The sequence below is a fragment of the Lacticaseibacillus nasuensis JCM 17158 genome (assembly GCF_001434705.1).
Classification (GTDB): domain Bacteria; phylum Bacillota; class Bacilli; order Lactobacillales; family Lactobacillaceae; genus Lacticaseibacillus; species Lacticaseibacillus nasuensis.
The window spans coordinates 56,668-113,470 of record NZ_AZDJ01000022.1 but is presented as its reverse complement, the minus strand read 5'-3'; the positions used below and the strand labels follow the sequence as shown (position 1 = coordinate 113,470).

Annotated in this window: 54 protein-coding genes and 2 tRNA genes (2 of these 56 running past the window's edge); 40 read left to right on the top strand and 16 right to left on the bottom strand. The window is 58.4% G+C overall.

Annotation, left to right across the window (positions count from 1 at the left end; genetic code table 11):
• The 6 genes from uvrA to FD02_RS05415 all read left to right on the top strand — a co-directional run.
• Positions 1-745, top strand: the 3' portion of a protein-coding gene (gene uvrA / locus FD02_RS05440; protein ID WP_056951048.1) for an excinuclease ABC subunit UvrA. 2,114 nt of this gene lie to the left of the window's left edge; 745 of the gene's 2,859 nt are visible here — the last part of the coding sequence; the start codon falls outside the window, past its left edge; it ends in the stop codon at positions 743-745.
• A gap of 132 nt (positions 746-877) precedes the next feature.
• Positions 878-1,420, top strand: a complete 543-nt coding sequence (locus FD02_RS05435) for a DUF308 domain-containing protein (protein ID WP_054722157.1) — start codon at positions 878-880, stop codon at positions 1,418-1,420.
• A gap of 213 nt (positions 1,421-1,633) precedes the next feature.
• A complete protein-coding gene (gene rapZ, locus FD02_RS05430) occupies positions 1,634-2,518 on the top strand; it encodes an RNase adapter RapZ (RefSeq protein ID WP_054722159.1) in 885 nt (294 codons plus the stop codon).
• Entirely contained in the window at positions 2,515-3,546 is a 1,032-nt protein-coding gene (locus FD02_RS05425; RefSeq protein WP_054722161.1) for a gluconeogenesis factor YvcK family protein, read from the top strand. Before rapZ ends, FD02_RS05425 begins: the two co-directional genes overlap by 4 nt.
• A 4-nt stretch (positions 3,547-3,550) precedes the next feature.
• Complete coding sequence (whiA, locus tag FD02_RS05420; protein ID WP_054722163.1) at positions 3,551-4,510, top strand: DNA-binding protein WhiA; 960 nt, start codon at positions 3,551-3,553, stop codon at positions 4,508-4,510.
• 115 nt (positions 4,511-4,625) lie between these two features.
• Entirely contained in the window at positions 4,626-5,072 is a 447-nt protein-coding gene (locus tag FD02_RS05415; RefSeq protein ID WP_056951046.1) for a MarR family winged helix-turn-helix transcriptional regulator, read from the top strand.
• Here the strand turns inward: FD02_RS05415 and FD02_RS11185 are convergent.
• A complete protein-coding gene (locus FD02_RS11185) occupies positions 5,067-5,219 on the bottom strand; it encodes a hypothetical protein (protein WP_156408248.1) in 153 nt (50 codons plus the stop codon). The genes FD02_RS05415 and FD02_RS11185 overlap by 6 nt on opposite strands.
• A gap of 35 nt (positions 5,220-5,254) precedes the next feature.
• Here FD02_RS11185 and FD02_RS05410 point away from each other — a divergent pair.
• From FD02_RS05410 to eno, 8 genes are all read left to right on the top strand, one after another.
• Positions 5,255-5,326: transfer RNA gene (locus tag FD02_RS05410), tRNA-Arg, on the top strand.
• A 193-nt stretch (positions 5,327-5,519) separates the two neighbouring features.
• Entirely contained in the window at positions 5,520-6,110 is a 591-nt protein-coding gene (gene clpP / locus FD02_RS05405; protein WP_056951044.1) for an ATP-dependent Clp endopeptidase proteolytic subunit ClpP, read from the top strand.
• Between the two features lie 57 nt (positions 6,111-6,167).
• A tRNA-Ser gene (locus FD02_RS05400) sits at positions 6,168-6,254 on the top strand.
• A gap of 347 nt (positions 6,255-6,601) precedes the next feature.
• Complete coding sequence (locus FD02_RS05395) at positions 6,602-7,639, top strand: sugar-binding transcriptional regulator (protein WP_054722168.1); 1,038 nt, start codon at positions 6,602-6,604, stop codon at positions 7,637-7,639.
• 37 nt (positions 7,640-7,676) lie between these two features.
• Positions 7,677-8,696 carry a type I glyceraldehyde-3-phosphate dehydrogenase gene (gap, locus tag FD02_RS05390; protein WP_054722171.1) on the top strand — a complete coding sequence of 340 codons (1,020 nt, stop codon included), beginning with the start codon at positions 7,677-7,679 and terminating at the stop codon, positions 8,694-8,696.
• Between the two features lie 141 nt (positions 8,697-8,837).
• Positions 8,838-10,028 carry a phosphoglycerate kinase gene (locus tag FD02_RS05385; RefSeq protein WP_056951042.1) on the top strand — a complete coding sequence of 397 codons (1,191 nt, stop codon included), beginning with the start codon at positions 8,838-8,840 and terminating at the stop codon, positions 10,026-10,028.
• A gap of 23 nt (positions 10,029-10,051) precedes the next feature.
• The gene (gene tpiA / locus FD02_RS05380) at positions 10,052-10,807 is read left to right on the top strand and encodes a triose-phosphate isomerase (RefSeq protein WP_054722173.1); all 756 of its coding nucleotides are present in this window, start codon (positions 10,052-10,054) and stop codon (positions 10,805-10,807) included.
• Positions 10,808-10,854: 47 nt separating this feature from the next.
• Complete coding sequence (gene eno, locus FD02_RS05375; RefSeq protein WP_054722175.1) at positions 10,855-12,159, top strand: phosphopyruvate hydratase; 1,305 nt, start codon at positions 10,855-10,857, stop codon at positions 12,157-12,159.
• Between the two features lie 43 nt (positions 12,160-12,202).
• On the opposite strand, the gene FD02_RS05370 is transcribed toward eno, so the two are convergent.
• On the bottom strand, positions 12,203-12,640 hold the full coding sequence (locus FD02_RS05370) for a hypothetical protein (RefSeq protein ID WP_054722177.1): 438 nt from the start codon (positions 12,638-12,640) through the stop codon (positions 12,203-12,205).
• Positions 12,641-12,655: 15 nt separating this feature from the next.
• Positions 12,656-13,231: a TVP38/TMEM64 family protein gene (locus tag FD02_RS05365; RefSeq protein WP_156408247.1), complete on the bottom strand. Its 576-nt coding sequence runs from the start codon at positions 13,229-13,231 to the stop codon at positions 12,656-12,658.
• A gap of 117 nt (positions 13,232-13,348) precedes the next feature.
• On the opposite strand from FD02_RS05365, the gene FD02_RS05360 reads away from it, so the two are divergent.
• The gene (locus FD02_RS05360; protein WP_235806678.1) at positions 13,349-14,884 is read left to right on the top strand and encodes a ClC family H(+)/Cl(-) exchange transporter; all 1,536 of its coding nucleotides are present in this window, start codon (positions 13,349-13,351) and stop codon (positions 14,882-14,884) included.
• On the opposite strand, the gene FD02_RS05355 is transcribed toward FD02_RS05360, so the two are convergent.
• Complete coding sequence (locus FD02_RS05355) at positions 14,881-15,132, bottom strand: hypothetical protein (RefSeq protein ID WP_056951039.1); 252 nt, start codon at positions 15,130-15,132, stop codon at positions 14,881-14,883. The genes FD02_RS05360 and FD02_RS05355 overlap by 4 nt on opposite strands.
• A 138-nt stretch (positions 15,133-15,270) precedes the next feature.
• Between FD02_RS05355 and secG the strand changes: the two genes are divergently transcribed.
• The 4 genes from secG to FD02_RS05335 all read left to right on the top strand — a co-directional run bounded on the left by secG (position 15,271) and on the right by FD02_RS05335 (position 19,959).
• On the top strand, positions 15,271-15,507 hold the full coding sequence (gene secG / locus FD02_RS05350; protein ID WP_056951037.1) for a preprotein translocase subunit SecG: 237 nt from the start codon (positions 15,271-15,273) through the stop codon (positions 15,505-15,507).
• A 94-nt stretch (positions 15,508-15,601) separates the two neighbouring features.
• Positions 15,602-18,007: a ribonuclease R gene (rnr, locus tag FD02_RS05345; protein WP_056951035.1), complete on the top strand. Its 2,406-nt coding sequence runs from the start codon at positions 15,602-15,604 to the stop codon at positions 18,005-18,007.
• 11 nt (positions 18,008-18,018) lie between these two features.
• Positions 18,019-18,492: an SsrA-binding protein SmpB gene (gene smpB / locus FD02_RS05340; RefSeq protein ID WP_056951033.1), complete on the top strand. Its 474-nt coding sequence runs from the start codon at positions 18,019-18,021 to the stop codon at positions 18,490-18,492.
• 105 nt (positions 18,493-18,597) lie between these two features.
• Positions 18,598-19,959: an MATE family efflux transporter gene (locus FD02_RS05335; protein WP_056951031.1), complete on the top strand. Its 1,362-nt coding sequence runs from the start codon at positions 18,598-18,600 to the stop codon at positions 19,957-19,959.
• Between the two features lie 37 nt (positions 19,960-19,996).
• On the opposite strand, the gene FD02_RS05330 is transcribed toward FD02_RS05335, so the two are convergent.
• From FD02_RS05330 to FD02_RS05310, 5 genes are read right to left on the bottom strand one after another with little or no spacing between them, the layout of a single operon-like run.
• Positions 19,997-21,232 carry an MBL fold metallo-hydrolase gene (locus FD02_RS05330; protein ID WP_056951029.1) on the bottom strand — a complete coding sequence of 412 codons (1,236 nt, stop codon included), beginning with the start codon at positions 21,230-21,232 and terminating at the stop codon, positions 19,997-19,999.
• A 58-nt stretch (positions 21,233-21,290) separates the two neighbouring features.
• Positions 21,291-22,580: an ABC transporter substrate-binding protein gene (locus FD02_RS05325; protein ID WP_054723425.1), complete on the bottom strand. Its 1,290-nt coding sequence runs from the start codon at positions 22,578-22,580 to the stop codon at positions 21,291-21,293.
• An 8-nt stretch (positions 22,581-22,588) separates the two neighbouring features.
• The gene (locus FD02_RS05320; protein ID WP_056951027.1) at positions 22,589-23,410 is read right to left on the bottom strand and encodes a carbohydrate ABC transporter permease; all 822 of its coding nucleotides are present in this window, start codon (positions 23,408-23,410) and stop codon (positions 22,589-22,591) included.
• 10 nt (positions 23,411-23,420) lie between these two features.
• On the bottom strand, positions 23,421-24,314 hold the full coding sequence (locus FD02_RS05315; protein ID WP_056951161.1) for a carbohydrate ABC transporter permease: 894 nt from the start codon (positions 24,312-24,314) through the stop codon (positions 23,421-23,423).
• Positions 24,304-25,365 (bottom strand): ABC transporter ATP-binding protein, encoded by a 1,062-nt coding sequence (locus tag FD02_RS05310; RefSeq protein WP_056951025.1) that lies wholly within the window; start codon positions 25,363-25,365, stop codon positions 24,304-24,306. Before FD02_RS05310 ends, FD02_RS05315 begins: the two co-directional genes overlap by 11 nt.
• Positions 25,366-25,629: 264 nt before the next feature.
• Between FD02_RS05310 and FD02_RS05305 the strand changes: the two genes are divergently transcribed.
• Positions 25,630-26,208 carry a GNAT family N-acetyltransferase gene (locus FD02_RS05305; RefSeq protein ID WP_056951023.1) on the top strand — a complete coding sequence of 193 codons (579 nt, stop codon included), beginning with the start codon at positions 25,630-25,632 and terminating at the stop codon, positions 26,206-26,208.
• Between the two features lie 443 nt (positions 26,209-26,651).
• Here the strand turns inward: FD02_RS05305 and FD02_RS05300 are convergent, their stop codons facing one another.
• Positions 26,652-27,167: an LURP-one-related/scramblase family protein gene (locus FD02_RS05300; RefSeq protein ID WP_056951021.1), complete on the bottom strand. Its 516-nt coding sequence runs from the start codon at positions 27,165-27,167 to the stop codon at positions 26,652-26,654.
• Positions 27,151-28,044, bottom strand: coding sequence for a Cof-type HAD-IIB family hydrolase (locus tag FD02_RS05295; RefSeq protein WP_056951019.1), 894 nt, complete (start codon positions 28,042-28,044; stop codon positions 27,151-27,153). Before FD02_RS05295 ends, FD02_RS05300 begins: the two co-directional genes overlap by 17 nt.
• Before the next feature lie 76 nt (positions 28,045-28,120).
• Between FD02_RS05295 and FD02_RS05290 the strand changes: the two genes are divergently transcribed.
• The 7 genes from FD02_RS05290 (at position 28,121) to FD02_RS05260 (ending at position 37,260) form a co-directional block, all read left to right on the top strand.
• Positions 28,121-28,798: a uracil-DNA glycosylase gene (locus FD02_RS05290; RefSeq protein ID WP_054723335.1), complete on the top strand. Its 678-nt coding sequence runs from the start codon at positions 28,121-28,123 to the stop codon at positions 28,796-28,798.
• A 72-nt stretch (positions 28,799-28,870) separates the two neighbouring features.
• Complete coding sequence (gene pta, locus FD02_RS05285; RefSeq protein ID WP_056951017.1) at positions 28,871-29,848, top strand: phosphate acetyltransferase; 978 nt, start codon at positions 28,871-28,873, stop codon at positions 29,846-29,848.
• An 8-nt stretch (positions 29,849-29,856) separates the two neighbouring features.
• Complete coding sequence (gene tsaE / locus FD02_RS05280; protein ID WP_054723334.1) at positions 29,857-30,303, top strand: tRNA (adenosine(37)-N6)-threonylcarbamoyltransferase complex ATPase subunit type 1 TsaE; 447 nt, start codon at positions 29,857-29,859, stop codon at positions 30,301-30,303.
• Positions 30,304-30,769: 466 nt separating this feature from the next.
• The gene (locus FD02_RS05275; protein WP_162255575.1) at positions 30,770-33,508 is read left to right on the top strand and encodes a SpaA isopeptide-forming pilin-related protein; all 2,739 of its coding nucleotides are present in this window, start codon (positions 30,770-30,772) and stop codon (positions 33,506-33,508) included.
• Positions 33,505-34,473, top strand: coding sequence for a prealbumin-like fold domain-containing protein (locus FD02_RS05270; protein WP_056951013.1), 969 nt, complete (start codon positions 33,505-33,507; stop codon positions 34,471-34,473). Before FD02_RS05275 ends, FD02_RS05270 begins: the two co-directional genes overlap by 4 nt.
• A gap of 30 nt (positions 34,474-34,503) precedes the next feature.
• A complete protein-coding gene (locus FD02_RS05265) occupies positions 34,504-36,045 on the top strand; it encodes a SpaH/EbpB family LPXTG-anchored major pilin (protein ID WP_056951011.1) in 1,542 nt (513 codons plus the stop codon).
• A 66-nt stretch (positions 36,046-36,111) separates the two neighbouring features.
• Positions 36,112-37,260, top strand: a complete 1,149-nt coding sequence (locus tag FD02_RS05260) for a class C sortase (protein WP_056951009.1) — start codon at positions 36,112-36,114, stop codon at positions 37,258-37,260.
• Positions 37,261-37,316: 56 nt separating this feature from the next.
• On the opposite strand, the gene FD02_RS05255 is transcribed toward FD02_RS05260, so the two are convergent.
• Positions 37,317-37,853: a 3'-5' exonuclease gene (locus tag FD02_RS05255; RefSeq protein ID WP_054723326.1), complete on the bottom strand. Its 537-nt coding sequence runs from the start codon at positions 37,851-37,853 to the stop codon at positions 37,317-37,319.
• Between the two features lie 12 nt (positions 37,854-37,865).
• A complete protein-coding gene (locus FD02_RS05250; RefSeq protein WP_056951007.1) occupies positions 37,866-38,630 on the bottom strand; it encodes an exodeoxyribonuclease III in 765 nt (254 codons plus the stop codon).
• 96 nt (positions 38,631-38,726) lie between these two features.
• Between FD02_RS05250 and murB the strand changes: the two genes are divergently transcribed.
• Complete coding sequence (murB, locus tag FD02_RS05245; RefSeq protein WP_054723325.1) at positions 38,727-39,644, top strand: UDP-N-acetylmuramate dehydrogenase; 918 nt, start codon at positions 38,727-38,729, stop codon at positions 39,642-39,644.
• A gap of 15 nt (positions 39,645-39,659) precedes the next feature.
• Complete coding sequence (locus FD02_RS05240) at positions 39,660-41,747, top strand: cation:proton antiporter (RefSeq protein WP_056951005.1); 2,088 nt, start codon at positions 39,660-39,662, stop codon at positions 41,745-41,747.
• Between the two features lie 46 nt (positions 41,748-41,793).
• Here FD02_RS05240 and FD02_RS05235 read toward each other — a convergent pair whose 3' ends face one another.
• The 3 genes from FD02_RS05235 to FD02_RS05225 are packed head-to-tail and all read right to left on the bottom strand — an operon-like array spanning position 41,794 to position 43,483.
• Positions 41,794-42,054: a hypothetical protein gene (locus FD02_RS05235; protein WP_054721959.1), complete on the bottom strand. Its 261-nt coding sequence runs from the start codon at positions 42,052-42,054 to the stop codon at positions 41,794-41,796.
• A 54-nt stretch (positions 42,055-42,108) separates the two neighbouring features.
• Positions 42,109-42,867, bottom strand: a complete 759-nt coding sequence (locus FD02_RS05230; RefSeq protein WP_054721958.1) for a nitroreductase family protein — start codon at positions 42,865-42,867, stop codon at positions 42,109-42,111.
• Positions 42,854-43,483: a TetR/AcrR family transcriptional regulator gene (locus FD02_RS05225; protein WP_056951003.1), complete on the bottom strand. Its 630-nt coding sequence runs from the start codon at positions 43,481-43,483 to the stop codon at positions 42,854-42,856. Before FD02_RS05225 ends, FD02_RS05230 begins: the two co-directional genes overlap by 14 nt.
• A gap of 245 nt (positions 43,484-43,728) precedes the next feature.
• On the opposite strand from FD02_RS05225, the gene FD02_RS05220 reads away from it, so the two are divergent.
• The 11 genes from FD02_RS05220 to purF form a co-directional block, all read left to right on the top strand.
• Entirely contained in the window at positions 43,729-47,256 is a 3,528-nt protein-coding gene (locus FD02_RS05220; protein WP_056951001.1) for an MMPL/RND family transporter, read from the top strand.
• A 106-nt stretch (positions 47,257-47,362) separates the two neighbouring features.
• On the top strand, positions 47,363-47,797 hold the full coding sequence (locus FD02_RS05215; RefSeq protein WP_056950999.1) for a CopY/TcrY family copper transport repressor: 435 nt from the start codon (positions 47,363-47,365) through the stop codon (positions 47,795-47,797).
• A complete protein-coding gene (locus FD02_RS05210; RefSeq protein ID WP_056950997.1) occupies positions 47,790-48,161 on the top strand; it encodes a cupredoxin domain-containing protein in 372 nt (123 codons plus the stop codon). Before FD02_RS05215 ends, FD02_RS05210 begins: the two co-directional genes overlap by 8 nt.
• Positions 48,162-48,190: 29 nt before the next feature.
• Positions 48,191-50,104: a copper-translocating P-type ATPase gene (locus tag FD02_RS05205; protein ID WP_056950995.1), complete on the top strand. Its 1,914-nt coding sequence runs from the start codon at positions 48,191-48,193 to the stop codon at positions 50,102-50,104.
• A 166-nt stretch (positions 50,105-50,270) separates the two neighbouring features.
• On the top strand, positions 50,271-50,756 hold the full coding sequence (gene purE, locus FD02_RS05200) for a 5-(carboxyamino)imidazole ribonucleotide mutase (RefSeq protein ID WP_263849047.1): 486 nt from the start codon (positions 50,271-50,273) through the stop codon (positions 50,754-50,756).
• The gene (gene purK, locus FD02_RS05195) at positions 50,749-51,870 is read left to right on the top strand and encodes a 5-(carboxyamino)imidazole ribonucleotide synthase (RefSeq protein ID WP_056950993.1); all 1,122 of its coding nucleotides are present in this window, start codon (positions 50,749-50,751) and stop codon (positions 51,868-51,870) included. The genes purE and purK overlap by 8 nt, the downstream gene beginning before the upstream one ends.
• Positions 51,871-51,872: 2 nt before the next feature.
• A complete protein-coding gene (locus FD02_RS05190) occupies positions 51,873-52,589 on the top strand; it encodes a phosphoribosylaminoimidazolesuccinocarboxamide synthase (protein WP_056951159.1) in 717 nt (238 codons plus the stop codon).
• On the top strand, positions 52,582-52,833 hold the full coding sequence (gene purS, locus FD02_RS05185) for a phosphoribosylformylglycinamidine synthase subunit PurS (protein WP_054721948.1): 252 nt from the start codon (positions 52,582-52,584) through the stop codon (positions 52,831-52,833). The genes FD02_RS05190 and purS overlap by 8 nt, the downstream gene beginning before the upstream one ends.
• Complete coding sequence (purQ, locus tag FD02_RS05180; RefSeq protein ID WP_054721945.1) at positions 52,830-53,504, top strand: phosphoribosylformylglycinamidine synthase subunit PurQ; 675 nt, start codon at positions 52,830-52,832, stop codon at positions 53,502-53,504. The genes purS and purQ overlap by 4 nt, the downstream gene beginning before the upstream one ends.
• Positions 53,488-55,680: a phosphoribosylformylglycinamidine synthase subunit PurL gene (purL, locus tag FD02_RS05175; protein ID WP_056950991.1), complete on the top strand. Its 2,193-nt coding sequence runs from the start codon at positions 53,488-53,490 to the stop codon at positions 55,678-55,680. Before purQ ends, purL begins: the two co-directional genes overlap by 17 nt.
• Positions 55,665-56,803 carry the 5' portion of an amidophosphoribosyltransferase gene (purF, locus tag FD02_RS05170; protein ID WP_056950989.1) on the top strand. 319 nt of this gene lie beyond the right edge of the window, so only the first 1,139 of its 1,458 coding nucleotides appear in the window; its start codon is at positions 55,665-55,667; the stop codon falls past the right edge of the window. The genes purL and purF overlap by 16 nt, the downstream gene beginning before the upstream one ends.

The window sequence follows — 56,803 nt, the reverse complement described above, 5'->3', positions numbered from 1 at the left end:
CGTTTTCAACGACATTCGCGCGCTGTTTGCCCAGACGCAAGAAGCCAAGCTGCGCGGGTATTCGCAAGGCCGCTTCTCGTTTAACGTCAAGGGCGGACGCTGCGAAAACTGCAAAGGCGACGGCATCATCAAGATCGAGATGAACTTTTTGCCGGATGTCTACGTCCCGTGTGAGGTTTGCCATGGCACGCGCTACAACTCCGAAACGCTGGAAGTGACGTACAAGGGCAAGAACATCGCCGAAGTGCTCGACATGACCGTGCAAGAAGCCGTGAAGTTCTTCGCCCCAATTCCTAAGATTGCCCGCAAGCTGCAAACCATCGTCGACGTCGGCCTCGGCTATGTCACCATGGGCCAAAGCGCCACCACGCTAAGCGGTGGCGAGGCGCAGCGCATGAAGCTGGCCAGCGAGTTGCAGAAGATTTCCACTGGGAAGAACTTCTACATCCTTGACGAGCCGACCACCGGCTTGCACACCGATGACATTCGCCGACTGCTCGGCGTCTTGCAGCGGCTGGTTGATGACGGCAACACCGTCTTGGTCATCGAGCACAACCTCGACGTGATTAAAACCGCCGACTGGGTGATCGACCTTGGGCCAGAAGGCGGCGATGCCGGTGGGACCGTCATCACTACCGGGACGCCGGAACAAGTCGCCAAGGTGCCAGAAAGCTACACCGGCCAATACCTCGCGCCAATCATGGCCCGGGATAAGGCCCGCGCGGCTGCCCAGGCACAAAGCTAGGCTCAATTGCCACCACGCGGTGAACGTGGTGGCAATTTTTTTGGCGAAGAACCAACGTTTTCCGCCTCAGCCTTGAGTCGTCGCCGGCAACCGGTTATGATGAAGCTAATCGAGAAGAAAAGAGGAACCATCATGAATCGTTCTGAACGCTTTGGCTTTGACTGGGGAGAATTCATGACCGGCGTCGCCTTGTTGGTGGCGGCGTTGATCATGTATCGCAACCCGGGGGCCACGATGCTGACGTTAAGTTTTATCTTTGCCATCATCGCCATCATTCGCGGCATCGCGGCCATCAGCACCTTCACCAAGCTGCGCCGGTTTTCCGGTTGGTCGAGTTGGGTCACTTTAATCGTCGGCATTTTTGACATCGCCATCGGGGTCTTCTTCCTCGTCGACCTGCCAAGCGGAGCGATGACCTTGGCCTACCTATTCGCGCTGTGGTTCCTGATTGACACGCTGACCAGCCTGATTACCATCAGCCACCTGCGCGCCGCGGGGTGGGGCTGGTTTATCCTCAGCTTGTTGCTCAACCTGGTCACCCTGGCCGCAGCCTTTCTGTTCATCATGCAACCGGTGGTTTCGGCGGTCGGCTTGGTAACGTTGCTGGCGTTGTTCTTTACCATTTTTGGGGTCAACAGCATTGTGTTGGCCATCGCGCGGTATTTCGTGCGGTGATACGCGGGAAAATCGATTGGCTTAAGCGGCTCTGGCCGCTTTTTTCGTGCAATTTAGTGGCGGTGACACGCCCGGTGTGTTACGCTAGTTGAGGATTATTTTGCCGGGTGGGTGGCGTTTCTTACCCGTCCCGGCTCACCACTTAATCGTGTTCGCCGGGGCAAGAAGCTTTGCCTAGGACCACCCCGGCTCGCAACTTATAGGAGGATCACCATGGCTGAACAATTGGATCTGGTCATCATTACGGGGATGTCTGGCGCGGGGAAAACCGTCGCCATGCAATCATTCGAGGATCTGGGCTATTTTTGCGTGGATAACATGCCACCCGCGTTGTTACCGAAGTTTTGGCAGTTGATTCGGGACACCGGCAGCATTACCAAGATTGCGCTGGTGATCGACCTGCGCAGCCAGGCGTTTTACGATCAAATCAATGAAATGCTGGCGGGGTTAGAGAATACCGCGTTTGTCACCAGCCGGATATTGTTCCTCGACGCCACGGATGACGCCTTGGTCTCCCGCTATAAGGAAACGCGCCGCGCGCACCCGTTGGCTCCGGAAGGCCGCTTGATGGATGGCATTCAAAAAGAGCGCGCCTTGCTGCAGGAATTGCGCAACCGGGCGCAGGTGGTCATCAACACCACCGACTTGTCGCCGCGTCAGCTGCGCGAGAAGCTTTTCCACACCTTTAAGTCCAGCGACCACCCGACCTTTCACGTTGAGGTGATGAGCTTCGGCTTCAAGTACGGCGTGCCGATTGACGCGGACATCGTGATGGATGTGCGCTTTTTGCCGAACCCGTATTACGTCGCCGCGTACAAGCCGCTGACCGGGTTGGACCAAGCGGTGTATGACTACGTGATGGATAACCCACAGGCCAGCAGTTTCTACGATAAATTCTATGGCTTGCTGGCGGAAATCATGCCGCAGTATCAACAAGAAGGTAAGGCCAGCGTCACCGTGGCCATTGGCTGCACCGGCGGCCAGCACCGCAGCGTGGCATTTGCCGAGCGGCTTGGCAAGGCCTTGGCGCAGGATTTTCCCGTGGACATCACGCACCGCGACATTAACAAGCGGAAAGCGACGGTGAACCGCTCATGACGCTTGCAGCCAAAACCATTCGGGTCATCAAGGGGCGCCGGCCAAAAGTCGTCGTCATTGGCGGCGGCACCGGCTTACCCGTCATCGTTAAGTCGTTGCACGATCAAAACGCCGACGTTACCGCGGTGGTCACCGTGGCCGATGACGGCGGGTCCAGCGGGGTCATCCGCGATTATATCAACGTCGTGCCGCCTGGCGATATTCGCAACGTCTTGGTGGCATTAAGCAACGCCGAGCCAATCAGCCTCGACGTGTTTCAGTATCGCTTCGATTCCTCCGATAGTTTCTTTGCCGGCCACGCGATTGGCAACTTAATTATCGCTGCGTTGTCGGAAATGAAAGGCGGCATTTTTCCGGCGATTCAAGAACTCAGCAGTTTGTTGAACGTGGACGGGCACGTGTATCCCGCCAGCAACACGCCGCTGACCTTGCACGCGGAATTTGCAGACGGCACCACGCAAGCCGGTGAGGCGGAAATTTCCGCCGCCGGCAAACAAATCAAGCGGGTGTATGTGACCGAAACGAATCCGGCCGCGACGCAGCCACCGGCCGCGATGGCCGAGGTCATTGCTGCCATTATGGCTGCCGATGTCGTCGTGCTCGGGCCCGGGAGTCTGTTCACCAGCATTTTGCCGAACCTCATGATCGGCAACCTCGGCGAAGCCGTCCGCAAAACCCAGGCGGAAATTGTTTATGTCGTCAATATCATGACGCAAAAAGGCGAGACGGAAGGCTTCACCGACGCGCAACACGTGCAGGTGTTGCACGATCACCTCGGCGAGCCGTTTGTCGACACGGTGTTAGTCAACATTGCGCCGGTGCCGGAGCATTACCTGAACGCCAACAAGTACAACGAGATTCTGCTGCCGGTGCAACACGACTACGCGGCGTTGCGGGCCATGGGTTGTCGGGTGATTTCCGCCGATTTTCTGCGGCTGCGGGATCAAGGCGTCTTTCACGACGGCGATAAAGTCGCCACTGAAGTGCTCAACCGAGCGTTTCAGGTCCACACCAAAAGAGAGCGGTGAGCAAATGGCGAGTTTTGCCAGTTTAGTCAAAAAGGAATTAACCCAACTTGAGGTCCACCCGGAACATGCCCGGGCCGAGTTGTCGGCGCTGATTCGCATGAACGGGAGCCTGTCCATTCAAAATCACCAGTTTATCCTCAACGTCACCACGGAAAATCCGGCGATCGCGCGACGCATTTACGCGCTGATTAAGCAGGTGTACGGCTTGGAAGCCGCCTTGATCGTGCGGCGCAAGATGAAGCTGAAGAAGAACAATCAATATGTCGTGCGGTTGAACCACGACGTCAACCGCGTGTTGGTCGACCTCGATATTCTCGACGAGACGCACATGACGCTGACGACTGCCGTCAGCGCCAGTATTCGCCACGAACCGCAGCGGATGCGCTCGTACCTGCGCGGCGCATTTTTGGCTGGCGGGTCGGTGAACAATCCGGAGACCTCGCGCTACCACCTCGAGATTTATTCCCTGTACCGCGACCACAACCAAGACGTGTTGAAAATGATGAACGCCTTTCACCTGAACGCTCGCACCGTCGAGCGCCGTAGCGGCTACATCGTTTACCTGAAGGAGGCCGAGAAAATCGCCGACTTCCTGCAGGTCGTCGGCGCCACCAACGCGATGTTGAAGTTTGAAGACGTCCGCATCGTGCGCGACATGCGCAACTCGGTGAACCGGTTGGTCAACTGCGAAACGGCCAACATGAATAAAACCGTCGACGCCGCCCAACGTCAAATCGAAAACATTAATTACCTCAAGGACCACATCGGTTTTGAGAATTTGCCGAGCAAGTTGCGCGAAGTCGCGGAGTTGCGCCTCGAGCATCCCGACGTGTCACTGAAGGAACTGGGCGACATGGTGCCAAGCGGGGCGATTTCCAAGTCCGGCATCAACCACCGCCTGCGCAAGATCAACCAGATCGCAGAAGGTGCGCAGTCCGGGGCCGGCATCGGCGCGGAAGCCTAAATCATCAGCATTGGTACCGGTCACAATTTTTCGGGAAAACGGTGCGGCTTGCTTTTCACGCTCGAGTAAATCGTGTACAATGTGAGTAGCTTGATTCGGTAAAGGGGAGATTGACATGGTAAAAGCGATTCGCTTAGATGAACAGCTCTGTTTCACGATTTATAAGGCGCAGAAGCAGTACAACCATTTTTACGCGCAGGCGCTGGCCGATTTTAAGTTGACTTACCCGCAGTACATCACGCTTTTGTCCTTGTATGAACACGGCACAATGTCGGTGAAGGAGGTCGGGGAAACCTTGGACCTGGATTCCGGCACGTTGACGCCGTTGATGAAGCGCATGGAGCGTGAAGGCTGGATTACCCGGACGCGTTCGACGGAAGACGAGCGCCGCGTGGACATTAGCCTGACCAAAAAAGCCGTGGATTCTCGCGACGCGATTTTTGAACACGTCGGCGAGTGCACGCGCCTGATGGACATTCCGCAATCGGAATACGACGCCATTCGTAAGCAGGTCGACTTTGTGGACCAGCAGCTGCGCGCGATTCCGGCGGACCAGCTATAAGGCCATGGCAGAAAAACCCGAGCCGCCGCGTCCGAAGTGGATGGACACTTCCGGCAGCAAGACGTTGGATTGGTTGATCAACATGTTAAGCGGCAAGGCGTTTACGCCACCGAAGCCGCCGCGTGACCCGCGAAAATAGACTTGCATTCAACCGCACATTCACGTATCATAATTGAGTACTTGCGCGGTTAGTGTAATGGATCGCACGTGAGATTCCGGTTCTCGAAATCCGGGTTCGACTCCCGGGCTGCGCAGAACAGTTTGATTTGCGCCTCAGCTGAGGCGCTTTTTTTGTCCGGTCGGCGCGACGGATGGTCCCAGCGCGGTGGCTATGCTATGCTAAGGGCGCAAGTGAGAAAAGGTTTGACCTTTCCTGACTTTAAGAGTAATCTTAGCACTGTACTTTTAAGAGTGCTAATGCACAGATCATGTTTAGGAGGGTTTGAAATGTTAGTCCCTACAGTTATTGAACAAACGAGCCGTGGCGAGCGTGCCTACGACATCTACTCCCGGCTGCTGAAGGATCGGATTATCATGTTGTCCGGCGAAATCAACGACCAAGTGGCCAACTCCCTGATTGCGCAGCTCCTGTTCTTGGATGCGCAAGACTCCGAGAAGGATATTTATCTCTACATCAACAGCCCCGGTGGTGTGATCACCAGCGGCATGGCGATTCTCGACACGATGAACCTGATTAAGGCTGACGTCCAAACCATCGCCATCGGCATGGCCGCCTCGATGGCCTCCGTTTTGCTGGCCGGTGGGGCCAAGGGCAAGCGCTTTGCGTTGCCGCACTCCGAAGTGCTGATTCACCAGCCACTCGGCGGCGCCCAAGGGCAACAAACCGAAATCGAAATTGCCGCGGAACAGATTCTGAAGTCCCGTCAACTCCTCACCAAGTTGCTGGCGCAATACACCGGTAAGTCCGAGGAGCAGATTCTCAAGGACACTGAGCGTGATCATTACCTGACTGCGCAAGAAGCCAAGGATTACGGCTTGATCGATGATATTCTCGAAAAAAAGGCCGACCAGAAGTAAGCTGACTGCTGACGGGCACCGCGAAAGCGGCGCCCGTTTTTGGTATAATCAAGGCAGGGAGAGTTGGCAGAGCGGCTGAATGCACCGGTCTTGAAAACCGGCAGTGGGGCAACTCACTCAAGGGTTCGAATCCCTTACTCTCCGGCCTGGCCGTGGCAATCCTTGCCGCGGCTTTTTTCGTGAGAAAATCGTGAGAGCCTGCCCGAACATTGGGCAAATTGCCAAAAGCCTTGCAAAACCTGTAAGCGGCGCCATTCCGAATAAATTGCGAAGCCGCGGACGAGACGTTCCAGCTTTGCGTGACTAGACGAAAACCGGCGGGGGAAAGTTCGTTTTTCTTGCGCCAATACCCGACCAATGCTAAACTAAGGACTGTTGGTAAGGAGCACAGGGTGACATCTCGTTGAACTGGATTCCTAATTTTTTTGGCACCGATGGGTCGTTTAACGACACAGTAGGTCGCCAGACGACCCACACGAAGGATAGCGACCATGCAATCTGACTTTTCCTGGATCGAGGCCATTGCGCCAGACGTCGTGGATGTCATTACCCGGCGCTACCAAGTGCTACAATTTATCAACTGGCTCGCCCCGGTCGGCCGCCGCACCTTGGCCGACCAAATGAAGATTTCTGAGCGCGCGTTGCGTACGGAAACCGATTTTCTGCGCAAGCAGGGGTTGCTCGGCAGTTCCAAGTCGGGCATGGTGCTCACCAGCAAGGGGTTGGACGTGTTCCACGGTCTCGATACGCTGATGAATCAGCTGCTCGGCTTCAAGGACGACGAGAAGCGGCTAGCGGCGTTACTCGGCATCGATCATTGCCTGATTGTCAACGGTGACGCGGATCAAAGTTCGCGGGTACTGGACGAAATGGGCAAGGTCTTGGACCAGACGCTGCAAGCCGTCTTGCCGGCCGGCCGCCTCACCATCGCGGTGATGGGCGGCACAACGATGGCCCGCATGGCCGCACAGTTGAGTTACAAGCTGAGTTCCGGCCGAGAGTTGACCTTCGTGCCAGCGCGAGGCGGGGTCGGCGAACGAATCGCGATTCAGGCCAATTCTGTGGCCGCGGCGATGGCCGAAGCGACGGATAGCGCACATCGCGTGTTGTATGTTCCAGAAAACGTCAGCGCGCAAACTTATCAACCATTATTAAAGGAACCCGCGGTCCAAGAGGTCCTGCAAATGATTGACAATGCCCAAGTCGTGATTCATAGTATAGGTGATGCGTTGGTCATGGCCAAGCGCCGATCGATGTCACCCGCAACCGTTCATCAGCTGGTTGAACACCAAGCAGTTTCTGAAACTTTTGGCACGTTTTTCAACCAGGCCGGTGAGGTCATTTACAAGATCCCAAGAATCGGCTTACAGATTCCGGACCTTGATCATATCCCGTATGTCTTCGCTGTCGCCGGCGGTCAAAGTAAGGCCGCCGCGATTCGGGCATACATGCACAACGCGCCGCATCACACTTGGCTCATTACCGATGCCGGCGCTGCAAACTCGATTTTAACTGGGGCAACCCGTTAGAATAAAACTCTTATTTCCTAAAGGAGGAAATTTTAGCATGACTGTTAAAATTGGTATCAATGGTTTTGGTCGTATCGGCCGTTTGGCTTTCCGTCGGATTCTTGAATTAGGCGAAAAGAGCAACGATATCGAAGTTGTTGCCATCAACGACTTGACCAGCCCAGCAATGTTGGCTCACCTGCTGAAGTACGATTCCACTCACGGCACTTTGAAGGCTGAAGTTAGTGCAACGGACAACGGCATCGTGGTTAACGGCAAGGAATACCACGTTTATGCTGAACCACAAGCCCAAAACCTGCCATGGGTTAAGAACGACGGCGTTGATTACGTCCTCGAATGCACGGGCTTCTACACTTCCGCTGAAAAGTCCCAGGCTCACTTGGACGCTGGCGCAAAGCGTGTTCTGATCTCCGCACCAGCCGGCAAGATCCGCACGATCGTTTACAACGTTAACGACAAGACCATGACGAAGGACGACAAGATCGTTTCCGCCGGTTCCTGCACGACGAACTGCTTGGCCCCAATGGCATACTTCCTGAACCAGGAATTCGGCATCGAAGTTGGTACCATGACGACTGTTCATGCTTACACTTCCACTCAGATGTTGCTTGACGGTCCAGTTCGCGGTGGCAACCTGCGCGCTGCTCGTTCCGCTGCGGTTAACACGATTCCTCACAGCACTGGTGCTGCTAAGGCGATCGGTATCGTTATCCCAGAACTGAACGGCAAGCTGCAGGGCCACGCACAGCGTGTCTCCGTCGTTGACGGCTCCCTGACTGAATTGGTTTCCATCCTGAAGACCAAGGTTACGGCTGACCAAGTTAACGCCGCGATGAAGAAGCATGAAAACGAATCCTTCGCCTACACTGAAGACGAAGTCGTTTCTTCCGATATCATCGGCACGACTGCTGGTTCCGTCTTCGATCCTTCCCAGACCGAAGTAACGACTGCCGGTGACTACCAACTGGTTAAGACGGTTGCTTGGTACGATAACGAATATGGCTTTACTTGCCAGATGATCCGTACCCTGCTTGCCTTCGCCAAGCTGGAAGCTTAATTTCACCATTTAAGCTGAACACACGCGGGTCGTGATAGTTAATGAACACTGACTCGCAACGAGGCGGAGGGAGAGTACTCCCTTCGCCTTTTTTCTAGGACTGCGGTCCACTTACTGATACCTTTTAGGAGGGTTTTATTCATGGCAAAATTGATTGTTTCTGACTTGGATGTCAAAGACAAAAAGGTTTTGGTCCGCGTTGACTTCAACGTGCCGATCAAAGACGGCGTCATCGGCGATGACAACCGGATCGTGGCGGCACTGCCAACCATCCAATACATCATCGACCACGACGGCAAGGCAATCTTGTTCTCTCACCTTGGCAGGGTGAAGACCGAAGACGACAAGGCTAAGCTGTCCCTGCGTCCCGTTGCAGAGCGCTTGTCCGAATTGCTGAAGAAGCCGGTGACCTTTGTGCCGGCAACGCGCGGCAAGGAACTCGAAGACGCAATTGCCAAGATGAACGACGGCGACGTGTTGGTCGTTGAAAACACGCGGTTTGAAGACCTCGACGGCAAGAAGGAATCCGGCAACGACCCAGAATTGGGCAAGTACTGGGCTAGCCTTGGCGACGTCTTCGTCAACGACGCCTTCGGGACTGCGCACCGGTCCCATGCGTCCAACGTCGGCATTTCGCAAAACATGCCACAAGCAGCTGCTGGCTTCTTGATGGAAAAGGAAATCAAGTTCTTGGGCGATGCCGTTGAGCATCCGAAGCACCCATTCGTTGCCATTCTTGGTGGCGCCAAGGTGTCCGACAAGATCGGCGTGATTTCCAACTTGATCAACAAGGCCGACAAGATCATCGTCGGCGGCGGCATGACCTACACGTTTTACGCAGCCAAGGGCCTGTCGATTGGCAAGTCCCTGGTTGAAACCGATAAGATCGACCTGGCCAAGCAAATCATGGCCGAAGCCGGCGACAAATTGATTTTGCCAGTCGACAACGTGGTGGCCACTGAATTTTCTAACGACGCCCCGCACAAGGTCGTTGAAGGCGACATTCCTGATGGCTACATGGCCTTGGATATCGGCCCGAAGAGTGTGGCTTTGTTCAAGGATGCCTTGAAGGATGCCAAGACGGTGGTTTGGAACGGGCCAATGGGCGTGTTCGAAATGAGCAACTACGCCAAGGGCACCTTGGAAATCGGCACCGCGCTCGGCGATTTGACCGACGCGACGACGATCATCGGCGGCGGCGACTCCACGGCTGCGGCTAAGCAGCTGGGGATTGCCCCGAAGATCACCCACATTTCCACTGGCGGTGGCGCGAGCCTCGAATACCTCGAAGGTAAGGAACTGCCAGGCATCGCTGCGATCACCAACAAGTAAGCAGCCCCAGAAAGGACATCAATATGCGTACACCTATCATTGCTGGGAACTGGAAGATGAACAAGAATCCTCAAGAAACCCAGGAATTCCTCGCCGGCGTCAAGGGCAAGCTGCCTAGTGCCGACCAGGTTGAAACTGTGATTGCCGCGCCGGCCATCGACTTGAACGCCTTGACTTGGTTTGCCAAGGACGAGCCGTTGAAGACTGCCGCGGAAAACTGCTACTTCGAAGACGAAGGCGCCTTTACCGGCGAAACGTCTCCGAAGGCGCTGAGCGAAATGGGCATTGACTACGTGGTCATCGGCCATTCCGAGCGCCGGCAGTACTTCGGCGAAACCGACGAAGACGTGAACAAGAAGGCCAAGGCGATTTTCCGCAACAACATGTTGCCGATCATCTGCTGTGGCGAAACGCTGGCGCAGCGCGAAGCTGGCCAGACGATGGACTGGGTCGCAGGCCAAGTCAAGAACGCCTTGGCGGACTTGTCGGCTGAGCAAGTGGCTTCCTTGGTCATCGCCTACGAACCAATCTGGGCAATCGGCACCGGCAAAACGGCGACGAGCGACCAGGCGCAAGAAGTTTGCGCCCACATCCGCCAGACGGTGGCGGCCTTGTACGACCAGACGGTGGCCGACAAGGTGCGCATCCAATATGGTGGTTCCGTGAAGCCGGCCAACGTCAAGGACCTGATGAGCAAGCCTGATATCGATGGCGGCTTGGTTGGCGGCGCCTCGATGGACCCGGAGAGCTTCCTCGCCCTGGCGCACTTCCAGGACTAGTTGTACACTGTTTATAACCTGCCATTAGGCAAAAAAGGAGAAAACACATGTCTATCATTACCGATGTTTTAGCACGCGAAGTGTTGGATTCTCGCGGCAACCCAACTGTTGAAGTTGAACTGTACACGGAAGAAGGCGGCTTCGGCCGTGCCCTCGTGCCATCAGGTGCCTCTACTGGTGAACACGAAGCCGTTGAATTGCGTGACGGCGACAAGTCCCGCTTCGGTGGCAAAGGCGTGTTGAAGGCTGTTGACCATGTCAACAACGAAATCGCCAAGGCTGTCATCGGCTTGGACGCAACGGACCAGCGCCTGATCGACCAAACCATGATTGACCTCGACGGCACGCCGAACAAGGGCAAGCTGGGCGCCAACGCCATCCTCGGGGTTTCCCTGGCGGCCGCTCGCGCTGCGGCTGACGAAATCGGCCTGCCATTGTATCAATACCTTGGCGGCCCGAATGGTCATGTGCTCCCAACGCCGATGATGAACGTCATCAACGGTGGCGCGCACTCCACGAACACCATCGACTTCCAGGAATTCATGATCATGCCTGTCGGTGCCAAGTCCGTGCGTGAAGCCATCCGCATGGGTTCCGAAACCTTCCACGCCTTGCAGGCGCTGTTGAAGGAAAAGGGCGACATCACTTCCGTCGGCGACGAAGGCGGTTTTGCCCCGAACCTGAAGGATAACGAAGAAGCCTTCGAAATCCTGGTTGAAGCCATCACCAAGGCCGGCTACAAGCCGGGCGAAGATGTTGCCTTGGCCTTCGACGTGGCCAGCTCCGAATTGTGGGACGGCGACAAGAACGGCTACGTGCTGCGTTGGAGCAACCCAGACAAGGTTTACACGACTGACGAATTCATCGACTTGATCGCCAGCTTCGTTGCCAAGTACCCAATCGTTTCCATCGAAGACCCAATCGATGAAAACAACTGGGAAGACTGGCAGAAGATCACCGCTAAGTTGGGCGACAAGGTTCAACTCGTCGGCGACGATCTGTTTGTCACCAACACCGATTACCTGAAGAAGGGGATCGACATGGGCGTGGCCAACTCCATCCTGATCAAGCTCAACCAAATCGGGACCTTGACAGAAACCTTCGAAGCCATCGAAATGGCTAAGGAAGCCGGCTACACCGCCGTTGTTTCCCACCGTTCCGGTGAAACTGAAGACACGACGATTGCTGACCTGGTGGTTGCCACCAACGCCGGCCAGATCAAGACGGGCTCCATGAGCCGGACTGATCGCATCGCCAAGTACAACCAGTTGATGCGTATCGAAGACGAACTCGGTGCCTCCGCATCGTACAAGGGCCGCAAGTCCTTCTACAACGTGAAAGCCATCGACTAGTCCAACTGAAAAGCCTTTCTGCCGCTACGGCAGAAAGGCTTTTTTAGTGGAACGGGACGAGTAGCTCGGCGATGGTGTCAAAGTTGGTTTGCAAATAGGCGAAGCGGCCGTGCCAGCGGGTCGGGATGCCATAGTGTTGCTCGGCGCCGAGGTAGGTGAATTGCAGGTGCCAGCGGTGCGCGTTGCAGCCGGCCACCGGTGGTAACAGCGCCACATTGTGGAGCCGTGCGCGGGCGTAATGCGCAGGCTGGCCGGTGACCGTGCGGGCGACTAGCGACCAAATCAGCAACTCGCTGGGCGTGACCAGCAACAGATAGTTGGTGTTGCTTGCCCAAAACCACGGGCCCAGCAATAAGTCGCTGGCATTAGCGGCAGGTGTCGCCCAGGGCTCGAGAAAAAGATAGTTGTCGGCGACCGGTAAGTTTAGGCCGCGGAGTTTGGCTTCAATCGTGGCTTGCGGCATGCGGGCGTTAAGCAACATGACAGACTCCTTTGGCTAGCCCAACGCGTGAATTACCGCGCTGAGGCCGAGCGAGTAGGCGAGAATGGTCCAGGGCTTGGCGAGGACGATGATGGTGACGAAGCGGCGCAGCGACATCTGCGTGAGTCCCGCCAGCATGCAGAGAAAATCATCAGGCGCCACCGGCAATAAAATTGCAATCGTAAACATGCGGTCGAAGGATTTGCCGCCGGCGAGCCAGCGGCCATACTTGGTCATGAACTTTTGGGGGACCAAGGCGCCGAGAAAGTCGCGGCCGTAATGCCGCGTCAGGCAGAACGCGGCGACCGACCCGATGCCAATGCCGATGTAGTTGTAAACAAAGCCCCAGGCCGGGCCGAAAATGGCGACGCCGGCAACGGTGGTGAGGCCGCCGGGAATAATCGGGAAGACGACCTGGATGATTTGCAGGAGAATGAAGGCCACCGGCGCCAGCCAGCCGGCTTCATTCACCAGAGTTTGAATGCGGGCGGTGCTGGTCAGCCACCCGAGGTGCGCGCCGTACAGGCAAAGTAGCGCCATGGCAATCAAGGCTGCCAGTTGCACGGTTTGCAGTTGTCGTTGTCGTGTCATGTCCGACCTCCTCATGCTTCCCAGTGTACCGAGGCTGCGGTGGGTTCGCCAGCGATTCGCGCTAACGGTTTTGTCACTTGGCGTATAATGGACTTATTCGGATTTGGAGGGGTGAACGTGACCAACACAAACCACATCATCGATGCCACCCGCCTGCGCTTTGTCGCGGAAGGGTTGGTGGTCGGCATCGCCAGCGGCGCGGTGGTGAGCCTGTTTCGGCTGGCCATCAGCCACGGCTTGACGATTGTGCAGCACCTGTACGCGCAGCCCACAGTGGGCAAGCTGGCGGGGCTGGTCGCCGTGAGCGTGGTGATTGCCGTCGTCGTCGGGCTGCTGCTAAAAAGCGAGCCTAACATTTCGGGGTCCGGGATTCCGCAGGTGGAAGGCCAGCTGCAAGGCACCATGGAGTTTCCCTGGTGGGGGATTCTATGGAAGAAATTCACCGCCGGGGTGCTCGCCATCGGGCCAGGGCTGTTCCTCGGGCGAGAAGGCCCGTCGATTCAACTCGGCGCCGCCGTTGGCCAAGGCGTGGCCGCAGGCATGCACCGCACCGGCAGCGACCGGCGCATTATGATTGCTTCCGGTGCGGCCGCCGGCTTATCCGCCGCCTTTAACGCGCCGATTGCCGGGACCTTGTTTGTGCTCGAAGAGGTCTACCACAACTTCTCGCCGCTGGTGTGGCTCACCAGCCTGGCCAGTGCCATCGGGGCGGACTTCATCTCGCTGAACGTCTTCGGTGAGGTGCCGGTGTTGCATCTGAGCTATGCCCGCAGCATGCCGGTCACGTTGTATTGGCACTTGTTGGCGCTGGGTGTGGTGCTGGGCCTGTTAGGCTTTTTGTACCAGCGCGTGTTGCTGGCGATGCCAAAATGGTACGCCGCCACGCACATTCCCCGCGCGTTTCAAGGCATCGTGCCGCTGTTGCTGGTGATTCCGTTAGGCGTGTGGATGCCGAGCTGGCTCGGCGGCGGTAACGGGTTGATCCTCGGCTTCGGCCACACCATCCCGGCGCTGTCGACGCTGGTGGTGCTGTTGATTGTGCGCTTTGTGTTTTCGATGATTTCCTACGGGTCGGGGTTGCCCGGCGGCATTTTTCTGCCGATTCTCACGCTTGGCGCCGTGATTGGCGCGGTGTATGCTGCCATCATGGTCAAGCTGGGGTGGTTGCCGGCGGTGTACCAAATGAACCTGATCATCTTCGCGATGGCCGGCTATTTCGCGGGCATCGGCAAGGCGCCGTTCACCGCCATCTTGCTGATCACGGAAATGGTCGGGAACCTGACGCACCTGATGCCGATGGCGGTGCTGGCGCTGACGGCGTATGTGGTCGTCGACTTGCTCGGTGGCGCGCCAATATACGCCGACTTGCTGGCGCGGCTTAACTTGCCCCAACAAGTCGCGGCCATGCGCGGCATGGATCGCCTCGAGGTGCCGGTGTTTGCCGGCAGCAGCCTCGAGGATACCCAGGTGCGGCAATTTGCCTGGCCGGAGGCGTCGCTACTCATTGAGATTCGCCGCGGGGACCAAAGCGTCATTCCTCACGGCGACACGGTGATTCGCGCCGGGGACACCTTGGTCTTGTTAGTGTCTGCCGCCAAGCGCGCGGCGGTGCGCAGCCAGGTGCGCGCCGCGGCCGCCGGCACAGCCAGTTAGTCTTCGGCTTCCGGGTCGAGGTGCGCCCACCAATCCGCGTCGGTGATTGGCGGCGCCGGGTGGGTGGTGAGCTCCTGCACGGCGGCGGTCACCACGGCGTCTAACGCCTGCGCGGTGTCGTCGACGGCGAGTTGCTTGTAGACTTTGGTCAATAACTGCGCGCGGGTCATCCCGCGCTGAGCCAAAATGCGGTCGCCTTGGGCCAACAGTTGGGCGTCGATGGTGGTGCGAAATTCTGTTTCACTCATGACACTCGCCTCCATTCGGCCCTATTGTAAGGCCACGGCGGGTGGAAGCGCAACCAAAGCTGGGGGCTGGACTAGCCACGGCCCGGCGATTGTGATAACCTACTACTAGTGAGTTTTTCGTCGAGGAGGATACCGACTTTGCAAAGTCTGTTAACGACATTTTTAATCATCGATTCGATTCTGATCGTGATTGCCACGCTGATGCAACCCCAAAAGCAACAAGATGCCTTAAGTGCCTTGTCCGGCGGCGCTACCGACTTGTTCGGCAAGCAAAAGTCGCGGGGCTTTGAAGCCTTCATGGAAAAGGTGACCGTCGTCTTAGGGGCGCTGTTTTTCATTCTGGCGATTGCGTTGGTTTACCTTTCATCCCACTAACGACCCGGCTCCTGCGCGTGCGTGCGGGGGCCATTTTTTCAATCCCGGCATTGCCCGGGAAATGCCATCGATTTAAAGAAAACGAGGAATGTATATGACCACTGTCGGCCACTTGCGTAACGAGTTGCTTGCCACGTTTCGGCGCAACCCCAAAATTAATTATTCCGTTCAGTCGCTGCAACGCGCGCTTAAGCTCACCGCTGCGGCCGACTTTAAGGTGCTGGTTCAGGCCTTGGCCGGGCTGGAACACGACAATCTGATCCACCAAGGCGACAACGACCTGTATGTGCTCGGCGGCAAGCCGCAAGCCATGACGGGGACGTTCCGCGGCAACGAAAAGGGCTTCGGCTTCGTCTCCGTTGAAGGCGAGGATAACGACGCCTTTATCGCCCCGCCCAACACGGATTTCGCCTTGGATGGCGACACCGTCGAGCTGACGATTTTGCGGCCCGGCAGCGGCGACCGCGGCCCGGAAGGCGCGGTCACCGCAATCACCGAGCGCCACTTGACCAAGCTGGTCGGCGAGTTCACGCCGTTGTCTGACGGCGAGCGCGACCGCACCGGCTTCATTGGCGTGGTCACCAGCCATGAGAAGAAACTCAAGGGTTATCCGGTCTTCGTCAAGGACACCGGCAGCATGCCCGAACTCGGCGACATGTTGACGGTGATGATCACCGAGTACCCTGACGCCAAGCACCCCAAGGCGATGCGCGGCATCATCAGCGAAAACCTCGGGAATAAAAACACGCCAGGCGTCGACGTGTTATCCCTGGTTTACGCCAACGACATTCACGTCGAGTATCCCGAGGACGCGATGGCCCAGGCCAACGCAATTCCCGATCACGTCACCGACGCGGATCGCGTCGGCCGCCGCGACATCACCGACCAACCCGTTGTCACCATCGACGGCGACGACAGTAAGGACTTCGACGATGCCGTGGTCGCCTGGCAATTGCCTAACGGGAACTACCACCTCGGCGTCCACATCGCCGACGTGTCCTATTACGTCACGGAAGGCTCGCCGCTAGATAAGGAAACCTACGACCGCGGCACCAGTACTTATTTGGTCGACCGCGTCATTCCGATGCTACCGTTTCGGTTGAGTAACGGGATTTGCTCTTTGAACCCCGACGTCGATCGCCTGGCGATGTCCTGCGATATGGAAATCGACCCGCAAGGCCATGTCGTGAAGCACGAGATTTACCAAAGTATCATTCGTTCGCATGGACGCCTGACCTACAACAAGGTCAACGCCGTGTTGACGGATCACGACCCGGCGGCCATCGCCGAATATGGCGACTTGGTGCCGATGCTTGAACTCATGGGCCAGCTCCACGAGATTCTCTACAAGATGCGCCACGCCCGCGGCGCCATCGACTTCGAGGAAAACGAAGCCAAGATCATCGTCGACGACCAGGGCCACCCAACCGACATCGTGTTGCGCGACCGCGGTTTGTCCGAGCGCATGATTGAAAGCTTCATGCTGCAGGCCAACGAAACCGTCGCCGAGCACTACAACAAGTTGCACCTGCCGTTCCTGTACCGGGTGCACGAAACGCCGGATGCCGACCGCATCAAGGAATTCATCGATTTTCTCGCGACCTTTGGCATTCACGTACCGATTCACAAGGGCACGGTGACGCCGAAGATGTTGCAAGACGTCAACACGCAAGTCGCCGGCACGCCGGAAGAAATGATGGTCAACGTCAAGATGCTGCGCAGCCTCAAGCAGGCGCATTACTCCGAGGACCCGCTTGGCCACTTCGGCATCGCCGCCCAGTATTACACCCACTTCACCAGCCCGATTCGCCGCTACCCGGATCTCATCGTGCACCGCTTGATCCGCGATTATGCGACCAAGGGCACCGGCGACGACCTGCAAGCCAGCTGGCGGGAAAAACTGCCAGACATTGCCGTGCAAACCTCGACGCGTGAACGGCACAGCGTCGACGCCGAGCGCGCGGTCGATGACTTGAAGAAGGCCGAATTTATGGCCGACAAGGTCGGTGAGGAATTCGACGCCGTGGTCAGCGGCGTGGCCGGCTTTGGCATGTTTGTCGCCTTGCCGAACACAGTCGAAGGCCTCGTGCACATCACGCGCATGACCGACGACTACTACCAATTCGTCGAAAGCCAAATGGCCTTGATCGGCGAGCGGACGCATCACATGTTCCGCATCGGCCAGCCGGTGCGCGTCAAGCTGGAAAACGTCGACATCGAGCAGCGCCAAGTCGATTTTTCCCTGATACCAAGCGCCGATACGCCGGTGAGTGACATCCAGGTGACGGCGCCGAAACGCGCACCGCGGCGCGACGATCACGCCCGCGGCAACGGCGGTAAAACCAGCGGCAAGCCGAGCGGCAACCGCGGCAATCGCGGCGGCCGCCCAGAGCGGCAGCCCCGCGAAGACAAAAAAGACCCTAAGCGCGGTGGCAACGCCAAGCACGCGTTCACCATCGGCACCCGGGTCAAGCAACCCGGGCAGCGCAAGGGGCGTTAGGAGGGACGCGCATGGGCAAGAAGCACCAGCCCAAGGCGGACAATCTGTTGGCCCAAAACAAGAAGGCCCGCCACGACTATAATATTCTCGAGACCTACGAGGCGGGCATCGCCTTGACCGGCACCGAGATCAAATCCGTGCGCGCCGGCAAGGTCACGCTGCGCGACGGGTTCGCCCGGGTGCGCAACAACGAGGCCTGGCTGGAAAATGTTCACATCAGCCCGTACAAGGAAGGCAACCAGTTCAACGAAGACCCGCTGCGCAACCGCAAGCTCTTGTTGCACAAGCGAGAAATCAAGAAGCTCCTGGCCGCCGCCATGCAGCAGGGCCACACCATCGTGCCGCTGCGCATGTACCTCAAGCACGGCTACGCCAAGGTGCTCATCGGCGTGGCCGAAGGGAAAAAGAATTACGACAAACGCGAAACGTTGAAGCGCAAGGATCAACAGCGCGACATCCAACGCGCCTTGAAGGACCGCTACTGACTCGTTCAGGAGCGGTTTTTCTGTGAATTGGTGTCGGTTTCCGACTTTGCCGCCCCTCGCGCCGGCGGAAAGTGCTAGACTACTCGAATAGAAAGGGTGGCACGCATGCAAAAGTTCCTCACGCGGTACTTCTCCGCCGAAGATTTCGATTACCACTTTGTTTTCGCGCTGTTGGGCCCGGTGGTGGCCGACCAGTTTTTCCTGGTGAGCTTTAACTTTCTGAATACCGCGATGATTTCCGCCAGCGGGGAGTCCGCGATTTCGGCCGTGAACATGGTCGGCAGCGTGAACATCTTCCTGGTGCAGATTTTCGTCGCCATCGGCCTTGGCGGCACCGTGTTGATCGCGCAATACTTCGGCCACGCCGATTTGAAAATGCTGGGCAAGGTGGTCAACGGGGCGTTGTACGGTGCCATTTTGCTGGCGGCGGGGTTGGCCTTGGTGTTTGGCGGCTTGCACAACGCGCTGTTGGACGCGCTGTTTGGCACCGCAGAGCCGGCGGTCATGGCTAACGCCCGCTTGTACCTGCTGGGGGTGCTGGCCAGTTACCCGTTTGAGGCGATGGTGCAGGCGACCAATGGCTGCCTGCGCGGCGTCGGCCGGACGAAAAACTCGCTGCAGTTGTCGCTGATGATGAACGGCATTTACCTGGTGTTGAACCTGGTGTTTATCACCTGGCTGCACCGCGGCATCGCCGGCATGATCTTGTCGTTGAACCTCTCGCGCTGGATCGCCGCGGGGCTGGCCGGGTTGATGTTGATGCGCCAGCGCGATGCGTTTAACCTGCACTGGCGGCAAGTGCGTCGGCCGGATTTCGCCATGATTCGCAAGGTCATCGCCGTGTCGATTCCCTTCGCCGCGGAGTCCGCGTTTTTCAACGGCGGCAAGATCATCATCCAAATGATGATCGTCAGCCTCGGCACCAGCGTCATCGTCACCAACGCCATCGCCGGGTCCTGGACCAGCCTGTCGGAAATCATTCCCAGCGCCTTGGAAAACGCGCTGGTGCCGCTGGTCGGCCAAAGCATGGGCCGCCACAACGTCAAGGACGCGCGCAAGATCACCAAGTCGTTTCTCGGCCTCGGGGTGGCGGCCTTCATTCTCGTCGACGTCACCTTGTGCCTGACCTTCCGCTGGGGGATTCAGCTGTTCAGCCCAGCGGCGGCCATCGTCCCGAATATCCTGCAGGTGTACCTGATTTTTGCCGTGATGCACACCTTGGTGTGGAGCGCGAGCTTTATTTTACCGGCGGCGTTGCGGGCGGCCGGCGACGGCAAGTTTACCACGATTGTCAGCCTCGGCTGCATGTGGCTGTTCCGGGTGGTGGGCGCCTATGTCTTTGGCGTCCGCCTCGGCTACGGCCTGACCGGCATCGCCTTCATCATGGTGCTGGAATGGGCGCTGCGCGGCGGGATCTTCCTGTGGCGCTTCAAGGGCAAGAAATGGTATGCGCATCATCTGATCTAAATAAATAGTGCGGCCCGCGGGCCGCACTATTTTTACGTTATTCCGGCTCCGGGAAGAAGTCGTAGTACAAGTCGCGCTCCGGCAAGACGATGGCCGCGTTGGTGGCGGCGTCGAGCGCGGCCGCTTCGGCCTCCGGCTTAAACGAGTGCCACGGCACGATGGTTTGCGGGGCGATCCAATTGGCCAAGGTGATTAAGTCGGCCTTGGTGGCGTGGCCCGTGCAGTTCAAAAACGTCAGCGGAATGCCTTGCGCCGCCAGCCAATCCTGCAGCTCGGCAAAGCGCGGATCGTAATCGCCCAGCGGCTCGCCGTTGCTGTGCAGGTATTCTGAAACGGGCAGCTGCGCCAGCCACTGGCGGTGCGCGAAGGTCGTTTCCATTAAATACGCCTCGGGGTGCGCGGCCACCTCGGCCAGACTCACCGTGTCGCCAATCACGGCGGCCGGCGTCACTCCGGTCATGGTGTGTAAAATCTCCGCGTCTTGCGGCTCCCACACCATCGTCCGGCCGCACTCGGCGGCGACGGCTTGAATCGTGGCGAGGCGCTCGTAGTTGCGCTGGTAGGGATTGATCACTACCAGCTGCAAAGCCGCCCGCAGGTGGGCGCACAACGCTTCCGCGAGGCTGGCCTCGGTCAGCGGCGCACTGGGGTGGGCCGCGTCTTCTACCGGCGCGTCGGTGTCAAAACTAAACGTCGTGCCTTCCAGCATCAAGACGTTGACCTTGGCTGCGTGCATGACCTGTGCCCAATGCTCGACGCGCGCGCGGTGCGGGCCGTTGAGCCGCACGTCGCCGGAGTGCGCATAGCGGTGCTCGCCGTCGTCGACTAACAGCGCCATGGCGCCTGGTTCGTCATGATCGGAGGCAAAGCAGGTGACGGTGAAGCTGCCGATGGTGAGCGGCGTTTCGAAGGCCAGGGGGTGGAGGTTGGCCACCGGCGGCTCGATACCCAGGCGAATCAGCGTCTGGTATAACCGGTAGCTGGGTTCACTCAGGTAAATGGGGATGTCGCGCTGTAAATACTGCAATGCGCCCATGTGATCGATGTGCAAATGCGAGATGAAAATCGCTTCGTGGGCGAACGCATCCGGCGCGTCGCCGAACAAGTCCGGCAGGTTCGGGAGCTTGCCGGCGGCGATGGCGCTCTCGGTGGTTTCACCGGTAAGGTCCGCGGCGACGCCGAAGTCCATGATGACGCGCGACGAGCCTTGCGTGAACTCGACGATGTTGCCGCCGATGGTGGTTAAGCCGTTTAAAAACCGTAAACTGGTCATGTGTGCATCCTTTCGTCACAAAAATAGGGTCCAGCGACGCTGAACCCTATAGTATACACTACTTATTTTCTTGGATGATTTTCTCAACACTGGTTTGTAAATCGCCCATCGCCTTTTCCGGCGTTTGCTTCTTGGTGAGCATCGCGTCGACGGCGTTCAACACGTCGGTGCGGTATTCGGTGAAGCCCTTAAAGGCAATCGCCTGGAAGCCGAAGTCCAGGGAATCGACGGCGGCCTTAGCGGTTGGGTCCTGCTTCAGGTAAGCCTGGTAGGAGCTAGAGGTGACCGCGGACTTGCGCAGCGGCACATAACCCGTCTTTTCCGCCCACTTGGTGGTTTCCTTCTTGCTGGTGAGGAACTTCATGAAGGCCCAGGCGCCTTTTTGCTGCTCGGTCGAGGCGGACTTGAACATCACGATATCGTTGCCGGCCAGCTCGGTGCCTTTTTGCCCAAGGTAACTTGGGAGCGGGGTGGTGGCCCAGTTGAGGCTCTTCGGCGCGTTGGCCTTCATGCTGGAGACGCCAGCCGAGGAACCGATGTAAAACAGCGTCTTGCCGCTGGTGAAGTTGCGGTCGCCGTAGAAGTCAGAGCCGGCGGTTTTGGCCTCGCCGTTATGAATCATGTCCCAAATCACGTGGGTGGCGGTCAGGACCTTCTTGGAGTCGGCATTGACCTTGAGGTTCTTGGTGACGATGCTGGTGCCGGCTTGGTGAATCAAGCCATCGAGCTCCATGTCGAAGCTTTGGTCGAAGCCGACGACAGCCACGCCCTTGCTCTTGAGCTGCTTGCCAAGCTTGGCCATGTCCTCCCAAGAAGTCGGGATGGTTTTGACGCCGAGCTTTTGCATCAGGTCCTTGTTGTAGAACATGATTCGCACGGACTTGGAAAATGGCATCGAGTAATACTTGCCATCATACTTGGAGCTGGTCAGGAAGGTCGAATAAATGTCCGACTTGTCGGCGCTGGTCAGCTTATCGCTGCCCTTTAACATGTAGGGATCAAGCGGGGTGATGAAGCCCTGATTGACGTAATCCGGCACGGTGGTGTAAGTGGTTTGCGCAATGGTCGGCAGCTTCTTGGACTTCGCCGCGGCCATGATCTTTTGCTGCAAGGCGGTGTAGTTGCCTTGCGCGGTGCCCTTGACGACGTATTTATCTTGGGACTTGTTGAAATCGGTGATGATGCCTTGCAGCGCCTTGTTGTAGACGCCGTTCATGCCATGCCAGAAGGTGATTTGCACCTTTTGGTTGGCGCCCGACTTGCTCGAGCTACCACACGCGGCCAGCGTGATGGCCATGACCGCCGCGGCCCCGATTGCCAACAGAGATTTACCCCAGTGTTTATTCATGAGATTTTTCATCCTTTCAACCCAGCTTTAGAAATACCAGCAATAATGTACTTTTGTAAAAAGATATAGACAATGACCATCGGCAAGATCACAAACGTGGAGGCCGCCATCAACAGTTGATACTGCGTCCCCGCGTCGGTGGTGAAGGCTTGGAGCCCCACCGGCAGGGTGCGCATGGTTTCAGAGTTGGTGACGATCAACGGCCACATGAAGGCGTTCCAGGAGCCGATGACCTGAAGCACCGTGACCGCGGTGATGGTGGACTTGCTCATCGGCACGAGCACGGTCCACAGGTACTTCCAGTCGCTGGCCCCGTCGATTTTGGCGGCGTAATAAATCTGGTCCGGCGTGGACTGGAAGGTTTGACGTAAGGTGAACACGGTGAAGAAGCTCGCCAACCAAGGAATGATCAAGGCCCCGTATGTATCGATCAGCGACAGCTTCGACAAGGTGACGAAGTTGGGGATGATCAGCATTTCGCCAGGAATCATCATGGTCCCCAGGAAAATCAGGAACAGCAGATTCTTCCCGTAAAATTGCAGGCGGGCAAAGGCAAACGCCGCCAGGATGCTGGTGAATAGCTGGCCGACGGTGGTGGCCACCGTGACGATCACCGAGTTCACGAAGTAGCGCGCAAACGGCGCGGCGTCAAAGGCCTTGGCGTAGTTGCCCCATTGGAACACCTTGGGGATCCACAGTGGCGGCACCTTGATGGTTTCCGGCGCCGTCTTCAGCGAGGTCGACACCATCCATAAGAATGGCATCAGCATGGTAATCCCACCGAGGATGACGATGAGATAGAGGAGGACACGCGAAAGTCGTTTTGCCATCACGCACCTCCTAGTAGTGCACGTGCTTGCGGGAGTACCACAATTGCACGAGCGTGACGAGTAGGATCAACCCAAACAACACGACGCCGCTGGCCGCGGCAATCGGATACTTGTATTCGGTATAGAACTTCTCATACAAGTAATACACGATGGTGAGGTCGGCCTTGCCGGGGCCGGGCTTGCCTTGAAACAGCGCGAAGATCTGATCGAAGACCTTGAAGCTACCGATGACGCCGTTGACCGACACCAGAAAGGTGATGGGCGAAATCATCGGAATGGTGACGTTCCAGAAGCGCTGCCAGGCGTTGGCGCCGTCAATTTCCGCGGCACGGTAATAACCGGCATCGATATTGTTCAGCCCCACCAGGAATAAAATTATGTTGAAGCCCAGGTCCTTCCAGATGGTCATGATGATCAAGGCCAACAGCGAGTAATGCGGATCGTTGAGCCAGTCGATGGGGTGCACGCCGACCAAGCCCAAGAAGTAGTTCATCAGCCCGTAATCGGGTTGGTAGATCCAGTTCCACACCATCGCGATGGCGACGGTGCTGGTGACAAACGGCAAGAAGTACACGGTGCGAAACAGCCCGGACACCCACTTGGTTTGGTTCAAGAGCAAGGCGATGATGAGCGACAACACCACCGTGATCGGCACGACGCCGGCCACGAAGATCAAGGTGTTGCGCACGGCCAGGTGAAAGTCCGGATCGTTCCACAAGTAGACGAAGTTATCCAGTCCCCAGGAGCCGACCTTGTCGGTGTAGAAGTTGTAGTCCTTGTAGAAACTCATCAGCAATGAATTGATGATGGGGTAGATGCTAAAGGTGATGGTGATCACCAGCATCGGCAGGAGGTACAACAAGGCCTTACCGGTCGATTTCAGCGTCGGTTTCTCATTGATCATCGGCATCACCGCCATAGATCAATTCCCCGCGGTTGTCGAACAGGAAAAACCCGGCGCGCGTCAAGAAGAAGTCGCCTTCACTTTGGTCGCGCGGCAAGCCGGCCAGTTCCGTGGACAGCAGCGTTTCGCCTTGATAATCCAGCGTCGCCGTGGCCTCGCGCCCGTATTTCTGGGCCTGGTGCAGGCTGGCGTGGATCTGCGTCAAGACGCCTTGGCCATAGTCGTTAGGCACGATGGCCTCGGAGCGAATGCCGGCGGTTTCCGCCCGCACCAGAATGTCGCCATCGATGTGGTTGGTTAAATCTGCGGCCAGCTTCTCGGCAGGCAAGGTGTTGATCACCGGCTCGCCGATGAACTTGGCCACAAACAGGTTCTCCGGCCGGTCGTACAGCTGCGTTGGCGTAGAGAACTGCTGAATCCGGCCGTCGTTGAGCACCATGATCGCGTCGGAAATGTGGAGCGCCTCGTCTTGATCATGGGTGACGAAAATGGTCGTCACGCCAGTCTCGCGTTGAATGCGGCGAATCTCCTCGCGCATTTCGATGCGCAGGCGCGCATCGAGGTTACTCAGCGGCTCATCTAACAGCAATAACGACGGCGACTTGGCCAGCGCCCGGGCGATGGCTACGCGCTGTTGCTGGCCGCCGGACAACTCGCCGGGCTTCTTGTTCAGCTGGTCGTCGACGTGCACCAGCTTGGCGAGTTCTTCGGCCTTTTGGTAGCGCTCGGCCTTGGCGACGTGTTGCATCTTCAACGGAAAGGCGATGTTGTCGCGGACGCTGAGGTGCGGATACAACGCGTAGTTTTGAAACACCATGCCGACCTTGCGTTGCAGCGCGTCTTGCTTGGTGACGTCGGTGTCACCGAAAAAAATCTGGCCGCTGGTGGCCGGCAACAGCCCCGAAATTAGGTTCAACGTCGTGGTTTTTCCACCGCCGCTTGGCCCCAACAAGGACACTAAGGCCCCATCGGGAATGGTAAAGTTCAACTGCTTAAGCGTATCCGTCTTGCCATCGTAGGACAGGCGGACGTCTTTGAAAGTGACTTTCAACCCGGTACTCCTTTTCTACTTGCCCTGGTGCCTCAGCACCATCAATATCGTAGCAGACCAAACTCATGAGCACAAGATGTGGGGTGATTCACAAACCCGGCCACAGCATCTAGTCTGTTCGCTAATATCCTAATATAATTGCGTTCATGGTCGCCAACCGTGCCACCACTTCATTATTGTATTTCTTTTGCCGGGGGATGTCTTCCAGAAATGCAGCTGTGCGCCGCAGTTTTTTCGGTATAATGAGGCTAGAGAGGTGAGCACATGATTCGACCAAGTACCCCAGACGATGCCGCAGCTGTCGTGCCGTTAATCGACATCGTTTTTGAAGAAATGGAAATTCCGGCGCTGATGGCGCTGCCTAAGCGCGAGTTGTACCCGTTATTTGAACAAGCCTTTTTGCTGCCGACTTACCGCTATGGTTACCCGCAGACGCTGGTCCACGAAGGCACCGGTGGCATCGATGGCATTCTCGTCGGCTACCCGCATTCGGCTGAGGCCCACATCGACGACGCCTTTGCGCCGCTGTTGCCCAAGCTGGGCTTAACGCACGAGTTGTTTCCCGACAGCGAAACTTATCCCGGCGAGTGGTACGTCGACACGCTGGCCGTGGCGCCTAGCGCCCGCGGCCATGGCGTGGCCACCCAGCTATTGACGCAGATCGAGCCGCACGCGGCCAAAACCGGCGCGCGGTGCTTGAGCCTGAACGTCGATGAAACCAATCCGCGGGCCGAGCGGTTGTATCGGCGCGTCGGTTACGGAGACAGCGGCACGCTGATGATCGGCAGTCACCGCTACAAGCACCTCACCAAGCCATTGCCAAAGCCGAAAGATGGTCAGTGAGGCGAAGCGGGGGCGGTCGCGAGGCAAAGCGCGACCAATTTTAGTGGTCAATTTTTCTCAGCATTTACGCGAATAATTGCGCACAAACCGGCGAAAAACCGGGAATTTTGGGCCCTAAAAAAACGCAGGAAAGCCTTGGCCCACAAGGCTTTCCTGCGTTTTTGGCGAAAATTTAGCCGCGCTGAGTGACCGCAGCTGCCCGATTGTCCAGCTGCGTGGTCGTATGCAGCGCTCTCGCCCGCGGCGTTTACTGCCCGCCAATCGCGCTAGCCCAACGGCGCGTAAGGCGCAAGGGTTGGGCCAAGCAAAAAGTTCTTCATGGGCACTTTATGCCAAATATACAGTGCCCACCTGGGGCATTTTAGGTTTATGCACGCTGTATCCAATCCGCGTTTTTGGGGCGTTCACGAATGTGCCTGTCTCGGGCGCATTAAATGTTCACGTCACACCCCGTAGGACATGCCGACGTCGTGGCGGACCAGCGGGTTGGCCAGGTGGCTTTGCCGCCAGTGGTCCAAGATGGCGGCGATCAACAATGCCGCCGGGACGTCGCGCGTTTCGGTGATGGCGATTTTGAACACGGTGTTGCTGGCGGTGCCGACGCTGGCGATCGTCGTCACGCTTTTGACCCCGTGATAGATGTGGTACTGATTGGCCAATAAATTGCCGATGACCAGCCAGTTCAACCCGGAGACGAAAATAAACTCGCGCCACACGCCGAAGACTTTTTTGATTGACCCGACCCGCGCGTGGTTCACCGACAAGTCGAAGGTCGGGGACAACCCGACGCTGCGCTGGCGCAACTCGCCCAGCTCCGTGCCGCTGATGGTGTGTAAAATATAGCCTTCGTTGGCCAAGCCGTGGCGGCCGGTGAGAATATAGCGCGGCTGGCCGTGCTCGTCTTTGACCACGCTCATGCCGGCGTCTTTGAGTGATTGCGCATCAATGTACAGTGCCATGTTGCGCCTCCTGATTCATGGCGATGGCCCAATCGATTGCCGTGGCCACGCCGTCTGCGGTGTTGCGGCCGGTTTGGCGCCAGGCGAGTTGGGTAATCGCCGGCACCGCGTTGCCCATGGCCACGCCGTACTTGGCCGCGCGAATCATCGATTCATCGTTATAGTTGTCGCCGATGGCCATGATGCCAGTCGGCGCGATGCCGCGCTGCTTGGCGTAGGCCGTCAGCGCGGTGCCTTTTTGCGCCGCGACGTTGTTGATTTCGAGATTATTGGGGGCGCTGCTGGTCAACACGAGGGCTGGATCTTGAGCCAAGGCCGCCTTGGCCGGCGCCAGCCGCGCCGGGTCGCCCGAGGCAAAGGCCAGCACCTTCATCACGCTGGTGCCTGGCGTGGCCAACACCGAGGCGTAGTCGGCGACGTAGTTGATGTTCATCAACTCCAACCGCGCGTTGGCCAAGTCGAGGGCGATGGCCATCGGCGTGCCGGGGTTCAGCGCGACCAGCAGCGCGGCGACGTTGTGCAGCCGCTCGCTGCGGCTGTTGGAGAAAATGCCGCGGTTAGTGACGAGTTCATAGTATAACCCTGCCGCGGTGAGCGCCTGCAAGGTGCGCGTCAAGGCCGCTTGCCCCAAGGGGAGGTTGACGACGGGCTGGCCGGCTTCGTCATACACCATGGCCCCGTTTAGCGTGATGAAGCCCACGGTCAAATCGTGGGCGGCAATTAGCGGCTGGGCTTCGCTGAGCCCGCGGCCGGTGGCGACCATAAAGGTGATGCCCGCGGCCTGCGCGCGCCGAATCGCGGCGGCGTTGCCGGCGGACACCGCCATTTGGTCGTTGAGCAAGGTTCCGTCCATGTCTGAAGCAATCAGGTTGATCATGTCGTGGCTCCTTTCCTTTCTACCAGTTTAACGCATGCGCGGCTTGCGTTAAACTAGTCACCAATGGAGGTGCGCGATGAAGACATTGATTCATAACGACTGGCAAACGGTGTTGGCGCCGGTGTTTGCCGGCCCCGAATACGCGCAGTTACACCAATTTCTCAAGGCGGAATACGCGAGCCATCAGGTGTATCCGGAGATGCACCACATTTTCCAGGCCTTTGAATGGACCAGCTTTGCCGACACCAAGGTCGTGATTCTCGGCCAAGACCCGTACCACAACCCCGGCCAAGCTGTCGGGGCGAGCTTTGCCGTGGCGCCAGGCGTGCCGCTGCCGCCGTCGCTGCAAAATATCTACAAAGAGTTGCAAAGCGACCTCGGCATCGCGCCGGTGACCCATGGCTACCTCAAGGCTTGGGCCGAGCAAGGCGTGTTGCTGTTGAACACGGTGCTCACCGTGCGCGCCGGCGCCGCCAATTCCCATCAGCACCACGGCTGGGAGACGCTGACCGACGCGGCAATCGCGGCGTTGGCCGACCGTGGCGGCGTGGTGTTTATTCTTTGGGGCAGCGCGGCCAAGGCCAAGCTGCCGCTCATCGACCAAACCAAAAACGGCGTGGTCACCGCGCCGCATCCCAGTCCGCTGTCCGCATATCGCGGGTTCTTCGGCAGCAAACCATTTTCCACGACCAATGCGCTGCTGCAGCAAATGGGGGAGCAGCCCATCGACTGGCGGCTGCCGACCACGCCGTGACGCTTGTGTCGCCTTGCACAATCAGGTATGATGGCACGGTAAGAAAACGCTTTTAATAATGGAGGGATCACCTTGGACCTGTTTGAGAGTTTACGCAAGAAAATTGACGGCAAACACCTGCGCATCGTCTTTCCCGAAGGCACCGATGCCCGTATTATTGGCGCAGCCGTGCGCCTCGCCTCTGACGGCTTGATTCAACCGACCTTGCTCGGCGACCCGGCGGCGATCACGGCGGCGGCCACCACGGCGGGCTTTGATCTCTCCCGCGTGACGTTGCGCGATCCGACCAATGACCCGCTGCATGATGACATGGTGGCGGCGTTTGTGGCGCGGCGCAAGGGCAAGGCCACCCCAGAACAAGCCGAGCAGCAAGTGCAAGACCCGAATTATTTCGGCACGATGCTGGTGTACATGGACGAAGCCGATGGCATGGTCAGCGGCGCCGTGCACTCCACTGCCGACACCGTGCGCCCGGCGCTGCAAATCATCAAGACCCGGCCGGGGGTGTCGCGGACCAGCGGCGCGTTTATCATGCAGCGCGGGCGCGACGAGCGCTATTTGTTTGCCGATAACGCCATCAACATCGACCCCGACGCGCAGGAGCTGGCCGAAATCGCCGTGGAGTCGGCGAAAACCGCGGCGTTGTTCGACATCGACCCGAAAGTCGCCATGCTGTCGTTTTCCACCAAGGGTTCCGCTAAGGCGCCGCAAGTCGATAAGGTCGTTGCGGCCACGGCTCGGGCGCACGAGCTGGCGCCGGAGTTGGCGCTAGACGGCGAGTTGCAATTCGACGCCGCCTTCGTGCCAACGGTGGCCAAGCTCAAGGCGCCGGCCTCACCGGTGGCGGGCAACGCCACGGTGTTCATCTTCCCGGACCTGCAATCCGGCAACATCGGCTACAAAATCGCCCAGCGCTTCGGCAACTTCGAGGCAATCGGGCCGATTTTGCAAGGCCTCAATAAGCCGGTGTCCGACCTGTCTCGCGGCGCCAATGAGGAAGACGTGTACAAGCTGGCCATCATCACGGCCGCCCAGAATTTGATCGAATAGGAGTCACCATGGAATTTGCCAATGAATCTGCCTTACAAGCTTACGCTGAGCGGCTCGCCCCGCAGCTTCAGCCCGGTGCGGTGCTGCTGCTTGACGGCGACCTCGGCGCGGGCAAAACGAGCTTCACGAAGGGCCTCGCCCGCGGGTTGGGCATCCAAGAGGTCATCAAAAGCCCAACGTTTACCATCGTCCGCGAATACGAATCTGGCCGCTTGCCGTTGTACCACATGGACATTTATCGCCTGGAACATGGCGGGGCGGCGGACCTGGGCCTAGAGGAATACTTTGAAGGCGACGGGGTGAGCGTCGTCGAGTGGCCACAGTTTCTCGGTGTGGCCATGCCCGAAGCCTACTTGTTGGTGCAGATCACAAAGGACCCGGCTGACGACGCCAAGCGAATCGTCAAGCTGACCGCGCATGGGGCGAAATACCAGGCGTTGGCCGCAATTCGCTAAAGCGGCAATTGCCCTCGAGCCACTCGTTGGCTCGGGGGTTTTTGTGTGCCGCGGCCGGCTCAGCGCGGTAGTTTTGAAAAAAAGTTTTAGAAAAATGCCCGATTCAAATATACAAAAATATTCTTCACGAATATACCCGCGAATCGCGGGCTAACCGCGGTTTGGCCAACCCTTTGCCCCTTCGCAATGCGCCAAAGGTGGGGTGGCCTGAAATATTCTTATCGGTTTAAATGAGCTTCAAGACCAATTTGCTCACCTGAGTCAGCAAAGGCGTCAAGACGGGGCGAGGATCGCTAGACTTTACCCGAAAATTGTGAGAATGTGAAGTAACATCATGTGATCAGCGCTCTGCGCTAATTGCAGCATCCGAATTGCTGGAAGCGTTGAGGCAGTGTGTGTCGTGGGGGCGACGCGCACTGCTGGTAAGCGCGCGACCATGCCGGATAAACGTTTGGGAGTGGCGGTTTTGGACAAAGAACACCTTCAGTTGCCGTGGCGCAAACTGGTGAAGCTTGTCGTGTTCGTCGCCGGGTTCGTGATTGGATCCGGCGCATTTTTGCGTGTGCATGCCGTGACCATCAAGCCGCAAGTCGACAGTTACTACGCGGCGCATGATGATCCAGCCGCCTCGGACTATACCATTACCAACGATGCGCGGTTTGACGAGTTCGGTGCCGCGCAGCGGTTCCACATTTTCACCAACTATTTAACTTCGGGAAATTCGTTTAGCGGCAATGTGGCCACGCAAGAAATTAATTTAACTTCTGGCAGCTTTAATGCTGGCGGCGGTGACTTTCACGATGTTGCCACCGAGCAGCCGTATTATTTTGGCCAAGTCGACGCCTTGCCGCAGTCGCCGGGGTTGAATACCGCGCTGCCTGGCGCCGGGGTGACGACCAACCCATTCATTGTGTTCGGCCCAGATGTCAAGTTGACGGACAACCACCAGCCCGATCGGATTCAGGTCAACGACAGCGACCTCACCGGGATGCAGGCGAGCACGGTGATTCACCAGGTGACCAAAGACCCTACGACGTATCTGGATTTTGCCAGCGAGTTCGGCCGGCTCACCAATCTGTCGGCGACCTTTGCCGCGCAAGCGCAAACCCGCGGCGCGGTGGAGGATACTGCCGCCAGCGATTCGAATCACCGCGTTTATGACGTGACTGGCGCTAAGCCCAGTTACCCCATCGTGGTCAATAAAGCTGGCGATGCCGGTGAAGGACTGGCCGGCGTCGCGTTTGATTTGTACAACAGCGACGGCACGCGGTATCTGGATGCGGCCGGCAAGCCCGTGGTGCTCAAGACGGATGATTACGGGCAGGCGCGCTACGCCATGCCGCAACCCGGCACCTATCAGGTCAAAGAAGTCCAAGCGCCAAGCGGCTATCAGCTGGACACGGTGATGCACCAAGTCACCGCCAACCAAGCCGACGCGATTTATCTGAACATGACCGCCGCCACTGCGCTTGGGGCCAGCGGCTCGTTGAGTCAGCTGATCATCAAGGGCATTTCGACAGCCGCCACCAGCGACAATGCCGGCACGGTCATCATCAATGTCGATTGCTCGGACTACTCGCTGGATAAGACTTACTCGTTTCCTAACGTGATTCTCGAAGACGCCAACGGCAAGCAATTGGATAATGAAGCGGCGGATAGCCGTGTGATCTGGAACTACTACAACGTCCCGGCGGCCGCCAAGCTCCCTAGCGATCCCAGCGGCAAGTTTGGCGACCACGTGCTAAAAATCGGGAACGATATTATTGCCGGGACGATTCTGGCGCCCACCGCCAATGTCGTGTTGACGGCACACTTGCACGGGATGATTGCCGCCAACAGCGTCGACATGAACAATAACTCCAGCGTGCGCATGCCGCTGACCATGCGGCTGTTCAACGGGGGCAACGACATCACCGTGGCCAACACCAAGTTGACGCAGGAATACACCGATTTTACAGTCACGAAAAAATGGGCGCCGCTGGCAAAGTACCTCGCGCCTTACACCGACCATTATCCTGACCTCCAGCTGACCCTGACCGCCAACGGCATTGCCACCAACATAAAGTTGCCGCTGACCACTCACGGCAGCAGCGGCACGGCCGTCTTTGCGCATCTGCCTGTGTACGAACCAAAAGCTAACGCGGCGCTGAATTTGTCGAAGACGCGGCTGCTCCAGGACTGGGTGGCGTGGAAATATTCGCCTTATCTCATCACCGATTTGGCCGAAGAAAAACAATTGGCGACCCTAGACGCCGATCCCAGCAAGCCGATCAAATATAGCGTGACCGAAACGCTCGGGGCTTCCTCGGTGGTGGCCACCAACACCTTTATCGGCCAGCTCACCGATACCGTGAATACCAACAATCAACAAAGTGCCAGCTTGACCAATCGCCAATACGGCTTGCAGGTGCAAAAGTTTGGCACGGATTCGGGCAGCGAGCCATTGGCGGCGACGTTCACGCTCACCAAAGCGGCCGGGGGCATCACCCAGACCGACGATAAAACGGCGACGCTGACCAGCAACGACAACGACACCCAAGCGTTGAGCCCTGGAACCTATACACTTGAGGAAACGCAAAGCCCGCCGGGGTATCGCCGCGATGCGACGCGTTATCACTTTATCCTCAGTCAGGCTGGCGAGTGGACCACGACTGACGGCCAGCCGCTGCCCACCACCGCGCCAAGTGCAACCGGGTTTTGGGTGACGGGGACCAACCTGTTGCACTTCAAGCAAGTGGATCCGCCGGTGTGGCAGGTCAAGCTGATCAAACAAGACGATGCTGATCACCAACCAGTGGCAGGCGCGACGTTCACGCTCAGCGCGTCCAAGCAGACGCTCAGCCAAGCAGACGGGCCCCTCACCACGGATACCCAAGGCTTGGCGAAGACGGCGATGGATCTTGGCGCCGGCACGTACACGCTGGTTGAAACCGCCGCGCCCAAGGACTACGCGCCGCAAACCGGCCAGGCAACCATCACGTTGGCAGACACCGGCGCGCCTCAGGTGAGCTTTGGTGGCGGCTTTGACGCCACCGCGAAGATTGATGGCCATGTTATCACAATCACCGTCGCCGAACGCAAGAAAGGGCAGCTGCCGGTCACTGGCGGCACCGGCTGGTTGTGGCCTGTGGTCATCGGCCTTAGCGCCGCATTACTTGGCGGCGGGCTAATGATTCGCTTCCGGAGTGGAGGTGAGGGCCGATGAAAACCAATTGGCTTATCGCGCTGACGCTGTTTGCTGGCCTGGGGCTAGCGGTTGAGCGGCCAGGGCCGGTCCGCGCGGCTACGACAGTCACCCTGCGCCGACCGGCAGTCGCGCATTGCCTGCAACCGCCAATCAGCGTTTATGCGGTGCCGGCGGCTAACCAGCTGACCGCACCGGCCGTCACCAAGTTAAATCAACAGTATCAAGCCATGGCGCCCGAGCAACTTAATTCCGCGGTGGCGAAGCTCAAGTCAGTCACCACGCTGCCGCCAAGCCAAACGACTTTTGCCGCGGTTTCCGGTCACGCTTACTTGGTGGTCGCCCAGGCCAAGCCGGAGCCGTTTGCGACCAAAGCTTGGCTGGGGCCGGCCGTGATCAAGGCGCGCCCTGGCTTAACGGTCAGTCCCAAAGGCAGTCGTGTCACGTTTCGCCCATATTTTTTCAAGGTTGATGAAACAGGCGCGCCGCTTGCCGGGGCCGCCTTCGCCTTAACGCGGTGGGTGGCAGGCAGGCGCGACTATCTCACCGCCACCGGCTGGCGGCCCACCGCTAAGCGGGCGTTGACCTGGTCGTCGCGCCGCAGCGGGCTGGTCGTCTATACCGGGCCGAAGCTGAGCCCGGGAAATTATGCCTTTAAGGAGGTGCGCGCGCCACGCGGCTATCGCATCTCGCCGACAGCGCGCCACGTTGCCTTGCACGTACCAACCAAGGGGGCGCTACAGGTGAACCAGGTCAGCCTGGCGCCATTGGTCAACGGCCATGTGTTGGCGGCCATGAACCGCGCCAGCGGTTTGGCCGTCGTCAACATGCGCGGCCATCCGCGCATGCCAAATACTGCCGGGCAGGCGCCGCACCAGCTGTGGCTGCCGCATGCCGGCGAGGCCAAAGCCGCGCTGGTCGGGCTGGGCGTCTGCCTGATCACCGGCGCATGGTGGTTGTGGCGGCGAAGCCGGTCAACAAGTTAATGTGGAAAATCAATGAAGGAGTGTCATAAAATGGGGTCTAAATTTAAACATCTTATCGCCAGCGTGTTACTAATCTTGCCGCTGGCCTTACAAGCTGCAGTCGGTGGCCAAGCGGTCACTGCCGCCGAAGCCACTGGGGACAACGCGTATATCGCGGTGCACAAGTTAGCGTTCAACGATGGCGCCAAAGTGCCAACGATTCAAAGTAGCACCACGCCGCTCACCGATCTGCAAGGCGGCCAGCTGATGAACGGGGTCGAATTTACGGCCTACGACGTCACCAGTGCCTACGATACGCTCAAAGGTAGTACTTCGGATCGCCAAACCGAACTGAAAGATCACGCCAGCAAGTATGCCACCAAAGACACGGTGTTCGACAAGCCGCAGACGACTGCAGGCACGGGGGATGCGGCCGGGACCGCGAACTTTACCTTGCCGGTTAAAACCGACGCGGGTAAATACGCGGTGTATCTGTTGATGGAAACCAAGTCCAAGACTGATTCGTCCGATAGCAATGTCACCACGGTTAAGGTGGCTGACCCGATCGTCTTGGTCATGCCGTTGACGGACAACGGGACTGCGGCTAAACCCGTCAACGTTTACCCGAAAAACGAAACCAAAACGGGTCTGACCAAGGACCTGACAGATCCTAAAACCGATGCCGATGCTACGCGCAAGGATGATCCGGCGGTCGCCAAAGCTTTAGGGGATACGGTCGACTACACGGCAACCGTGGTCGTTCCAAGCGATATCGCCAATCTGGACCAGTTTGTCGTCACCGATACCCCGCAAGTCGGGTTGAATATTGTGACAGATTCTGTGAAAATCAGCACCGCCACTGATGGTACTGACACAACGGCGTTACCAGAGGCGACAATTGCCTATACCGACGCCACCGCTGACCAAGGCGCTGGTTTTACAGCGACTTATCAGCCGGCAGACCTCGCAAACTTCGCCGGCAAGACCCTGACCTTGACTTATTCCGCCACAATCAATAAGTTGTTGATTCCAGGCGGCACCCTCTTGACCAACAAGATTAAGCTGAACAACCAGCCTAACATCACCTCTAAAACCAACGTCACGACCGGTGGGGTGAAGTTCGTTAAGCAAGATGCCGATGATAGTACCAAGCTCCTGCCAGGCGCTGAATTTATTGTCCTCAATAGCGATAAATCCAAGTACCTCACCAAAACCGGCACAGATGGTACTGATGCCAAATATAGCTGGGCCGATTACAAGGCCGGCCAGACTGATTTTGCCGCCAACGTGGTCAAGCTGACTTCCGATGATAAAGGGGCCTTTGCAATCACCGGGCTGGCCTATGGTGCCTACCACCTGGTCGAAACCAAAGCGCCAGAAAAGTATGCCGTTGCGCAAGATCCGTATGACTTCACGGTCACCTCAACCTCGTACACGAAAGATGACCCGATTGTGGTCAAGGATGCGCCAAAAGGGCTCTTGCCTGCCACCGGCGGGATGGGGATCTATCTCATCATTTTGATCGGGTTAGCGTTGATCGCAGCCGGTTATGCCTTCCTGCGTCACGGCAAGCATCGCCATCAGGAAGTTTAATGAAACCAACCAGGCCGGAGCGACGCGCTCGGGCCTGGGTTGGCTGATCGAGAAAGGAAGCCACTCATGCCGAAGCGTCGTCCGCAACACCAACCCCAGCTGATTACCCAGCTCTTCGCGATGTTGTTGCTTGTCGTCGGCGTCGGCGTCGCGCTGTACCCGTTTTATTCCGGTGCGCTGAACACCATGCTCGACCGGGCCCGGGTGGCGCAAGTCGATCGCGAAAATCAGGCCACCGCTAAGCAACAGCGAGCCGCACTGGCCAAGACCAACGCGATGCTGAAGAAAAATGGCCTGCACGCGGATGCCGACCCGTTTTCGGGGTTGTCGAAGAAGCAGAAGGTCAATCTCCACAAAGACCAGATTGGGTCGTTGACCGTGCCGAAGCTCAAGCTGACGGTGCCGGTGTTTAAGACCTTAATCGATGAGACGCTGGCTATCGGCGCCGCGGTGGTGCCGGGCACCGACATGCCCATCGGTGGCCTCAACACGCACACGGTCATTGCCGGCCACCGCGGGTTGGTCGACCGCCGCTTGTTTCGCGACCTCAACCACCTGAAGCGAGGCAACCTGTTCGTGTTCAAGGTGGCAGGCAGGCACCTGGCCTACCGGGTGTTTCGCATTCAAGTCGTGAAGCCAAGCGACACCGAGATTTTGCGCCACGAACCCGGGCAGGACCTGGCGACGCTGGTGACGTGCACGCCATATATGATCAACTCGCACCGCCTGTTGGTCACCGGCCGCCGCGTGCCGTATACACCGGCGGTTGCCAAGGCGGTGGCCGCGGCCAAACGTGCCGAATGGCGGCAGCAGCTCGCCATCTTGATCGCGATTTTGGTCGGGCTGCTGGCGTTGTTAGGCGTCCTTGGTCGCTACTGGCACGCGTTATTACTCAAGCGTCACCGCTTCGACTTGAGTTTTGTTCAAGTCGATGGCAATGGCGCGCCAGTGGCGGGGAGTGGGTACACCCTGACGAATCGCCGCGGCCACGCCGTGTATCGCCACGGCCAGCCGCTGATGGTGACCACTGATGCCGCGGGCCAAGCGACGATCACGCACTTGCCCGGCGGCCGCTACCGTCTGCAAGCGGCAGACTGGTCGGTGAGTTGCGGGACGAAAAAGTTACAGCAGCGCACCGGGTCATTCTACCCGACCAAGGCGCAAGCCACCCAGGTGCAATGGGTGAACCACGATCACTGGCAAATTCAGCGCTAACGCAAAATCCGTCTATCCTGGTTACAGGATAGACGGATTTTTTTGCCTTGCGCCGCTTATTTGCTGGTGCGCAATAGCGGGTTCAAGCGGGCCATGCCAAACTCGAGGCCTTGTTGCAACAAGATGCGCGCACAGGCGTAGCTGTCTTGCAAGGCGTTGTGGTGATGCGCCAGCGGAATGTGCATCGCCGCGCTCACCGTGTCCAGCCGATAATTCGGCAAACCAGGCAAGAGCGCCTTGCTGGTTTTCACCGTGTCGATGACTTGGTAATGCGGCACCGGCAAGTCGTAGCGCTCGAGGCTGCGGCGCAACACCGACACGTCAAAGGGCGAGTTGTGTGCCGTGACGATGCTGGTGGGCGTGAACAGGGCTTGAATGTGCGGCCACAGCGTCGCAAAGTTCGGCGCGTCTTGCACCATCGCCGGGGTGATGCCGTGAATGCCAATGTTGGCGCCGTCGAAGCTGTCCTCCGGGTTAATCAGGGAATAAAAGCTATCGACGATGCGGTTTTGCCGCACCACGACCAGCGCCACGGAGCAGGCCGAGGCGCGCTTGCGGTTGGCGGTTTCGTAATCCATTGCGATAAAATCCATGGGTACTCCTTTTTACTGCAACAAGTCGCTAGTCGTAAGCTCGACGGGGCAGTGGTCGCTGCCGAGAATTTCGTCGTGGATCTTGGCGTCTTGCATGAAGTCGGTGAACGCGGTGCTGCCGACGAAGTAGTCGATGCGCCACCCGGCGTTGCGGGCGCGGGCGTTAAAGCGATAGCTCCACCAGGAATAGGCGTCGGTTTGGTCGGGGTAAAAATGCCGAAACGAATCGACGAACCCGGCGGCTAATTGCTTGGTGAAGTCCGCGCGTTCCTCGTCGGTGAAGCCGGCGTTGTGGTGGTTACTCGTCGGGTTCTTCAAGTCGATGGCTTCGTGTGCGACGTTCAAATCGCCGCAATACACCAGCGGCTTTTTGGCGGCTAATTCGCTGGTGTAGGTGAGCCAGGCGGCGTCCCAGGCTTGGCGGTAGTCCAGCCGCTTGAGTTCGCTGCCGGAATTCGGGGTGTACACCGTAATCAAGTAGAAGTTCGGATACTCCAGCGTGATCACGCGGCCTTCATCGTCGAATTCGGGCACTCCGATGCCATAGGTGACATTTTGGGGTTCGTGCTTGGTGAAAATCGCCGTGCCGGAATAGCCCTTGCGCTCGGCGTAGTTAAAGTACTGGTGATACCCCGGCAGGTCGAGGACCGCTTGGCCGGCTTGCATCTTAGTTTCTTGAATGCAAAACCAATCGGCATCCAGCGTCTTGAAGGTTTCCTCAAAGTCTTTTTTCAACACGGCGCGTAAGCCGTTAACGTTCCAAGAAATTAATTTCATGTGCCACCCCTCCGCAGTTTGTTGTCGCCTCAATTGTACAAGAGTTCTGGTCCCAGCTCAAACCGCCGTTTATGTTAAGATAGGAGTGCAAATTACCTGAAGGGAACTGATCGCGTGACTGCAAGCTTGTCTGGTTTGCGCTGTTTAACCAATGAACCACTTTCACATTACACCTTTACCAAAACTGGCGGCCCGGCCGACTTGCTGGTGTTTCCCGCCAGTGTCGACCAGGTGCGTCAGGCGTTAGCCTACGCCACCGCGCAACAACTGCCGGTGACGGTGATCGGCAACGCCTCGAACCTAATCGTGCGCGACGGCGGCATCGCCGGGCTGGTCATGATTTTAACGGACATGACCAATATCACCAGCACGGCCACCACCGTCACCGCGGCGGCCGGCGCGCGGCTGATCGACACCACCGAGGCCGCGTACCAGGCGGGGCTCAGCGGCTTGGAGTTTGCCGCGGGCATTCCCGGCTCCGTTGGCGGCGGCGTGTTCATGAACGCCGGGGCGTATGGCGGCGAGGTCAAGGACGTGCTTCAAAGCGCCACCGTGATGACCCCGGCCGGCGAGGTGCAAACTTATTCGGCGCAGGACTTGGCGTTTTCTTATCGGCATTCGCTGGTGCAAGACACCGGCGACGTCATCCTGGCGGCAACGTTTGCCTTAACGCCAGGGGACAAGCCGGCGATTCGCGCGGAAATGGATCACTTAAACGCCTTGCGCGCGGCCAAGCAGCCGTTGGAGTACCCGTCATGTGGGTCGGTATTTAAGCGGCCCAAGGGCTACTTCGTCGGGCCCTTGATTCAACAGGCGGGCCTGCAGGGCAAGCAAATCGGCGGTGCCCAAATCTCCGAAAAGCACGCGGGCTTCATCGTCAACCGCGGCGGGGCCACCGCCACGGATTACCTGGCGGTGATTCACCTCGTGCAAACCACCGTGTTCGCCAAGTTCGGCGTGCACCTGGAACCTGAAGTGCGCATCATCGGGCACACTCACTCGGTAGACGAATAGAAGGGAGGCGTCGGCATGGTCGTCGTTGAAACAGTTTTGATTCTTGTCGCCTTGGTCATTCTTAGCAACATCATCAGCCACTATGTCGTCGCCATCCCCGTGTCGTTGATTCAAGCCGGCCTCGGCGTGATTGCCGCGTTGGTGTGGCACTTCGAGCTGGACATGGCCACCGATTGGTTCATGTTGCTGTTCATCGCGCCGATGCTGTTTAACGACGGCCAGCATTTTCCTAAGCGCGAGTTGTGGGCGCTGCGCGGGCCGATTGTCGGCAACGCCATTTTCCTGGTGTTCCTCACCACGGTGGTTGGCGGCTGGTTCATTCACTGGCTGATTCCGGGCTTGCCGCTAGCGGCGAGCCTGGCGCTGGCCGCCATCATGTCGCCCACCGACCCGATTGCCGTGCAGTCGCTGGCCGCGCGCATTCATTTGCCCAGCCGCATCTTGCATTTGGTCAGCGGCGAAAGCCTAATCAACGACGCCAGCGGGCTGATTGGATTTAAATACGGCATCGCCGCGGCCTTGACCGGGACCTTTGCCTTTGGTCGCGCGGTGGGGGACTTTATTTATATCGGAATCGTCGGCGCATTGGCCGGCGCGATACTGATGGCCATCATCAACGGCCTGCGCGGCTGGCTGCTGCAGCAAGGCATCAACGACGTCATTTTGCATACCGTGTTGAACCTGGTGACGCCGTTTGTGATTTACCTCGTGGTCGACGAAATGCTACACGCCTCCGGGGTGATTGCGGTGGTCGTCGCCGGCTTGCTGAGCAACACCCGCGGCAACCGCTACTTGTTGGCGCTACCCGAGCTGCGCATCGTCTCGGCGCGCACCTGGGACATCGTGGTGTACGTGCTGAACGGCATCATTTTCCTGATTCTTGGCATCGAGTTGCCGGTAGCGATGAGCGCGGCGATCACCGCGCGCAGCGTGCACACCGGCCGGGCCTTGTTCGACGTGGTGGCCGTGTACGTCGTGGTGCTTGTGTTGCGCGTGTTGTGGACTTACGGCTACATGTGGGTCGGCAAAAATAGCGTGCAGCCGTCGTGGCGCACCGCGTGGATTTCCGGCGTGTCCGGCGTCCGCGGCGCCATCACCGTCGTCGGCGTGCTGGCTGTGCCGCTGACGCTAGGCGATGGCACACCGTTTCCCGAGCGCAACTTGATGCTGTTTGTCGCGGCCGGGTACGTGGTGTTGAGCCTGATTGCCGCCGTCGTGTTGTTGCCGCTATTGACCAATGAACATTTGACCTTGCAGCTGCGCGGGTCGCGCATCAGCGCCGACCCCGATGTCACCCCGGAAGCCGAAGCGGCGCCGCGGCGCATCAGCCTGCCGCAGGCGCAGCGCTTCTTGTATCAAACCGCTGTGCGGCGCGTAGAAAGCGAGCGGCGCGAGGACAATCAAAAACCGGCGCTCGATTTGATCAGCGAATATCAGCACCAGCTTCGGCGCCTCGAGTTGGCCGAAGCCGACGAAGGGGAGCTGCCGAGCATCGTCCGGGATGAGCTGATGCTGCGCGTGGTCGGTTTACAAGGCGAGCTCGGTGCGTTGCAGGACCTGCAGGCGGCCGGCACGATTGACGCGACGCAATACGCGAAAAATGAACGTGCCTTGCGCCACCGCTTGGCCGAGTTGGAGCTGTTGCGCGATGCCGCCGGCGGGGTGCCGCTGCGGGTGCGGCTGAGCAAGTGGCATCGCTGGTGGCAGGTGCTGTGGGCGCGCATCTTGCGCCGCCGGCAGCCGGCGCGCTACGCTGCGCAGCTCGCCACGGAAAAAGCCTTAGCCAAAGGCGGCCTCAAGCACCTTTCCGCGTTTTTAAAGCAGCCGGAGCAACGCAAGCGCGGCTACAATCGCCAGGTGATTTACACTCTGATTGTCCAATACCGCAACCGTATCGCGAGCGTCAAGGCGATCAACGAATTGAAGAGTACCCGCTATGAGCACGAAATTGCCCGCCTGCGCGCCGTCGCCTTGGCCGCCGAGCGCGCCGCGATTCACGAGCTGTTGGAACAAGGCTACATTTCCACCAGCATGGCCCAGCAGCTGAACCAAAGCGTCAACTACACCGAAAGCGCCGCGGCGATGTCAGCCGTGGAAGCCTAATCGATTTTAGGCAAAAAAAAGCCGTCGCGCTTGGCGACGGCTTTTCCTATGGCATCAAGGTGACGAGGCTGGCCAGTACCACGCCACCGGCTGCGACGGCCACCGCAAAGTCGCCGTAGCGCCACCAGCGCGTCGTGCTGGCACTCAAGGTGGCGAACACCCCGCAAACCACCGCGCCGGCCACGACGCCCCAGTGCCAGCCGGTGGCCAACCAGAAGTGGTTGAAAACGAGTAACGCCACGCCGCAACCGCCGGCGAGTATCCCGACGGCGATTGCGGTGATGAACGTTTGGTGAAAGTGTGTCATCGCGCGCCCTCCTTGCCTAGATTGTACGCGGCCACAGCGGAATCAGGCAACGATTTAGGCTTCGGGGAACCAACCGTGGCGGCGTAGCGTCTGGAATAAGTCGCCGCGGCGATCCGTCGGGGCGTTGGTGGCGCTGCGAGTCAACAACGCGCTAAACGTGTCGGCGCGTTGGTTGAAGTCGCGGCCGGCATAATACGTCGCCACCACCGGATCGTAGGCGTGCATTTCTGCGGCCAGCTCCGTCGGCAAGGCGTAGCGGTTGGTAAACTGGGTGAGGGCCGCCGGCAACCGCGGCTTTTGCTGCACAATTTTAGCGGGGTGGCCGACGAGCAGCCCGAGAATCGGGAAAGTCAGGTCCGGCAAGTCGAGCAGTTCATACAGGCGCTCGGCATCGTTTTGAATGCTGCCGAGTATCACCGCGCCTAACCCCAGCGACTCGGCGGCGTTCACCGTGTTCTGCACGGCCAGGGTCGCGTCCGCTGCGCCTTGCAGGAACTTGTCCATGCTACCGAGGCGGGTGGGGGCAGTGGTGTGCAAGGCTGCGACTCGACTGGCGCGGTATTGATCGACGACGAAAATTAGCAACTCGCCAGGACCGGCGACATAGGCCTGGTGGCTGACCCTGGCGATTTCGGCTTGCAAGGCGCGGTCGGTGATGCTGATGACGCTAAAGCTTTGCAAATATTGGGAGCTGGCCGTTTGCCGTGCGACGGCCAACAAAGTCTCGCGGGTGCTGGCGCTCAGTGGCTCGTTGGTGAAATCGCGAATGGAGCGGTGGGCCAATTGGTGGGTGATCGTCTCATTTGATGTCATGAATTAAGTCTCCTCTGGTGGGTAAGTCCTCGATGCCGAGCATGTCTAGCGGCGTCATGAAGCGTGTCTTCATGACAATCGCCGTGATGGTTTCCGGCGACACGGGATCCGCTTGGCGCAGCCAGCATTTAATGATGTCGAACAATCCCGAGATGATGAGCTCCCAAGCAAACTCGGTGGGCAACGCCGGCGTCAGCTGGCGCGTGCCCTTGATGTGGTACACGGCGGTGCTGATGGCGTCTTTGACGATGCGCCGCAGCCGCGGCTCGAACTTGGGGTCGCCATTGGGGCCGAACAACACCTGAATCAAGCCAAACTCGTTGGCCACAAACTCGATGATGCTGGCGACTGTGTTCAACGAATAAATCCCGTTGGTGCGCAGCGACTCCAGCGTCAAGGAATCGGCCAGTTCGTGCAGCAGCTGGTCGAGCTGGCTGGCCAAGTCGTCTTCGTAGCTGGTCAACAGCGCGTACTTATCCACGTAATGGAGATAGAAGGTGCCGCGGTTGATGTGGGCGGCGCGGGTGATGTCGCTGATGGTCACTTGTTCAAAGCTGGTTTGGTTCAACAGGCCAACGAATGCGGCCTTGATTTTCACTTCGGTTGAATTAGCCATGGGTGTTTCCTCCTGTGCTCAGTGTCCCACTTTCAAAATAAAAATCAACAGTCTGTTGATTTAGCCAAGGCAACGCGCGCAAGGCCTGCAGCAGATTCCTCAACGATTTTCTGAAAATTGTTGATTGCGTCAGCGGCCTGAGGCGCATAAGATAATTTACTGAACACGGTGTTGAGTTTTTCAATCTGCACCGCCGCATCTAGGGCACGTCTAGTTAACAGCAAAGAATGAACGGGGAGAATTGCATGAAGAAGTTTTTACAGTATCACGTTGGCAGCTTAGTCGCCTGGATCGTGGTGCTCGTCATCGCCTTCGGGTTGATGCCGAACACCAGCGCCTTGGTTCGCGATCAAGGCGCGACCAAAGTGCCGAGCGACATGCAAAGCCAAGTCGCCACGGCGATTCAAAATAAGTGGGGACACGGCCAAGACAACACGCGTCAAGTCGCCGTGGTGTTTAGCAATGGCAACCACCGGCTAACCGCCGACCAAACGCGCGCGATCAATGCCACCGTCAACCGTCTGCAGGACAACCGCAGTCAGTATCACATCAAGTCCATCTTAGCGCCGACGGATAATGCCGAAACCAAGAAGCAGCTGATTGCCAAAGACGGCACGACGCAAATCGTGCAACTGATGGTGGGCAAGCAGCAAACCGTGCGGCAAATGACCAACGCCATCACCAAGGCGGCCAAAACCAGTGGCGTCACCACCTACGTGACCGGCGGCGATATTCTCACCGACGACTTTTCGCAAGCCACCGAGGAAGGCATCAAAAAAACCGAGGTCATCGCTGCGATTTTTATCTTCATCGTCTTGATCATCGTTTTCCGCTCGCCGGTGGTGCCGGTGATTTCCCTGGGGATGGTCGGCGTCGCCTTGATGACCAGCATGAGCCTCGTGTTCAACCTGGCCAAGTGGTTCAATTTTCCGATCAGCTCCTTTACTCAGGTGTTCATCGTCGTCATCCTGTTTGGGATTGGTACGGATTACAACATTCTCTTGTACGACCAGTTCAAGGCGTCGCTGTCGCATGGCCACAGCGCCGTCGAAGCGACCAAGCGCTCGCGCAAAGTCGCCGGGCGGACCATCTTGTACAGCGGCTCCAGTGTCTTGATCGGCTTTTCCGCGTTGGGGTTGGCCAACTTCTCGATTTACAAGTCCGCGGTGGGCGTGGCCATCGGCGTGGCCGTGTTGCTCATCGTGCTGTTGACCTTGAATCCGTTTTTCATGGCCGTGTTAGGCAAGAAGATGTTTTGGCCGATCAAAAACTTCGACGGCGCCTCGCACAGTAAGCTGTGGGAATGGTTGTCGGCCCATTCCGTGTTGCATCCGCTGATTGCCTTGGGCATCACGGCGCTGTGCGCGCTGCCGATGCTGTTCATGTATAACGGCAAGCTGAACTACAACACCGTCGACGAGCTCAGCAGCAGCGTGCCGGCCAAGCAAGGCTTCCAAGTCATTCAGACCCATTTTTCCAAGGGGATGGCCGAGCCGAACACGCTGTACATTCGCAGCAACAAGCGCCTGGATCAAAATCAGTACCTGAAAACCATCGATCAGCTGACGCGCAAGCTCAAGCAGGAACCCGGGATCAAAACCGTGGCCTCGGTCACCCAGCCTGGTGGCAGCGAGGTCAAGGCCTTGTACGTCAAGCAGCAGCTGAAAACCGTGACCACCGGCATGACCGCCGCCCATCAGGGGTTAGGCACCATCAATAAAGGCCTGACCAGCGCCAACCAGCAATTAGCCGGTGCCGATATGCAAAGCGGCCTGACTGGCGTCAAGCAACTGATTACCGGCAGTAACCAACTCATCGCCGGCGTCGATACCTTACAAAGCGGCGCGGGCCAGTTGAATAGCGGGGCCTGGCAACTAACCTCCGGCCTGGATCAGTACACCGGAGCGGTGGGGCAGATTAATTCCGGTGCCGCCCAACTCACCGCCAACTCCGCGGCGTTGCGCGCCGGCGCCAATCAGCTCAACAGTTCAGTCGCCAGCCTCAGCGGGCTAGGTAGCCAGCTCACCACGGCGCAACAAAGCCTGGCGCAGCTGCCGGCGATGCAGCAAGAAATCACGACGATTCAAACTGAACTGGCGGCGCAACCGAACCTGAATGCCGACTTGGCCAAGGCCATTACCTTGCTCGACAGCCTGGACAGCGCCCGCGACCAAATCACGAGCCTGACGACGCAAGCCAGCAGCCTCGGCACGATGCTGAGCACGACGAAGACCACGTTGACCAGCGTCGGCGTCAACGACGTGATGGCGTCCATGGGCGACAAGCAAATCATCAAACAGGCCCAGTCGATTGTTTCGGACACTAACGCCAGTGCCGATTCGAAAAAGGCCGCGCAAGCCATCATCGATCAAGCCAATAAGAATATTGATCAGCGTCTGACGGTCAACACACAGAAACTGACCGCGTTAAACGACGCAACCAAAAATATCAGCCTGCCAAACAGCCAGACCCTCACTGCGTTGACTGCCCAGCTGCCAAGCGCCGACCAAGTCAAGCAAATGAAGGCTGAGCTAACCACCGCCCAAACGGTGTTGAAGCAATCCAACACGCTCATGACCAACGCCAGCCAACTTACGGCCAGCGCCGCCAGCTTGTCTAAGCTGATGGCAGACTTGCCGAGCTTGATGAAGCAGTTGAGTCAGGTGCAAACCTTGGCCAATGGCATCGTCACCTACACCAATGGCGTCGATACCTTAGCCGGCGGCACCCAACAGTTGGCCAGCAAGTCCGGCCAGTTGACCACGGGGGCCGACCAGCTGCTGGCCGGGACGAATACGTTGACCAACAGCGTGCCGGCTTTGCGTAGCGGGCTCGTGCAAGAACGCGATGGTCAGCAAACCATGTACACGACTTTGGCCGGCTTGGTCGGACAAATGGGCAAGCTGCAAACCGGTTTGAGCCAAGCCACCGGTGGCCTATCTAAGATCGATCACGGTGTGGTGTCGGCCAACGATTACCTCGGTGGCCTGCGCCGCTCGGCTTCGACGAAAGAATTTTATATTCCAACTAGTGTGTTGACCAGCAAGACCTTCAAGCCGGCGCTCACGCAGTACCTGTCCGAAGACAAAAAGGCCACACAGTTGACCATCGTCTTTGACACCGATCCAAGCAGTGCCGCTTCCCTGGACAAGGTCAACGCCTTGCAAAAAGAAGTGAAGAACCAGCTGAAGGGGACGCCGCTGGCCGGCTCAACGGTGGCCATCGGTGGGCAAACTGCCTTTACCGCAGATACGCGCGCCGTTGCCTCCAAGGACTTTATCCGCACCGCGGCCATCATGCTGATCGGTATCGCCATCGCCTTGATGGTGATCACCCGCTCGCTGTTGCAGCCGATTTACATCTTGGGCACCTTGCTGTTGGCCTACATCAGCTCGTTGACCTTGACGCGGCTGTTGAGCCATGTGGTGCTGGGCCAAGATTACCTGACTTGGAACACGCCGTTCTTCGGCTTCATCATGCTGGTAGCGCTGGGCGTGGATTACAGCATCTTCTTGATGATGAAGTACCGTGAGTTTGGTCCGGACACGCCTGGCGCCAGCATCACGCGCGCCAGCGGCATCATCGGCGCCGTCGTCATTTCTGCGGCGGTGATTCTCGGTGGGACCTTTGCCGCCTTGATTCCATCCGGCGTCTTAACGTTGATTCAAGTCGCGTTGACTGTCATGATCGGTTTGGTCATCCTGGTCGTCTTCTTGCCGATTACGTTGAGTGCCGGCATCCGGCTGACTTATGGCAAAGCCAAAACGAAATAAGCACGACGAAACTGGTGCGTCTGACGCACCAGTTTTTTTCTAGATTAAGTTGACAAATGTAGACGAAACCAATAAACTATATTTGTAAACGAAAGGGGCGAGCGTGATGGCAGTAGAAGCAACGGCGATGTCGCCGAGCGAGTGGGAGGTCATGCGAGTCGTGTGGTCGACGCGCGATCCGGCCACACCGAACATCGTCAAGACGGTGCAGCAAAAACGCGACTGGAGTGAATCGACGATCAAGACGTGGTTAGGCCGACTGGTGAAAAAAGGGCTGTTGACCACCAAGCGGGTCAGCCACAGTTACGTCTACACCCCGACGATCGCCGAGGTGCCGGCGATGAAGCAAACCGCCGGCGAGCTGTTCGACCACTTGTGCGCCATGAAAAAAGGCACGGTGATTGCGGATCTGGTGACGAACACCGAGCTCAGTCGGCGCGATATTGAACAGTTACAGCAAATTCTGGCCGCCAAGTTACCGACGGCCCCAGAAAGTATCCCGTGCAATTGCATGGGTGAAGGAGCGTGTGCACATGATTAAAGCAATGGTATTGTTGGTTGGCTTAGCCGTGATTGGGTTTATCCTGTGGTGGTTCTTCGGCAAGCATGCCGTAGCCACCGCGACCGGCGATGCCAAAGCTGCCGTGCAGCGGATTGCCGTCACCGTCAAAGGGGGCTATTCGCCGGAACAAATCGTCTTGCATCAAGGCGTCCCGGCGGTATTGACCTTCACCCGAGTTGACCCAACGACTTGTTTGGACCACGTCGTTTTTCCTGATTTTGGGGTGAACGCCGAGTTGCCGCTGAGCCAACCGCAGGAAATTAAGATCGATACCAGCAAGCCAGGCGATTATACCTGGGCCTGCGGGATGGATATGTTCCATGGCAAGTTAACGATTGACTAGGCGCAAGCCGGTCGGAAGGAAGTGAGCGCATGAATGTGACGAAGCGGTTTTGGTTGTCATTTTGGTTGTCGCTGCCGATGCTGGTGACGATGGTGTTGATGTTATTTCACATCATGATTCCCGGTAACGACTGGCTTCAGCTGATTTTGACCACCATCATCATGGTAGTATCGGCGCGGCCGTTTTGGCAAAGCGCGTGGGCAAGCTTCCAGAAGCATCATGCCAACATGGACACCCTGGTCGCCATCGGCACGGCGACGGCGTACTTCTATAGCTTGTACGCGATGGCTAACCACCTGCCCGTGTTCTTCGAAAGCGCCGCGTTCGTGACTGCGTTTGTGTTGTTGGGGCAGGTCTTTGAGGAACGCATGCGGAGCCAAGCCGGGTCGGCGGTGGCCAAGCTTGTCGACTTGCAGGCCAAGGTCGCCACGGTAATTCGTGACGGCCAACCCTTGCAGGTGCCAGTGACTGAGGTGGTGGTCGGCGACACGGTGCAGGTCCGGCCCGGGGAAAAGGTGCCGGTAGATGGCGAAATCGTGGCTGGCACTAGCCACATCGACGAATCCATGGTGACCGGTGAGAGCATGCCGGTGAAAAAAGCGGCTGGTGATCACGTGATCGGCGCCACGATTAACGGCGACGGCCAGCTGACGTATCGGGCGACCAAGGTTGGCAAGGATAGCATGCTGGCGCAAATCGTCGAGTTGGTGAAAACGGCGCAAACCAGTCGAGCCCCAATTCAAAAGCTCACCGATCGCGTGTCAGACATTTTCGTGCCGGCCGTCTTGATCCTGGCGATTGTGACCTTTCTTGTGTGGTACGTCGTGATTGGGGCCAGTCTCGCGAATGCCTTGATCTTTGCCGTCTCTGTCGTCGTCATCGCTTGCCCATGCGCGCTGGGGTTAGCGACCCCAACCGCGTTGATGGTCGGCACCGGCCGCGCCGCTAAGCTTGGCATTTTGATTAAAAACGGCGAGGTGCTGGAAACCGTACCGACGCTGAAGACTGTGGTGTTTGATAAAACCGGGACGATTACAGCAGGCAAGCCGCAGGTCACCGATATTATCGGTGGGGCGGCCGTCCTGCCAGTGGCTGCTGCCCTTGAGGCACAGTCCGATCACCCGTTGGCCAAGGCCATCACGGCTGCGGCCACCGCCGCAGGAATTGCCCCGGCTGCCGTAACTAATTTTCACGCTGTTGCCGGTAAAGGCGTGGCTGCGCAATTGAACGGGCACACCATTACCATCGGCAACGCCATGACCGCCACGGCGTTGCCTGCCGCGCTGGCCACCGCGCAGCGGCGACTTGAAGCGGCGGCAAAAACGGTTGTGGTTGTGTGGCAAGACGACGCCGCGCTGGGCTTGATTGCCATTCAAGACCGGCCGCGTGCGACTAGCGCCAGCCCGATTGCCGCGTTGCACGACCAGGGCTTGCGAACCGTGATGCTGACCGGCGACAATCAGGCAGTAGCGACGGCCATTGCCCAACAGGTTGGCGTCAAGGAAGTCATCGCCAACGTCTTGCCAGCGGATAAGGCAGCGACGATCCAGCGGCTGCAAGCCGCAGGACCGGTGGCGTTCGTCGGCGATGGCATCAACGACGCGCCGGCGCTGACCACGGCTGATGTCGGCATCGCCATGGGCGGTGGCACCGATATTGCCATCGAAGCTGGGGGCATCGTCTTAGTCAAAAACGACTTGCGCGACGTCGCGTTGGCGTTGGCATTGGCTAAGAAAACCTTCAACCGCATTCGCTTGAACCTCTTCTGGGCGTTTATCTACAATGTTTTGGGGATTCCCGTCGCCGCGGGCTTGTTCTACGCCGTCGGGTTGGCCCTGTCGCCTGAACTTGCCGGTTTGGCGATGGCATTTTCCTCGCTGTCCGTTGTGACGAGTTCCGTCTTATTGAACCGAGCCAAGCTACCCACGATGCAAGCCGCGTAATTAGAATCATTGGCCGCGATAATCGAAACGATTATCGCGGCCTTTTTGTTCGGCTTTTTCCTTTGATAAACACGAACGATTGATAGTGAAAACGATACAATAGTTCTTGATAAACCAGTTTCAGCATGCTAGACTCACGGTATCTCAAGTGAAAGCAGGTGCTTCCGTGAAAGTGGCAATTGTGATGGGGTCAACCTCCGACTGGCCGACCATGCAGGCAGCGGCAAAGCAATTAACCGAGTTCAAGATTCCCTACGAAAAGCGCGTCATTTCGGCTCACCGGATGCCAGATGAACTTGCGCGGTTTGCCAAAGCGGCCCGGGCCAATGACGTGGCAGTGATCATTGCCGGGGCAGGCGGGGCGGCGCATTTGCCGGGCATGTTGGCGGCCAACACCACTGTGCCCGTCATCGGGGTACCGGTGAAAACCCGAACATTATCGGGTGTCGACTCGTTGCTGTCTATCGTGCAGATGCCGGCAGGCGTGCCAGTGGCGACCATGGCCATCGGTGAGGCCGGCGCGACGAACGCCGCATTGTTCGCGGCTGCGGTGCTGGCTGTGAGCGATTCGGCGGTGGCGCAGACCTTGGCGGCTTATCGCGCCGCGCAAACCTGGCGCGCCAGCGAAAGCGAGGCGACGCTGGATGACTGAGCAACTATTGCCACCGGCGACCATCGGCATCGTCGGTGGGGGCCAGCTGGGCCGCATGTTGGCTCAAGCCGCCAAGACGATGGGCTACACGGTCGGTATTCTCGATCCGACGCCCAACGCGCCGGCCGCTCAGGTCGCCGACTGGCAGTTGACCCGCGAGTTTGCCGACACGGACGCCCTAATTGCCTTTGCCAAGCGCTGCGATCTCTTAACCTATGAATTTGAGAATGTCGACTTGCAGGCGCTGGAAGCGGCGAGTCAATTCGCCGCCTTGCCTCAAGGCACTGAGCTGCTGCGGCTCACCCGTGACCGGCGGGTGGAAAAAGCGTTTCTCGCGCGTCACGGCTTACCCACCGCCCCACACGCGACGGTGGCGGATGCGGCGGCATTACCCGCAGCAATCGCGAAAGTGGGCTATCCAGCGATTTTGAAAACGGCGACCGGCGGCTACGACGGCCACGGGCAAGTCGACATCAATCAACCCGAAGATATCCCCGCGGCTGCCGAATTAGCCGCAAACGGGCCATGCTTACTCGAAGGTCGGCTGACCTTTATCCGGGAGCTGGCGGTGATGGTGACCCGTACCGCTGCTGGCGAAGTCCGGGTGTTTCCGGTGGTGGAGAACCGCCACCGGAACCATATCTTGCACCTGACCTTGGCGCCGGCGCCGCACCTGACTGCTGCGTTAACCGAGCAAGTGACGAAGATTGCCACGACAATCGCGACGGCACTGCAGTTACGCGGCGTGCTCGGCGTCGAGTTGTTCGAGACGCCGCAGGGCTTGTTTGTCAATGAATTGGCGCCGCGGCCGCATAACTCCGGTCATTACAGCATCGAGGCCTGCAATTTTTCCCAGTTCGAGGCCCATATTCGTAGCATCGTCGGCTTGCCAATTCCGCCGATTCGGCTTACGACGCCTGCGGTGATGCGCAACTTGCTCGGGGCGGAGCTTGCCGCTGCGCAGGCGCAATGGTCGGCGCATCCCGAATGGCACCTGCACGACTATGGCAAGGCCGAAGCACGCCCCGGCCGTAAAATGGGCCACCTTACCGTTACTGCCACCGATGCGACTGATCCGTTGGCGGCTGTGTTACTGAAAGGAGAATCGTTGTGACCATCACGAAAACTGAGTTGTTGACCACTGGCAAGGCCAAGCAGGTCTTTGCCACCACGGATCCAGACACCTTGTGGCTGGAGTACCTCGATCAAGCCACGGCGTTGAACGGCAAGAAAAAAGTCGCGATTGCCGGCAAAGGCACACTCAACCTGCAGATTTCTAGCCGCCTGTTTGAGGCGCTGGTCGCGGCGGGCTTGCCGACCCATTACGTAGGTAGCCCGACTGCCACCAGCATGCTGGTGCGCAAGTGCACGATGATTCGCTTGGAAGCAGTCGTGCGCAATCAAGCTGCGGGATCTTTTGCCAAGAAGTTTGGGGTGGCGGCTGGGCAACTACTGACGCCCGCGGTACACGAATGGTACCTGAAAAGCGACGCCTTAGATGATCCGTTCATTAACGACGAGCAGGTGCAAGCACTCGGCTTGGCCGATGCTGACACGTTAATGGCGATGCGCGGCTTAAGCGATCAAGTCAACGCGGTGTTGACGACACTGTTTGCCAAGCGCGGCATCACCTTGGTGGACTTCAAGCTCGAGTTTGGCCGCCTGGCGGATGGCCGCCTGGTAGTTGCCGATGAATTATCGCCGGATAACATGCGCTTGGTCGACGTCGCGACCGGCGCCGATTTGGATAAGGACGTCTTCCGCCAAGACCAAGGCCCGCTGACGCCGGTTTACGCAGAAGTGTTGCAACGATTGGAGGCCGCCCATGTATAAAGCCAAGATTTTTGTGAACTACAAACCCAGCGTGCTCGATCCCAAAGCCACGGTGATTCAGCAAACCCTGACGCGCTTGGGCCAAACCAACGTCGATTCGGTGATGGTTGGGAAGTATTTTGAACTCGTGCTGCAAGGCAATGAAGCCGCGGTCAACGAGCAGGTGGCGAAGTTGTGTTCGGAAATGTTGGCCAACGTCAACATGGAGACGTATCGCTACACGCTTGAGGAGGTCGAGGCATGAAGGCGGCGGTGTTGAATTTTCCCGGGTCCAACTGCGCCGAAGACCTGTTGTGGGCGGTGGGACCGATTGCCGGAGCGCATGCGGAGATTGTCCCCGCCACCGCGACTGACTTAACTGGGTACGACTTGGTGCTAGTACCAGGCGGATTTTCCTACGGGGATTACCTGCGCAGCGGCGCCATCGCCAAGTTTGCGCCGGTGATGCCGGCGCTGCGCGCCTTCGCTGAAGCTGGCGGGTACGTGCTGGGTATCTGCAACGGGTTTCAGATCTTGACGGAGGCCGGCTTGCTTCCTGGTGCGCTTCAATGGAATCGGGACCTCACGTTTATCTGCGAGCCCGAGCCACTGGTGGTGGAAAATGCGACTACGGCGTTTACCCGGCGGTACACCGCCGGTCAAGTGATTACCTTGCCGATTGCTCATGGCGAAGGCAACTACTATGCCGACGACGCCACTTTAACGGCGCTAGAGGCGCACCACCAAGTTGTGCTGCGGTATCAGCACAACCCGAATGGCAGCTGCCGCGACATTGCCGGCATCACGAACGAGGCGGGCAATGTGATGGGGATGATGCCTCATCCCGAGCGCGCGGTGGAGGCGTTGCTCGGTGGCACGGATGGGTTAGGTATGTTTGAGTCCCTGATGGAGGTGTGTGATGGCGCCTACGCCTGAACAAATTAAACGTGAGCGGCTGTATGAACCCCTTGGCTTGACGACGGCTGAATACGACCGGTTCGCCGAGTTGCTAGGGCGGTTGCCGAATTACACGGAGATGGGCCTGCAAAGCGGCATGTGGAGCGAACATTGCAGCTACAAGTACAGTAAGCCGATTCTCAAAACGTTTTGGACGCACAACGAGCGCGTCGTGATGGGGCCCGGCGAAGGCGCTGGGGTCATCGATATCGGCGACGGGATGGCCGTCGTATTTAAGGCCGAAAGCCACAACCACCCGAGCGCAGTTGAGCCGTATGAAGGCGCCGCCACGGGCGTTGGTGGCATCATCCGCGATATTTTTTCCATCGGCGCCAAGCCGGTGGCCAGCCTTGACAGCCTGGCGTTTGGCAGTGACTTCACGCCGCACAACCAGCAGCTGATCGACCAGGTGGTGGCCGGCATCGGCGGGTACGGCAATTCCATCGGCATTCCCACCATCGGCGGCGAGGTGCAGTTCGACGCCAGCTACCAGCAAAATCCGCTGGTTAACGCGATGTGCGTCGGCGTGATGCCGAAGTCCGCCTTGCAAAAAGGGGCCGCGGCTGGGGCAGGCAACGCCATTATCTACGTCGGGGCCATGACCGGGCGTGACGGCATCAACGGCGCGAGCTTCGCCTCAAGTGAATTCACCGACGAAGCTGCCGACCGCTCGGCGGTCCAAGTGGGCGATCCGTTTATGGAAAAATTGCTCACCGACGCTTGTCTGGAAGTGACCCGCGACCACCGGGCAGCCTTGGTGGGGATGCAAGACATGGGGGCCGCCGGCTTGGTGTCGAGTTCCGCGGAAATGGCCAGCAAGGCTGGCTACGGCGTGACTTTGAATCTGGATTTGATCCCGCAGCGGGAGCCGAACATGACGCCATTTGAAATCATGTTAAGTGAATCTCAAGAGCGCATGTTGCTGTGCGTGAAGGCGGGGCATGAAGCCGAAATTCTTGCGGTGTTTGCGGAATACGACCTCGAAGCCGTGGTGTGTGGTCGTGTTACCGCTGATGGGCAGTACCGCTTGTATCACCACGACGAACTCGTCTGCGACATTCCGGTCACGGCCTTAACCGACGCGGTGCCAACCTACACCACCACGCCGCGGATTCCCGCCGCCTTGGCGCATCCCGCCCCGGATTTTGTCCCGGTGGTGGCAGACGCGACCGCCACCTTGCAGGCCCTCCTGGCGCTGCCGAACATTGCGAGCAAGCGCGCATTATTCTCGCGGTATGATGCGCAGGTCCAAACCAACACGGTGGTGCTACCTGGCGACGACGCCGGCGTGATTCGCGTCCGCGGCACTCACAAGGCGTTAGCGGTGACGACCGACTCGAACGGCCGCTTGTTGGCGCTGGATCCGTATCGCGGTGGGGCCATGACGGTGTGTGAGGCGGCGGCAAACTTGATTGCCACTGGCGCCACGCCGCTGGGCATTACCGACTGCTTAAACTACGGTGATCCTCGCAAACCGGAAGTGTATTACATGCTACAAGAAAGCGCCCGCGGCATCACCGAAGCGACGCGCGCCTGGAACACGCCGGTGGTGTCCGGCAACGTCTCGCTGTACAACGAAACTTCGGGTGAGGCGATTGCGCCGACGCCGATGATCGGCATGGTGGGTCTGATTGACGACCTGTCGGCGATTACCACCGTTGGCTTCAAGCAAGCCGGCGACGTCGTGTACTTGGTGGGTCAAACTGGCGACGACTTCAACGGGAGCAGCCTGCAGTTTCTTCAAACGGGACAATACGCCGGGCGCATCACGGGGTTTGACTTGCCGACCGCGGTGGCAACCGGGCAAGCCGTGTTGACGGCGATTCAGGCGCATTTGGTCACCGCCTGCCACGACTTGAGTGACGGCGGCTTGGCGGCAGGCTTGGTGGAAATGGCCGCTTCCAACGTGCTTGGGGCGCGGTTGACGACGTCTTTGACGAATGCCCAACTCTTTGCGGAAACGCCAGGACGGTTCCTGGTGACCGTGGCTCCGGCTGACGTGGCGGCGTTTGAGGCCCTAGTACCGCAAGCCACCCGGCTCGGGCCAGTTGGGGGCAACCAGTTGTGCATCGACACCTGCGACGGGGGAGTCAATGCGCCAATCGCAGACTTGATTCAGACTCAGCAGGAGGCATTGGCATGGCAGTTGGCGTAGAACCGCGCAGTTTAAATGAAGAGTGCGGCGTCTTCGGCGTGTGGGGCGACCCCAACGCGGTGGCTTTGACGCACCTGGGCCTGCACACCTTGCAGCACCGTGGTCAGGAAGGGGCCGGCATCGTTGGCTTCGATGGCCACACTTTGCGGCGTCATCGCGGGTTCGGTTTGGTGAGTCAAGTGTTCGCTGACCCCGCCGACCTCACGGCGCTCACCGGCTCGGCGGCGTTGGGTCACGTGCGGTACGCCACAGCCGGGGGCAAGGTGTTGGAAAATGTCCAGCCCTTGCTGTTTCGGTTTTCAGACGGGCCGGTGGCGTTAGCGCACAATGGTAATTTAACCAATGCGGTGAGCCTGCGCGCGGAGTTGGAGGCTAACGGCGCGATTTTTCAATCGACCAGCGATACCGAGTGCCTGATGCACCTCATTCGGCGCAGTCACGCCGGAGACTTTACCGCCCAGTTGAAGGCCGCCTTGAATCAGGTGCACGGCGGTTTTGCCTTCGCGCTATTAACGCCAAGCGGCCTGTACGCTGCTGTTGATCCGCATGGCTTCCGGCCGCTGGTCATCGGCACACTGGCTAGTGGCGGGGTGGTAGTGGCTAGCGAAACGGCGGCATTGACCGCGGTGGGGGCGACGCTGACCCACGAGTTGGCGCCAGGCGAGCTGGCGGTGATCACCGATGCGGGGATTGCCGTGTCCGCGTACACCACTCAAACTGAGTTAGCCATTTGCTCGATGGAGTACATCTATTTTGCCCGGCCGGACTCCGTGATTCATGGGGTCAACATCCATCAAGCCCGGGTGCGAATGGGGGAGCGCTTGGCCGCTGAGCAGCCGGCGGCCGGTGACATCGTTGTCGGCGTGCCGAACTCGTCGTTAAGTGCGGCGATGGGCTACGCCCGCGCCAGCGGCATCCCCTACGAAATGGGGTTGGTGAAATCCCAATATGTGGCGCGTACGTTCATTCAGCCCACTCAGGATCTGCGCGAACGCAGCGTGCGTCTCAAACTTTCCGCAATTAGTTCCGTCGTCGCCAGGAAGCGAGTGATTTTAGTCGACGACTCACTGGTGCGCGGGACCACTGCGATTCAACTGGTCCGCTTGCTGAAAGATGCCGGCGC

What these genes read in the sequence shown, in the direction of transcription:
- FD02_RS05435 (WP_054722157.1), top strand. Translation starts at nt 878, where the DNA reads ATGAATCGTTCTGAACGCTTTGGCTTTGACTGGGGAGAATTCATGACC.
- rapZ (WP_054722159.1), top strand. Translation starts at nt 1,634, where the DNA reads ATGGCTGAACAATTGGATCTGGTCATCATTACGGGGATGTCTGGCGCG.
- FD02_RS05425 (WP_054722161.1), top strand. Translation starts at nt 2,515, where the DNA reads ATGACGCTTGCAGCCAAAACCATTCGGGTCATCAAGGGGCGCCGGCCA.
- whiA (WP_054722163.1), top strand. Translation starts at nt 3,551, where the DNA reads ATGGCGAGTTTTGCCAGTTTAGTCAAAAAGGAATTAACCCAACTTGAG.
- FD02_RS05415 (WP_056951046.1), top strand. Translation starts at nt 4,626, where the DNA reads ATGGTAAAAGCGATTCGCTTAGATGAACAGCTCTGTTTCACGATTTAT.
- FD02_RS11185 (WP_156408248.1), bottom strand. Translation starts at nt 5,219, where the DNA reads ATGCAAGTCTATTTTCGCGGGTCACGCGGCGGCTTCGGTGGCGTAAAC.
- clpP (WP_056951044.1), top strand. Translation starts at nt 5,520, where the DNA reads ATGTTAGTCCCTACAGTTATTGAACAAACGAGCCGTGGCGAGCGTGCC.
- FD02_RS05395 (WP_054722168.1), top strand. Translation starts at nt 6,602, where the DNA reads ATGCAATCTGACTTTTCCTGGATCGAGGCCATTGCGCCAGACGTCGTG.
- gap (WP_054722171.1), top strand. Translation starts at nt 7,677, where the DNA reads ATGACTGTTAAAATTGGTATCAATGGTTTTGGTCGTATCGGCCGTTTG.
- FD02_RS05385 (WP_056951042.1), top strand. Translation starts at nt 8,838, where the DNA reads ATGGCAAAATTGATTGTTTCTGACTTGGATGTCAAAGACAAAAAGGTT.
- tpiA (WP_054722173.1), top strand. Translation starts at nt 10,052, where the DNA reads ATGCGTACACCTATCATTGCTGGGAACTGGAAGATGAACAAGAATCCT.
- eno (WP_054722175.1), top strand. Translation starts at nt 10,855, where the DNA reads ATGTCTATCATTACCGATGTTTTAGCACGCGAAGTGTTGGATTCTCGC.
- FD02_RS05370 (WP_054722177.1), bottom strand. Translation starts at nt 12,640, where the DNA reads ATGTTGCTTAACGCCCGCATGCCGCAAGCCACGATTGAAGCCAAACTC.
- FD02_RS05365 (WP_156408247.1), bottom strand. Translation starts at nt 13,231, where the DNA reads ATGACACGACAACGACAACTGCAAACCGTGCAACTGGCAGCCTTGATT.
- FD02_RS05355 (WP_056951039.1), bottom strand. Translation starts at nt 15,132, where the DNA reads ATGAGTGAAACAGAATTTCGCACCACCATCGACGCCCAACTGTTGGCC.
- rnr (WP_056951035.1), top strand. Translation starts at nt 15,602, where the DNA reads ATGACCACTGTCGGCCACTTGCGTAACGAGTTGCTTGCCACGTTTCGG.
- smpB (WP_056951033.1), top strand. Translation starts at nt 18,019, where the DNA reads ATGGGCAAGAAGCACCAGCCCAAGGCGGACAATCTGTTGGCCCAAAAC.
- FD02_RS05335 (WP_056951031.1), top strand. Translation starts at nt 18,598, where the DNA reads ATGCAAAAGTTCCTCACGCGGTACTTCTCCGCCGAAGATTTCGATTAC.
- FD02_RS05330 (WP_056951029.1), bottom strand. Translation starts at nt 21,232, where the DNA reads ATGACCAGTTTACGGTTTTTAAACGGCTTAACCACCATCGGCGGCAAC.
- FD02_RS05325 (WP_054723425.1), bottom strand. Translation starts at nt 22,580, where the DNA reads ATGAATAAACACTGGGGTAAATCTCTGTTGGCAATCGGGGCCGCGGCG.
- FD02_RS05320 (WP_056951027.1), bottom strand. Translation starts at nt 23,410, where the DNA reads ATGGCAAAACGACTTTCGCGTGTCCTCCTCTATCTCATCGTCATCCTC.
- FD02_RS05315 (WP_056951161.1), bottom strand. Translation starts at nt 24,314, where the DNA reads ATGATCAATGAGAAACCGACGCTGAAATCGACCGGTAAGGCCTTGTTG.
- FD02_RS05305 (WP_056951023.1), top strand. Translation starts at nt 25,630, where the DNA reads ATGATTCGACCAAGTACCCCAGACGATGCCGCAGCTGTCGTGCCGTTA.
- FD02_RS05300 (WP_056951021.1), bottom strand. Translation starts at nt 27,167, where the DNA reads ATGGCACTGTACATTGATGCGCAATCACTCAAAGACGCCGGCATGAGC.
- FD02_RS05295 (WP_056951019.1), bottom strand. Translation starts at nt 28,044, where the DNA reads ATGATCAACCTGATTGCTTCAGACATGGACGGAACCTTGCTCAACGAC.
- FD02_RS05290 (WP_054723335.1), top strand. Translation starts at nt 28,121, where the DNA reads ATGAAGACATTGATTCATAACGACTGGCAAACGGTGTTGGCGCCGGTG.
- tsaE (WP_054723334.1), top strand. Translation starts at nt 29,857, where the DNA reads ATGGAATTTGCCAATGAATCTGCCTTACAAGCTTACGCTGAGCGGCTC.
- FD02_RS05270 (WP_056951013.1), top strand. Translation starts at nt 33,505, where the DNA reads ATGAAAACCAATTGGCTTATCGCGCTGACGCTGTTTGCTGGCCTGGGG.
- FD02_RS05265 (WP_056951011.1), top strand. Translation starts at nt 34,504, where the DNA reads ATGGGGTCTAAATTTAAACATCTTATCGCCAGCGTGTTACTAATCTTG.
- FD02_RS05260 (WP_056951009.1), top strand. Translation starts at nt 36,112, where the DNA reads ATGCCGAAGCGTCGTCCGCAACACCAACCCCAGCTGATTACCCAGCTC.
- FD02_RS05255 (WP_054723326.1), bottom strand. Translation starts at nt 37,853, where the DNA reads ATGGATTTTATCGCAATGGATTACGAAACCGCCAACCGCAAGCGCGCC.
- FD02_RS05250 (WP_056951007.1), bottom strand. Translation starts at nt 38,630, where the DNA reads ATGAAATTAATTTCTTGGAACGTTAACGGCTTACGCGCCGTGTTGAAA.
- FD02_RS05240 (WP_056951005.1), top strand. Translation starts at nt 39,660, where the DNA reads ATGGTCGTCGTTGAAACAGTTTTGATTCTTGTCGCCTTGGTCATTCTT.
- FD02_RS05235 (WP_054721959.1), bottom strand. Translation starts at nt 42,054, where the DNA reads ATGACACACTTTCACCAAACGTTCATCACCGCAATCGCCGTCGGGATA.
- FD02_RS05230 (WP_054721958.1), bottom strand. Translation starts at nt 42,867, where the DNA reads ATGACATCAAATGAGACGATCACCCACCAATTGGCCCACCGCTCCATT.
- FD02_RS05225 (WP_056951003.1), bottom strand. Translation starts at nt 43,483, where the DNA reads ATGGCTAATTCAACCGAAGTGAAAATCAAGGCCGCATTCGTTGGCCTG.
- FD02_RS05220 (WP_056951001.1), top strand. Translation starts at nt 43,729, where the DNA reads ATGAAGAAGTTTTTACAGTATCACGTTGGCAGCTTAGTCGCCTGGATC.
- FD02_RS05215 (WP_056950999.1), top strand. Translation starts at nt 47,363, where the DNA reads ATGGCAGTAGAAGCAACGGCGATGTCGCCGAGCGAGTGGGAGGTCATG.
- FD02_RS05210 (WP_056950997.1), top strand. Translation starts at nt 47,790, where the DNA reads ATGATTAAAGCAATGGTATTGTTGGTTGGCTTAGCCGTGATTGGGTTT.
- FD02_RS05205 (WP_056950995.1), top strand. Translation starts at nt 48,191, where the DNA reads ATGAATGTGACGAAGCGGTTTTGGTTGTCATTTTGGTTGTCGCTGCCG.
- purK (WP_056950993.1), top strand. Translation starts at nt 50,749, where the DNA reads ATGACTGAGCAACTATTGCCACCGGCGACCATCGGCATCGTCGGTGGG.
- purS (WP_054721948.1), top strand. Translation starts at nt 52,582, where the DNA reads ATGTATAAAGCCAAGATTTTTGTGAACTACAAACCCAGCGTGCTCGAT.
- purQ (WP_054721945.1), top strand. Translation starts at nt 52,830, where the DNA reads ATGAAGGCGGCGGTGTTGAATTTTCCCGGGTCCAACTGCGCCGAAGAC.
- purL (WP_056950991.1), top strand. Translation starts at nt 53,488, where the DNA reads ATGGCGCCTACGCCTGAACAAATTAAACGTGAGCGGCTGTATGAACCC.